General features: G+C 64.8%; 38 protein-coding genes (2 of these 38 cut by a window edge). 26 read left to right on the forward strand and 12 right to left on the reverse strand.

Annotated features, from left to right (window positions below; translation table 11 throughout):
- On the reverse strand, nucleotides 1-845 hold the 5' portion of the coding sequence (locus ELEN_RS02475; protein ID WP_015760012.1) for a helix-turn-helix transcriptional regulator. It extends 688 nt beyond the left edge of the window; the window shows 845 of its 1,533 coding nt (coding positions 1-845); its start codon is at nucleotides 843-845; the stop codon falls past the left edge of the window.
- 271 nt (nucleotides 846-1,116) lie between these two features.
- Between ELEN_RS02475 and ELEN_RS02480 the strand changes: the two genes are divergently transcribed.
- Genes ELEN_RS02480 through ELEN_RS02490 form a run of 3 tightly spaced genes read left to right on the forward strand, consistent with a single transcriptional unit; the run spans nucleotide 1,117 to nucleotide 5,997 of the window.
- Nucleotides 1,117-4,425, forward strand: coding sequence for a molybdopterin dinucleotide binding domain-containing protein (locus ELEN_RS02480; RefSeq protein WP_015760013.1), 3,309 nt, complete (start codon nucleotides 1,117-1,119; stop codon nucleotides 4,423-4,425).
- A 3-nt stretch (nucleotides 4,426-4,428) separates the two neighbouring features.
- Nucleotides 4,429-5,088 (forward strand): 4Fe-4S dicluster domain-containing protein, encoded by a 660-nt coding sequence (locus ELEN_RS02485; protein ID WP_015760014.1) that lies wholly within the window; start codon nucleotides 4,429-4,431, stop codon nucleotides 5,086-5,088.
- Nucleotides 5,089-5,091: 3 nt separating this feature from the next.
- Complete coding sequence (locus ELEN_RS02490; protein ID WP_015760015.1) at nucleotides 5,092-5,997, forward strand: dimethyl sulfoxide reductase anchor subunit family protein; 906 nt, start codon at nucleotides 5,092-5,094, stop codon at nucleotides 5,995-5,997.
- A gap of 700 nt (nucleotides 5,998-6,697) precedes the next feature.
- Here ELEN_RS02490 and ELEN_RS02495 read toward each other — a convergent pair.
- Nucleotides 6,698-8,152, reverse strand: a complete 1,455-nt coding sequence (locus ELEN_RS02495; protein WP_229068725.1) for a LuxR C-terminal-related transcriptional regulator — start codon at nucleotides 8,150-8,152, stop codon at nucleotides 6,698-6,700.
- A 285-nt stretch (nucleotides 8,153-8,437) separates the two neighbouring features.
- On the opposite strand from ELEN_RS02495, the gene ELEN_RS02500 reads away from it, so the two are divergent.
- The 5 genes from ELEN_RS02500 to ELEN_RS02520 all read left to right on the forward strand — a co-directional run bounded on the left by ELEN_RS02500 (nucleotide 8,438) and on the right by ELEN_RS02520 (nucleotide 15,026).
- Entirely contained in the window at nucleotides 8,438-11,536 is a 3,099-nt protein-coding gene (locus ELEN_RS02500; RefSeq protein ID WP_009608075.1) for a molybdopterin-containing oxidoreductase family protein, read from the forward strand.
- A gap of 4 nt (nucleotides 11,537-11,540) precedes the next feature.
- Nucleotides 11,541-12,206, forward strand: coding sequence for a 4Fe-4S dicluster domain-containing protein (locus ELEN_RS02505; RefSeq protein WP_009608205.1), 666 nt, complete (start codon nucleotides 11,541-11,543; stop codon nucleotides 12,204-12,206).
- Nucleotides 12,206-13,111 (forward strand): dimethyl sulfoxide reductase anchor subunit family protein, encoded by a 906-nt coding sequence (locus ELEN_RS02510; RefSeq protein WP_009608140.1) that lies wholly within the window; start codon nucleotides 12,206-12,208, stop codon nucleotides 13,109-13,111. The genes ELEN_RS02505 and ELEN_RS02510 overlap by 1 nt, the downstream gene beginning before the upstream one ends.
- A gap of 245 nt (nucleotides 13,112-13,356) precedes the next feature.
- Nucleotides 13,357-14,238 carry a HipA domain-containing protein gene (locus ELEN_RS02515; protein ID WP_009608187.1) on the forward strand — a complete coding sequence of 294 codons (882 nt, stop codon included), beginning with the start codon at nucleotides 13,357-13,359 and terminating at the stop codon, nucleotides 14,236-14,238.
- Nucleotides 14,235-15,026 carry a recombinase family protein gene (locus tag ELEN_RS02520; protein ID WP_009608164.1) on the forward strand — a complete coding sequence of 264 codons (792 nt, stop codon included), beginning with the start codon at nucleotides 14,235-14,237 and terminating at the stop codon, nucleotides 15,024-15,026. Before ELEN_RS02515 ends, ELEN_RS02520 begins: the two co-directional genes overlap by 4 nt.
- A gap of 16 nt (nucleotides 15,027-15,042) precedes the next feature.
- Here the strand turns inward: ELEN_RS02520 and ELEN_RS02525 are convergent, their stop codons facing one another.
- Complete coding sequence (locus ELEN_RS02525) at nucleotides 15,043-16,602, reverse strand: helix-turn-helix transcriptional regulator (RefSeq protein WP_009608065.1); 1,560 nt, start codon at nucleotides 16,600-16,602, stop codon at nucleotides 15,043-15,045.
- Between the two features lie 286 nt (nucleotides 16,603-16,888).
- Between ELEN_RS02525 and ELEN_RS02535 the strand changes: the two genes are divergently transcribed.
- Genes ELEN_RS02535 through ELEN_RS02545 form a run of 3 tightly spaced genes read left to right on the forward strand, consistent with a single transcriptional unit; the run spans nucleotide 16,889 to nucleotide 21,324 of the window.
- The gene (locus ELEN_RS02535) at nucleotides 16,889-19,747 is read left to right on the forward strand and encodes a molybdopterin-containing oxidoreductase family protein (RefSeq protein ID WP_009607964.1); all 2,859 of its coding nucleotides are present in this window, start codon (nucleotides 16,889-16,891) and stop codon (nucleotides 19,745-19,747) included.
- Nucleotides 19,748-19,750: 3 nt separating this feature from the next.
- Nucleotides 19,751-20,419, forward strand: coding sequence for a 4Fe-4S dicluster domain-containing protein (locus tag ELEN_RS02540; protein ID WP_009608072.1), 669 nt, complete (start codon nucleotides 19,751-19,753; stop codon nucleotides 20,417-20,419).
- A complete protein-coding gene (locus ELEN_RS02545) occupies nucleotides 20,419-21,324 on the forward strand; it encodes a dimethyl sulfoxide reductase anchor subunit family protein (RefSeq protein ID WP_015760017.1) in 906 nt (301 codons plus the stop codon). Before ELEN_RS02540 ends, ELEN_RS02545 begins: the two co-directional genes overlap by 1 nt.
- A 203-nt stretch (nucleotides 21,325-21,527) precedes the next feature.
- Here ELEN_RS02545 and ELEN_RS02550 read toward each other — a convergent pair whose 3' ends face one another.
- The gene (locus ELEN_RS02550) at nucleotides 21,528-22,457 is read right to left on the reverse strand and encodes a LysR family transcriptional regulator (protein ID WP_009608113.1); all 930 of its coding nucleotides are present in this window, start codon (nucleotides 22,455-22,457) and stop codon (nucleotides 21,528-21,530) included.
- 210 nt (nucleotides 22,458-22,667) lie between these two features.
- Between ELEN_RS02550 and ELEN_RS02555 the strand changes: the two genes are divergently transcribed.
- Genes ELEN_RS02555 through ELEN_RS02565 form a run of 3 tightly spaced genes read left to right on the forward strand, consistent with a single transcriptional unit; the run spans nucleotide 22,668 to nucleotide 27,209 of the window.
- Nucleotides 22,668-25,676 (forward strand): molybdopterin-containing oxidoreductase family protein, encoded by a 3,009-nt coding sequence (locus ELEN_RS02555; protein ID WP_009608149.1) that lies wholly within the window; start codon nucleotides 22,668-22,670, stop codon nucleotides 25,674-25,676.
- A gap of 13 nt (nucleotides 25,677-25,689) precedes the next feature.
- Nucleotides 25,690-26,310 (forward strand): 4Fe-4S dicluster domain-containing protein, encoded by a 621-nt coding sequence (locus ELEN_RS02560; RefSeq protein WP_009608020.1) that lies wholly within the window; start codon nucleotides 25,690-25,692, stop codon nucleotides 26,308-26,310.
- Nucleotides 26,310-27,209 carry a dimethyl sulfoxide reductase anchor subunit family protein gene (locus ELEN_RS02565; protein ID WP_041691698.1) on the forward strand — a complete coding sequence of 300 codons (900 nt, stop codon included), beginning with the start codon at nucleotides 26,310-26,312 and terminating at the stop codon, nucleotides 27,207-27,209. The genes ELEN_RS02560 and ELEN_RS02565 overlap by 1 nt, the downstream gene beginning before the upstream one ends.
- A 233-nt stretch (nucleotides 27,210-27,442) precedes the next feature.
- Here ELEN_RS02565 and ELEN_RS02570 read toward each other — a convergent pair whose 3' ends face one another.
- Complete coding sequence (locus tag ELEN_RS02570; RefSeq protein WP_015760019.1) at nucleotides 27,443-28,924, reverse strand: helix-turn-helix transcriptional regulator; 1,482 nt, start codon at nucleotides 28,922-28,924, stop codon at nucleotides 27,443-27,445.
- 278 nt (nucleotides 28,925-29,202) lie between these two features.
- Between ELEN_RS02570 and ELEN_RS02575 the strand changes: the two genes are divergently transcribed.
- Genes ELEN_RS02575 through ELEN_RS02585 form a run of 3 tightly spaced genes read left to right on the forward strand, consistent with a single transcriptional unit; the run spans nucleotide 29,203 to nucleotide 33,683 of the window.
- Complete coding sequence (locus tag ELEN_RS02575; RefSeq protein ID WP_009608048.1) at nucleotides 29,203-32,097, forward strand: molybdopterin-containing oxidoreductase family protein; 2,895 nt, start codon at nucleotides 29,203-29,205, stop codon at nucleotides 32,095-32,097.
- A 3-nt stretch (nucleotides 32,098-32,100) separates the two neighbouring features.
- The gene (locus ELEN_RS02580) at nucleotides 32,101-32,784 is read left to right on the forward strand and encodes a 4Fe-4S dicluster domain-containing protein (RefSeq protein ID WP_009607966.1); all 684 of its coding nucleotides are present in this window, start codon (nucleotides 32,101-32,103) and stop codon (nucleotides 32,782-32,784) included.
- The gene (locus tag ELEN_RS02585) at nucleotides 32,784-33,683 is read left to right on the forward strand and encodes a dimethyl sulfoxide reductase anchor subunit family protein (RefSeq protein WP_041691699.1); all 900 of its coding nucleotides are present in this window, start codon (nucleotides 32,784-32,786) and stop codon (nucleotides 33,681-33,683) included. Before ELEN_RS02580 ends, ELEN_RS02585 begins: the two co-directional genes overlap by 1 nt.
- A gap of 525 nt (nucleotides 33,684-34,208) precedes the next feature.
- On the opposite strand, the gene ELEN_RS02590 is transcribed toward ELEN_RS02585, so the two are convergent.
- Complete coding sequence (locus ELEN_RS02590; protein ID WP_015760021.1) at nucleotides 34,209-35,675, reverse strand: LuxR family transcriptional regulator; 1,467 nt, start codon at nucleotides 35,673-35,675, stop codon at nucleotides 34,209-34,211.
- Between the two features lie 271 nt (nucleotides 35,676-35,946).
- Between ELEN_RS02590 and ELEN_RS02595 the strand changes: the two genes are divergently transcribed.
- Together ELEN_RS02595 and ELEN_RS02600 are read left to right on the forward strand one after the other, a co-directional pair.
- Complete coding sequence (locus ELEN_RS02595; protein WP_009608185.1) at nucleotides 35,947-37,770, forward strand: FAD-dependent oxidoreductase; 1,824 nt, start codon at nucleotides 35,947-35,949, stop codon at nucleotides 37,768-37,770.
- A gap of 198 nt (nucleotides 37,771-37,968) precedes the next feature.
- Nucleotides 37,969-39,531 (forward strand): helix-turn-helix transcriptional regulator, encoded by a 1,563-nt coding sequence (locus ELEN_RS02600; protein WP_015760022.1) that lies wholly within the window; start codon nucleotides 37,969-37,971, stop codon nucleotides 39,529-39,531.
- Here the strand turns inward: ELEN_RS02600 and ELEN_RS02605 are convergent.
- Nucleotides 39,528-40,760 (reverse strand): coproporphyrinogen-III oxidase family protein, encoded by a 1,233-nt coding sequence (locus tag ELEN_RS02605; RefSeq protein WP_015760023.1) that lies wholly within the window; start codon nucleotides 40,758-40,760, stop codon nucleotides 39,528-39,530. The genes ELEN_RS02600 and ELEN_RS02605 overlap by 4 nt on opposite strands.
- Nucleotides 40,761-41,000: 240 nt before the next feature.
- Between ELEN_RS02605 and ELEN_RS02610 the strand changes: the two genes are divergently transcribed.
- Together ELEN_RS02610 and ELEN_RS02615 are read left to right on the forward strand one after the other, a co-directional pair.
- Entirely contained in the window at nucleotides 41,001-42,842 is a 1,842-nt protein-coding gene (locus ELEN_RS02610; protein WP_015760024.1) for an FAD-dependent oxidoreductase, read from the forward strand.
- A 506-nt stretch (nucleotides 42,843-43,348) separates the two neighbouring features.
- Nucleotides 43,349-44,599, forward strand: a complete 1,251-nt coding sequence (locus ELEN_RS02615) for a response regulator transcription factor (RefSeq protein WP_158539585.1) — start codon at nucleotides 43,349-43,351, stop codon at nucleotides 44,597-44,599.
- Nucleotides 44,600-44,602: 3 nt separating this feature from the next.
- Here the strand turns inward: ELEN_RS02615 and ELEN_RS02620 are convergent, their stop codons facing one another.
- Entirely contained in the window at nucleotides 44,603-46,357 is a 1,755-nt protein-coding gene (locus ELEN_RS02620; protein ID WP_015760026.1) for an FAD-binding protein, read from the reverse strand.
- A gap of 334 nt (nucleotides 46,358-46,691) precedes the next feature.
- Here ELEN_RS02620 and ELEN_RS02625 point away from each other — a divergent pair, with 334 nt between their 5' ends.
- The gene (locus tag ELEN_RS02625) at nucleotides 46,692-47,666 is read left to right on the forward strand and encodes a hypothetical protein (protein ID WP_009608089.1); all 975 of its coding nucleotides are present in this window, start codon (nucleotides 46,692-46,694) and stop codon (nucleotides 47,664-47,666) included.
- A 62-nt stretch (nucleotides 47,667-47,728) separates the two neighbouring features.
- Here ELEN_RS02625 and ELEN_RS02630 read toward each other — a convergent pair whose 3' ends face one another.
- From ELEN_RS02630 to ELEN_RS02640, 3 genes are all read right to left on the reverse strand, one after another.
- Nucleotides 47,729-48,511 (reverse strand): 4Fe-4S ferredoxin, encoded by a 783-nt coding sequence (locus ELEN_RS02630; RefSeq protein ID WP_015760027.1) that lies wholly within the window; start codon nucleotides 48,509-48,511, stop codon nucleotides 47,729-47,731.
- A 162-nt stretch (nucleotides 48,512-48,673) separates the two neighbouring features.
- Nucleotides 48,674-49,369, reverse strand: a complete 696-nt coding sequence (locus ELEN_RS02635; RefSeq protein WP_015760028.1) for a cytochrome c3 family protein — start codon at nucleotides 49,367-49,369, stop codon at nucleotides 48,674-48,676.
- 10 nt (nucleotides 49,370-49,379) lie between these two features.
- Nucleotides 49,380-51,032, reverse strand: coding sequence for an FAD-dependent oxidoreductase (locus tag ELEN_RS02640; protein WP_015760029.1), 1,653 nt, complete (start codon nucleotides 51,030-51,032; stop codon nucleotides 49,380-49,382).
- Between the two features lie 282 nt (nucleotides 51,033-51,314).
- On the opposite strand from ELEN_RS02640, the gene ELEN_RS02645 reads away from it, so the two are divergent.
- Both ELEN_RS02645 and ELEN_RS02650 read left to right on the forward strand, forming a co-directional pair.
- A complete protein-coding gene (locus tag ELEN_RS02645; protein WP_015760030.1) occupies nucleotides 51,315-52,871 on the forward strand; it encodes a helix-turn-helix domain-containing protein in 1,557 nt (518 codons plus the stop codon).
- Between the two features lie 94 nt (nucleotides 52,872-52,965).
- Nucleotides 52,966-53,637, forward strand: coding sequence for a peptidylprolyl isomerase (locus ELEN_RS02650; RefSeq protein ID WP_015760031.1), 672 nt, complete (start codon nucleotides 52,966-52,968; stop codon nucleotides 53,635-53,637).
- 8 nt (nucleotides 53,638-53,645) lie between these two features.
- On the opposite strand, the gene ELEN_RS02655 is transcribed toward ELEN_RS02650, so the two are convergent.
- Complete coding sequence (locus tag ELEN_RS02655; protein WP_015760032.1) at nucleotides 53,646-55,235, reverse strand: LuxR C-terminal-related transcriptional regulator; 1,590 nt, start codon at nucleotides 55,233-55,235, stop codon at nucleotides 53,646-53,648.
- 288 nt (nucleotides 55,236-55,523) lie between these two features.
- Here ELEN_RS02655 and ELEN_RS02660 point away from each other — a divergent pair, with 288 nt between their 5' ends.
- Together ELEN_RS02660 and ELEN_RS02665 are read left to right on the forward strand one after the other, a co-directional pair.
- Entirely contained in the window at nucleotides 55,524-57,185 is a 1,662-nt protein-coding gene (locus ELEN_RS02660; protein WP_015760033.1) for an FAD-dependent oxidoreductase, read from the forward strand.
- A gap of 144 nt (nucleotides 57,186-57,329) precedes the next feature.
- A protein-coding gene (locus ELEN_RS02665) for a cytochrome c3 family protein (RefSeq protein ID WP_015760034.1) crosses the window boundary here: on the forward strand, nucleotides 57,330-57,671 show its 5' portion. Its footprint extends 327 nt past the window's final position; the window shows 342 of its 669 coding nt (coding positions 1-342); its start codon is at nucleotides 57,330-57,332; its stop codon lies beyond the right edge, outside the window.

Here is a 57,671-nt window from a genome sequence, read left to right on the forward strand (position 1 = left end):
TGCGTTAGCATGACGGCGATCATGAGCGCGCACGCCGTGAGCGCGGCCGCCCCGATGCAGACGACCTGCGTTCCCAGGCCCCCTACCAAGTGCATGTCGGCGATGGCTTGCGTGCGCACGGCGCCCAGCGCGAACCCGAACAGCAGGCTGGGCGCGCACAGGCGCAGCGCGAACGGGGTTTTCCTCACCTTGAGCGTGATGGCGGCGAACTCGAGCTTGTCGACGAGCGCGGTGCTGCACCGGTAGAGGCACCAGCACTCGAGGAACGGGATGAGGGCCGCGGCCAGGGCTCCCAGCGGATGGAGCAGGTCCAGGTTAGACACTGCCGTGTACAGCGCGATGCCCGCCACCAGCGAGAGCGCCGTACTGGTGACGATGGTGGCGATGTCGCATTGCCCGAACGACACGCCGTAGCTCATCAGGAGGATGGCCGAGCCGATGCCGGTGGTCGCACCTCCCGCCGCGAGCGCGGCGATGCCCGCTGCGCTTCCGACGTCCGCCAAGCACATGAACAGCGTGCCGGCGAAACCGAGCGTCGCGCCGATGAACCGTAGGCGTGCGCGTCGGCGCTGCGTGGCGAACAAACGGCGGTATGCGCGCGATAGCACGCCGTAGGACAGCAGCGTCATGACGAAGAACACGAGCGACACGGGGTGGAAGAGCCCGGCCGGCACCGCCGGATCGGCCGCGTTCCAGAAGAACAGCTGCTGGCCGTTGAACATCGTGAGGTAGACCCACGCCCAGTGGGCGCCGAAGCCGACGATGAGCGCTGGCGACAGCTTTCCCAGCGAGAACCCCTCATCCTCGCGCACCTCCACTTTGACCCGCGGAAGCTTGATTTCCATCAGGTACCCGCTTTCCCCTCGTCTGCGAACCCTTGCTGTTCATCATACTGCACCGTCATCGGGTTGCTGCTCCGCGCCTGCCACCTTTCCCCTTTGTCGATGGCTGTTTCCTGGGGTTTTGCGAAAAATCATAGCCACGGTATGATGCCCCGCCACTCCGTCTCGACGCAAAATCATAGCGCTGCTGGGAGGGGATGCCCGCCTTCGCCGCTTAGGATGGCTCCATCGTTTCAGGTATGAAGCGAGAGACGAGAAAGGAAGGTGGGGATCAATGACTCAGCTCACGCTCACGCGCCGCAGCTTCATGAAGGCGATGGCGGTCACCGGTGCCGCTGCGTCGCTCACGGCGGTCGCCGAGCCGATGCGGGCGCTTGCCGAGGGCGTCGATGCCGATGCGGGGGAAGTCAAGCGCGTTCGCTCGTGCTGCCGCGCTTGCGGCAAGGTGGAGTGCGGCGTTTGGGTAACCGTGCGCGACGGCAAGGTCGTCAAGGTGGAAGGCGACGAGTCCGCGCCGCAAAGCCGCGGGCACTGCTGCTCGAAGTCGCAGTCATCGATGCAGGCGCTATATCATCCCGACCGCCTTCGTTTCCCGGTGAAGCGCACGAACCCTAAGGGCGAGGACGATCCCGGTTGGGTGCGCATCACGCTGGACGAGGCGTTCGAGATATGCGGCGAGAAGCTCAAGGAAGTGAAGGAGAAGTACGGCGGGGAGTCCATCTTCGTGATGTGCGGCACGTCGCGCGTGTGGTCGCTCGGGCCTTACCAGGGCATGAAGCAGCTGTTCGGCACGCCGAACGCGCATTTGGCCTACCAGGTGTGCAAAGGCCCGCGCCACTTCGGCGGCATCATGACCGACGAGATGGGGTCCCCGTGGATGGAGGTGGAGGCCGAGCCCAGCGTGTACGTGCAGTGGGGCACGGCGTGCGAGTACTCCAACTACGACTCCACGAACCGCACGGTCACCGACGTCGCGCATCGTGCGTCTAAGCATATCGTGGTGGATCCGCGCGTCACGCCTTTGGGCAAGGAAGCCGACATCTGGCTGCCGCTTCGTCCCGGCACCGACGGCGCGCTGGCGCTGTCGTGGCTCAACTGGATCATCGAAAACGAAGCTTACGATGACACGATGGTGCGTCGCTGGTCGAACGCGTCGTTCCTCTACGTGGACGACAAGCCCGAGCTGACGCAAGGCTGGTTGGTGGAGGGCAACGGCGGCATCAACATGAAGACGAAGCTGCTGACCGAGGCCGACCTCAAGGAAGATGGCAAGTACCAGCGCTTCATGGTGTGGGACGAGGCGAACGAGCGTCTCACGTACTGGGATGCCGAGCTTGGCATGTGGGAGGGCGAGGAGCACCGCATCCCCACCACCGGCACATGGATCGAGCATCCGTACAAGCCGCTTGTTGCCGATGCATGGCTGCCCGATCAGTCGACGTTCGCCGATCCGGCTACCGAGCCCGACCGCTTCCCCGACGGTTTCGAGGAATGCAATCCCAAGGGGTTGCCGAAGCGCCCATCTCTGCTTCCTGGTGAGGTAGAGGTAACGCTCAAAGACGGAACCGTGCACAAGGCTCGCTCTGTGTGGGATGCGTTCCATCAGATGACCAGCGAGTACACCATGGAGAAGGCAGAGGAGATCACCGGCGTGCCGGCGGCGAAGAGCGAGGAGGCTGTACGCGCCTGGACGACGCGCGTCAATCCGCTGCATGGCAACGGCGGCATCCACTTCCAGCTGGCCACCGACCAGAACGGCAACTCCATCCAGAACGTGCGTGCGCTGCAGATCCTGTCGTGCATCACCGGCAACTCCGACGAGCCGGCCGGCAACCGCGGCTCGTCGAAGGCGCAGTTCGACGGCAATCCAGGGCGTTCGAACATGCAGGCCGGCGCGCCGTACGGCGACGAGGCCAAGATGTGGGACGGCCGCGACGTCGACCTCGAAGGGCTCGCCGCGAAGATGCAGGATTTCGTGCAGTACCTCATCGACAACGATTCGCCCCTGGCCGAGCGCTACGGCAACAAGGTGCCCAGCCATGAGGAAGCCCTCGTTATCGCCAAGCGCATGGGCGGCGCATTCCGCACGTCGCAGGCGTGGCCGAACCCCAAGACCGTGTTCGAGCGACAAGCCAACGAGGTTGACGCCGAGCGATTCCCCCTCAACCGCTACTGGGCGCGCTGGGCGGACGCGAACTCCATCTGGGACGGCTGCCTGGACAACGACGTGCCGTACCAGTTGCATGCGGGCGTGTGCCAGTCGGGCGACTTCATGAATATGGGCAACATCGACGTGGCGTGGGAGGCCATGACGAAGCTGGACTTCTTCACCGACATCAACCTGTGGTTCTGCCCGAACAACGGCAACGCCGACGTCATCTTTCCGTGCTACCACTGGTTGGAAGTTGACACGACGCGCGTCAGCCAGGGCGCCGGCGGGTTCTTCGGCTGCGGGTGCGCCGCTGTCGAGGCGCCGGGCGAGTGCATCTACGATCCCGACTGGAACGTGGGCATGTACAAGGCCATGGGCGTGCCATGGAACACGAAGGACGAGTCGGCCGAGCCGTCCGAGATCCTCAACTTCGGCGAGAAGACCGACTACCGTTGGCCGAACCGCAGCCGCGTGCTCAAGGACAACGTGGACGCGTGGAAGACAGCCGAGTTCCCCGACGGTCCCACGTGGGAGCAAGCGAAGGAGCACTTCCAGAAGAACGGCTGGATGGATTGCCGCACGTGGCATCCCGAGCGTTGGGGCACGTATCGCCGGCACGAGATGGGCTGGCGTCGCCAGCAGGGCGGCTTCAACCTGTTCCCGTTGGTGGACGACCATCCGGGCTTCATGACGCCGTCGGGCCTCATTGAAATCTGGTCGCTTGTGTGCGAGGCGTACTTAGGCGACGAGGACAAGTTCCCCGTGTACCGCGAACCCACGAACTCGCCGGTGACCACGCCCGAGTACTTCGACGCCGCGAAGGTTGCCGACATCGATGAGTCGAAGCTGCGCAATATGGATTATCCCGCCAGCCTGCAGGAGCACGCCGATGCGACGTTCCTCATGACCACGGGCGCGCGCCAGCCGGTGTACTTCCACAGCGAGCATCGCCAGCTGCCGTGGTGCCGCGAGCTGTGGCCCGCGCCGCGCCTGGAGATGAACCCGAACGACGCTGCGCGTCTGGGGCTCGAGCAGGGCGACTGGGTGTGGATCGAGAGCCCGTGGGGCAAGGTGCGCGAGGTGCTGGATCTGTACTACGGCATCAGCAAGGGCGTGGTGAACGCGAACCACGCGTGGTGGTTCCCCGAGATGGACACGGCCAGCCACGGCTACGAGCTGGTGAACATCAACTGCGTGATGGATCCTTACGGCCAGGATGTGGTGTGCGGTGCAGCAACGATGCGCTCGGTTCCCGTGCTGGTTTATAAGGCTACGGCGGAAAACTCGCCGTTCGGCAACCCGGTGCCGTGCGATCCGCAGGGTAACCCGTGCATCTGCGATGCGGGCGATCCGCGGTTGAAGGAATGGATGGGAACGGGATTGCGATCTCGCGTTGAAGGCGAAGAGGCGTGGACCGGAGAGGGGGCGTAGACGATGACACAGTACGCAATCATCACCGATTTGAACCGGTGCGTCGGATGCCTTGCGTGCACGGTCGCATGCAAAGCGGTGAACAACGTGCCCGTCGGGGCGTTTTGGATCAAGACGCTGCGCGTGGGTCCGAATCCGATCGAGGGCGGAAGCGGCGATTGGCCCGACGTTGAGATGTATTTCCTGCCCATCCAATGCCAGCATTGCGCCGATCCCGAGTGCGTGAAGGTGTGTCCCACGGGCGCCTCGCATAAGGCAGCCGACGGCACCGTGCAGATCGACAAGTCGAAGTGCATTGGCTGCCAGTTCTGCGCGATGAGCTGCCCCTACAACGTTCGCTACCTCAACGAAGAGGAGCGCGTGGTGGAGAAGTGCACGCTGTGCGAGCAGAAGATCGCCCAAGGCGAGCTTCCGCAGTGCGTGGCGCAATGCGGCTCGCGTGCGCGCTTCTTCGGCGACTTGGAGCAGGGCGTGGACGGGTTCGAGGCACCGGCTCCGCCTCAAGCCCTGTCGTGCGACTACGCCGAAATGCAGCAGACGCGCGTCACGCTGAAGGAGTACGTCGAACCGTATACGGAAGACGAGATCCATCGTCTGCCCGATGTTGGAAATGGCCCGGAGCTCATGTACCTGCTGCGCTCCGACCGAAAGTGGAGGGGGTAGACCATGGAACTGCAATGGCCTTTGATCGTGTTTACCACCCTGGTTGCCTGGTCGGCGGGGCTGTTCGGGACGCAGGCGCTGATGGCGGTGTTCGGCGTCGGGAAGAAGGCGCAGGTGCCGGCTTGGGTCTGCTCGGCCGTGCTGCTGGCGGCCGGCGGGATCGCGGTGTTCTTCCATCTCGAGCACTGGGAGCGGATATTCAACGGGTTCGGGCACCTGACGAGCGGGATCACCCAGGAATTGATCGCGATCATCGTGCTTGCCGTGGTGGCTATCGTCTACTTGGTGCTCATGCGCAAGTCCGACGACGGCGCGAGCGTGCCGAAGTGGCTGGCCTGGGTCGCCGTCGCGCTGTCGGTGGTGCTGGTCGCCGTGATGGCGCACTCGTACACGATGGCCGCCCGCCCCGCCTGGGACTCGGCCCTCTGGATCCTCTACGTCCTCGGCAACGCCTGCGTGTTGGGCCCCGCGACGTTCGCCCTCCTCTCCGCCTTGGCTGCAGGGGGACCCCGGGACCAGCCCGCCGAGCGCGCAGCCGACGCCGGGGCCCCCGCGGGTAGGACGCCCCTGGTAGGCGCAGCCGCCAACGCCCTCGCAACCCTCGCCTTCGCCGCCTTCCTCCAGCTCTCCGCCGGCTCCTTCGCCGACGTCGGCCTCTACTTCGACCCGACGCACCCCACCAAGGCCATGGCCGACGCAGCCGCGACGGTCGCCTCCCAGGCCCCGCTCCTGTGGCTGGGCGCCGTGGCCGTCGGCGCGATCGTCCCCCTGGCCGCCGCCTTCCTAGGCAGGCGCACGGGGAACTGGAAGCTCTGGGCCCCGGCAGCCATAATCGCCGCCCTCGTCGGAGCCGTCTGCATGCGCGTCGTCTTCTACAACCTGGGGCTCTCGGTCTTCATGTTCTACTAGCGCGTCCCCCGATAGCGCCCGCGGGGGCGCCGCCGACCAGGCGAGCCCCTCCGCAGGCGCAAGAGGGGGGGAGCCCCCCCCCGCCCCTCCTCGCCCGTGCGCGGCAACGCAGAATGTTTCACGTGAAACATCAGCAACAAAAGAACGAATGTTTCACGTGAAACATCCCAATTTCCCAGTCCTCTTCGAGCGCGATTCGTCTCCCCAAACCCCCTTGCAAACGACGAATCGCTCTCGAAGAGGGCTGGCGGCCTTTCCGTCCCCAGGCACCCCTTCCTGAAAACCGGATTCGGCACCCGTTTCTGCGACTTTTTCGGCTTCGTGGCAAGCGCCACGGGAAAGCCAACTTTTGGCAGGTTTTGCACGATATTCGTAGTCATTTGAGGAATGCTCGGCCAAGCCACTCTCGGCACAACCCTGCGAGCAGGCGAAACGCAAACTGCTTCGCGGCGGTGTTCCTTAGGGCTTTCTTTTAGCGGTTTGAAACCACGAATATCGTGCAAAACCTGCCAGAAATCGGGAAAACTCTGGCGCAAGGGTCATTCGCAGGTCCTTTGCGGGTTGTCTGAAGGTCATTCGCTGAGAGACGGTCTGCTGGTTGCTTGCTTAAAGTAGGGCTGCGCATATAGTACAAAGTGCTAAGCGCCCGAACGGTACGCAGTTGCCTCCCTCGGGCGTTTTTTCATTTGAGGGCGTTATGCTACTCCCGCCCCTCGATCACGTCCAGGAACTCCTGCTTGCTGTGGACGTCCATCTTTTGGTAGATGTGGCGCAGGTGGGTGGTCACCGTGCCGCGCGACAGGTAGAGGTCTTCCTGGATGCGGGTGCTCGAGCGGCCCTTCGCGAACAGGATCATGATCTCGGTTTCCTTCGGCGACAGACCGTATTCCCCGGCCACGTCTTTGCAGCGGTCTTGGAAACGCTGGCGCCTCGGCTCGGCGCCGCCCTTGTCCTCATCGCCCTTCGCCAGCGCGATGAGGTCGTTCTCGTTGAACACGAACATGTACGAGATGAGGATGGCCAGCGTGGCCAGCAGCGCGATCAGGCTGAGGCTCTGCGGCGAGAACGGCGCGAACGTGCACACGAACTGCCCCAGCGAGGAACCGAGCAGCACGCCGAGCGTCACCATGCCCCAGCCGATGCCGAACACCATGACGCCCGACAGCCGGTACGTGAACGAGATGTCGGCGAGCAGTATCCAGATGAGCACGTTGAACGTGCCGTAGCCGGCCAGCGCGATGGTGCTCTCGATCTCGGAAAAGCCGGTGAACACGGGCAGCAGCATGAAGAACACGGCCATGACCAGCATCACCGAGCGGTACACGGGACGTAGGCCCGTTTTGCTGGAGAGCAGCACGCAGCCGTAGACGATGGCGATGGTGAGCAGGCTCGACCAAAGGAGCGGGAAGCGGTAGAAGTTCTCGACGCTGGCCTCGTTCGCGGTGATGAACACCGCGCGCACCACGCCGTCGGCCATGCCGATGAGGCAGGCGCACACGCCGATCTTCCACGAGAACTTCCCCAGGTGGATCTCGAACGGCTGCACGACCGGCTCGGCTTTCGACGACCACGTCCTCAGCTTCACGAACAGAATCCAACCTGACGCGGCGGGCAGCAGCGCGCAGACCACGCACGCTCCGACGGGCGGCAAGGTCAGAACGGCGGGGAAGAGGGCCGCGGCGATCAGGAAGGCGAGCGGCGCTTCGAACGACGTGCGGCGGGGATCGACATTGCGGTACAGCTCGCCGTACCCCAGGTCGATGAGCCCCGATCCGGCGCCGGTCGATACCGAGCCGAACGCGCACAGCGCCAGCGCCGGTGCGCTCGGCAGGGTGGCGCAGGCGAGGGCCAGCGTGCCGACGGTGGTGAGGGCCGGGCCGAGGAAGCGGAACGCGCGATGGCCGATGAGCGCCGTGAAGCGCCGGTGGAAGATCGCGCTTGCGAACAGGGTCGCGCACAGCACGAGCGTCGATCCCAAGTAAGCCGCGCCGGGCAGCGGCTCGCCGTTCCACGTGATGGAGCTGGTGGCGGCGCCTAGGAACATGAGGTACACCCACGCGCGCGCCAGGGCGAAGCCGAGCATGCGCAGGTTCAACAGGCTGCGCGGCGCCGTCTCGCGCAGGCGATCCCGGGCGGTGGTCAGCGGTTTCGGCATGTGCGTCACGAGAATTCCCCCTCAAGATCTCGATCCCCTGAGCCTCATTATAGCGTGCGCGATCCGTCCGGCTCACGTGGCCCGATAGGTTGATGCGTGACGTCATGCTTTGCTCATCAGGTGTTTCTCCAAAATCATGGGAAATGCATGATGGGAAAGCCTCCGATTCGCCCGATTTTTTGCAGAAACGCATGATGCGCGGACGTCCCCTGCCGCGCATGCTCGAACAAAGCGGCGGGCGTTCTCGACGAGCCGTCGCAAGGACGAGACGGAGAAGGAGGAGGAATGGGAAAGCTCAATCTGACGCGCCGTGCGTTCACGAAGCTCACGGCCGTGACGGGTGCGGCGTTGGCCTGCGCGGCAGCGGTCGCCCCGAACGCGGCGCTGGCCGAAGATGCCGGAGCGGCCGCGCGCGGCGACGACGTGAAACGCGTGCGCACGTGCTGCCGCGGCTGCGGAAAGATGGAGTGCGGCGTGTGGGTGACCGTGCAAAACGGCCGCGCTATCAAGGTGGAGGGCGACCAGTCGTCATTCCAGTCGAGCGGCAACTGCTGCGGCAAGTCGCAGTCGTCCATCCAGGCGGCGTACCACCCCGACCGCATCTACCATCCCATGAAGCGCACGAATCCCAAGGGCGAGGATCCCGGCTGGCAGCGCATCACGTGGGACGAGGCGATGGAGATCGTCGGCACCAAGTTCAACGAGCTGATGGACCGCTACGGCGGACAGTGCATCTTCAACATGGCGGGCACGTCGCGCCAGTGGGTGTACGGGCCCTACGCGTTCTACAAGTGGCTGTTCGACACGCCGAACGCGCACGTGGCGTCGGAAATCTGCAAGGGGCCGCGCCGTTTGATGGGGTGGATCAGCTCGGTCGACGGCGCGCCGTGGATGGCGCTGCGCGACGGGCCGCGCGTGTACGTGCAGTGGGGGACCGCGCCCGAAAACTCGAACTACGATGACAGCTGCCGCAACCTCGTGGACAAGATGACCGAGGCCGACGTGCACATCTGCATCGATCCGCGCCTGTCCGGCTCGGGCAAGGAGGCCGACTACTGGCTGAACCTGCGTCCCGGCTCCGACGGCGCGCTGGCGCTGTGCTGGCAGCACCTCGTCATCAAGAACGACCTGGTGGACTGGGAGTTCGTGAAGCGCTGGACGAACTCGTCGTTCCTCGTGGTGGAGGACCGGGAGCCCACGGGCGGCCGCTACATCGACCTGTCCACGCCGCTCAACAACGCCGGCATCCCCGCCGACGTCGTGGGCACGAAGCTCAAGACGCGCCTGCTGAAGGAAAGCGATGTGGTGGAGGGCGGCAGCCCGCGCAAGTTCTACGCGTGGAACAAACTGGCCAACGACGGCGCCGGCGGCTTGGTGATGTGGGACGTCGACACCACGCAATGGGAGGGCTGCAACCACGTGGCCCCCACGCGCGACCAGATGGAGGTCGTGTACAAGGGCACGTCGCAGGAGGGCTATTTGCCGCCGCTGTCCTATCACGAGCTGGAGGAAGCCGGCATCGACCTGGATATGCGTGGGACGCATGAGGTGGAGCTGCTCGACGGTTCGAAGCACACGGCGAAGCCGGTGTGGGCGTACCTCGAGGAATCGGTGGCGGACTGCACGCCCGCGTGGTGCTCCGAGATCACGGGCCTCGATCCTGCGCTCATCGAAGAGGCGTGCCTCGTGTGGGCCACGCGTCCCGAGGGGCAGGATTACGGCAACGGCGGTATCCACCTGAACCTCGCGCCCGACCAGATCGGCAACTGCACGCAGACGGTGCGCGCGGTGCTGCACCTCATCTACATGACCGGCAACTTCGACACGCCCGCCGGCAACCGCGGCCTCACGCGCTCGCCCATCGACGAGCAGGCCACGGCCGCGCCCGGCTCGAACATGCCGCAGGAAGTGAAGGCCCAGCTGATCGCCTTGGGCGAGATCCCCGTGGAAGGCGTCACGCCCGATCCCCTCAACGTGCCCGACCGCTACGACACGCTGTCGAACATGGTGGGCGCCGACGAGTTCCCCATCACGGCGTACTACAACGAGTGGGCCGACGCGACGCGCATCTGGGACGCCTGCCTCACCGGCGAGCCGTACCCCGTGCGCGGCGGCATCAACGAGTCCGGCTCGTTCATGAACATGTCGAACGCGAACCTGGCCTGGGAGGCGTTGCAGTCGCTCGATTTCTGGGTGGACATCAACATGTTCCACCATCCCGGCACCGAGATGGCCGACATCCTGCTGCCGTGCCAGCATTGGCTGGAGATCAACAACATCCGCGTGTCGCAGGGCGCGTCCGGCGGTATCGGCGCCACCATCCGCGCGGTCGAGCCGCCCAGCGACACGAAGTTCGACTACGACATCAACCGCCTGCTGTTCGACGCCGTGGGCGGCCCGAACGGAACCTGGACCAACATCGCGGGCGACGCGCCCGGCGGCTACCACGTGGACGAGCGCTTGGAGGACTGGTTCCAGAACAACTCGAAGACCAATCCCAAGGTGAAATGGCAGCATTGGGACGACTTCGTGGAGGACTTTCAGGAGAACGGCTGGATCAACGCCAAGGAGATCGAGCCCGACCGCTGGGGCACGTACCGCCGCTTCGAGACCGGCTGGATGCGCATCGGCAAGGACGCGTGCACCGGCTCCACGTTCAGCGCGGCGTTCGACGACGCCGGCAATCCGGTGAACAACTTCGGCTGCCCCACGCCGACGGGCCTCGTGGAATTTTGGCCGCTCGTGTTCGAGACGTACTGCGTGGACAAGGCGAACGAGTTCAACCCCGGCAAGTTCGACCTGGTGCACGAGATGATGCCGCACTACGACGAGCCGAAATCGGGCCCCAAGGGCGACGTGGACATGAACGAGTATCCCATTATCCTCACCACCGGCCGCCGCATACCCGTGTACTTCCATTCCGAGCACCGGCAGCTGCCGTGGTGTCGCGAGCTGTGGCCGGCACCGCGTTTGGAGGTGAACCCCGAAGACGCTGCCGAGCTGGGGCTCGAGCAGGGCGATTGGGCCTGGATCGAGACGGAGTGGGGCAAGGTGCGCCAGTGCGTCGATTTGTACTACGGCATCGCGAAGGGGTGGGCGAACGCCGAGCACGCCTGGTGGTTCCCCGAGCTGCCCGCGCCGACGCACGGGTTCGAGCTGTCGAACATCGAGTGCATCTGGAACCCCTACGGCCAGGATCCGTTCATCGGGTCGTCCCACATGCGCGGCGTGCCCGTGAAGATATACAAGGCCACGCCCGAGAACTGCCCCGACGGCAAGGTCATCCCCTGCGCGCCCGAGGACGGCACCGAGATCATCTACGATGCCTCCGACCCGCGCCTGAAGGAATGGCTGCCGAACTACACCATCCGAGAGGAGGCGTAAAGCCATGACCCAGTACGCGATCGTCACCGATTTGAACCGGTGCGTCGGCTGCCTGGCCTGCATGGTTGCCTGCAAGGCGGTCAACAACGTGCCGGTGGGCAACTATTGGAACAAGGTGCTGCGCATCGGCCCCTCGCTGAAAGAGGGGGCCACGTCGTCGCACGACGTGGAGATGTACTACCTGCCCGTGCAGTGCCAGCACTGCGCCGACCCCGAGTGCGTGAAGGTGTGCCCGACGGGCGCCTCGCACAAACTGGAGGACGGCACGGTGCAGATCGACAAGGCGAAGTGCATCGGCTGCCAGTTCTGCGCGATGTCGTGCCCCTACAACGTGCGGTACCTGAACGAGGAAGAGGGCGTCGTGGAGAAGTGCACGCTGTGCGCGCAGATCGTGGGGCAGGGCGGGTTGCCGCAATGCGTCATCCAGTGCGGAGGGCGCGCCCGGTTCTTCGGCGATCTGGACCAGGGGATCGAGTCGTTCGAAGCCCCCGCCGTCGGCTACGACACCGATCGCACCTACGACGGCCTGTATGCAGGCAACCGCGTGACGCTGGGCGAGTTGGCGCAGGACTTCGATGCGAGCACCGATCTGCATCATCTGCCGAACGTCGGCAACGATCCGAACTTCGCGTTCATCCTGCGCAACCGCGACTGGAAGGGTGATGAATAATGGAACTCCAGTGGCCTTTGATTTTGTTCACCACGCTGGTTGCGTGGAGCGCGGGGCTGTTCGGGACGCAGGCGCTGATGGCGGTGTTCGGCGTCGGGAAGAAGGCGCAGGTGCCGGCGTGGGTTGCGTCGGCCGTCTTGCTGGCGGCCGGCGGGATCGCGGTGTTCTTCCACCTTGAGCACTGGGAGCGGATCTTCAACGGGTTCGGGCATTTGACGAGCGGGATCACGCAGGAGCTGATCGCGATCGTGGTGCTTGCCGTGGCCGCCGTGGCCTACCTCGTGCTCATGCGCAAGTCCGACGACGGCGCGAGCGTGCCGAAGTGGCTGGCGTGGCTGTCCGTCGCCTTGTCGGTCGTGCTGGTCGCCGTCATGGCGCACTCGTACACGATGGCCGCCCGCCCCGCTTGGGACTCGGCCCTCTGGATCCTCTACGTCCTCGGCAACGCCTGCGTGTTGGGCCCCGCGACGTTCGCCCTCCTCTCCACCTTGGCTGCAGGGGGACCCGCAGGTCAGCCCGCCGAGCGCGCAGCCGGCGCCGGGGCCCCCGCGGGTCTCGCGGCCCTCGCCGGCGCCGCCATCAACGCCCTCGCAACCCTCGCCTTCGCCGCCTTCCTCCAGCTCTCCGCCGGCTCCTTCGCCGACGTCGGCCTCTACTTCGACCCGACGCACCCCACGAAGGCCATGGCCGACGCCGCCGCGACGGTCGCCTCCCAGGCCCCGCTCCTGTGGCTGGGAGCGGTCGCCGTCGGCGCGATCGTGCCGCTGGCCGCCGCGTTCATGGGCAGGCGCACCGGCAACTGGAGGCTCTGGGCCCCGGCCGCCATAATCGCCGCCCTCGTCGGAGCCGTCTGCATGCGCGTCGTCTTCTACAACCTGGGGCTCTCGGTCTTCATGTTCTACTAGCGCGTCCCCCGGGTCGCGCCTGCGGAGGCCCCTCCAACGAAGCAAGTCCCTCCGCAGGCGCACAGGGCGGCCCCGGCCCTCCTCGAGCGCGATTCGTCTCCCCATACCCCCTTGCAAACGACGGATCGCTCTCGAGGAGGGCTTTGCCAATGCTTTCATTAACGATAGATTTGAATTTTGACAATCCTCGATAGCCGTTCTATACTATCGAAATAAAAATCTATCGTTAATGAAAGCATTGACACATGGAACTGATCGATTTCTCCCTCTATGAGCGCGGCTGGATAAACTACGGAGGCTCGGAGCGCAAGGAATCCATCCTTGTTCCCAACGGCGACGGAACCTTCAGTGACTACATGCTCAAATTTCGCAAACGCACGCCTTTCGGCATGAGGTACAACCACGTTTCCGAATACCTCGGCTCGCATATCTTCGAGCTGCTTGGATTCGATGCCCAAAAGACCTTCCTCGGCACATTCGAGGGCGAGGACGTGGTTGCCTGCAAGAGCTTCGTAGGCGCGGGCGAACAGTTCGTCCCGTTCAACGATGTGGGCGAGAGCACGCTCGACCAGGATAAGGAACGGTATCAATACGAATACGCGGACATCATGCAGATGCTTCGCGACAATTCGAAGCTCGTCGATGTATCGGGGACGATCGCAATGTTCTGGGAGATGTTCGTTGTCGATGCGCTCCTCGGAAATTTCGACCGGCATGGAGCCAACTGGGGATTCGTCAAGCGGAACGGAGCTTATTCGCTCGCGCCGACCTTCGATAACGGCTCGTGCCTGTTCCCCGCGCTTGTCGACGAGGACGAGATGGAGCGCGTCATGGAATCGGAAGACGAGACGGCGAAGCGCGTATACGGGTTCCCCACTTCTCAAATCCGGTTGCGCGGGCGGAAAAGCTCGTACTACGACGTCGTGTCCAGCTTGGAATTCGACGAGTGTAATCGAGCCCTGCGAGAGGTCATGGAGCGTATGGATTTGGAAGCGGCTCATCAGCTCGTGCGATCCGTTCCGAACATAAGCGATCGGCGCAAGGAGTTTTACTGCCATATGCTCGATGCGCGCTATCGGGTCATTCTGGAAGCCCCCTATTCGGACCTGGTGAGGAGGGGCGCATGAGGGAATCGACGACTACGGGGATGATCAGCCTCGATGGTCCCGGGGGCCTGGTATACGAGGTGGGGGCGATCACGTACCTGGTGCGCGAGGACGAGTCGTTTCGCTATACGTTCGTTCCGAATTGGCCGGTGATCGATTTGCTCGAGCCCCCGCTTTTCCAGGGGGTGCCGGGGTACGACCTGTCGTTGCGCAAGACGGAATACGTGCGCGAGAACGTCACCCCGACGTTCGTGAGCGAGCGGGCGCCGTCCGAGAGCCGCGAGGGCTTGTGGCAGCTCCTCGATGCATGCGGCATGGAGTACCTCGACAAGATCGAATGGCTCATCAGGACGGATACGCGCTACATAGGAGATGGCTTGTACGTTCGGCCATTTGAAGAACGCGAGGTCGGTGCCGATGTCGACGTGGCCGACGCGATCGCGGGCGCCGCGAACTCCGAGCAGGCTGCAAGAGCGGTGCTTTCGGCGCTGTGCCGAGGCGATGCCCTCTTTCTGAACGGCGAGCCTATTGCCGACAGCGAGCGCAAGGTGCTGCACGACGTCCTTCTATCCATGTACGAGAAGGCGTATCGCGCGCGCGAGGAGAAGCGCATCTCGGGCGTGCGCGCGGCTGCCGAGCGGGGCGCGTACAAGGGCCGCAAGCGCAAGCCGATGGACGAACTTGTGCTGCGTGAGGTGGTTTCGAGCTATGAAGCGCGCGAGCTGGATGCCGAAGAGGCGGCGGCTCGGCTCGGCGTGAGCGTCTCGACGTTTTTCCGGAGACTGAAAGAGCTTCGGTTGCAAGGGTAATGGCTGTGCAGCATGCTCATGCCTTCTTCTGCTCGTCGATGGTCTGCTCGACCAGATTGAGGATCTCCTGCTGGTTGTGGACGTCCATCTTCGCATAGATGTTGCGAAGGTGGGTCTTCGCGGTGGACTGCGTGATGACGAGCGTGTCCGCGATATGCTGCGCGGTGCGGCCGCGTGCCAGCAATACGAGGATCTCCTCCTCGCGCCCCGTCAGCTGGTACTGGTCGGTGAGCGCATGGCACGCGTTCTGCAGCTTGTTCGCGTGGGGAAGCGCATCGTGAACGTCGGGTGCGTCAGGGCCGGGCCATTGACCGCGGATTGGCGTGTGGTAGTCGGTGATGCTTCCCGAAAGCGACGTGATGGCTCCGCAGGCGAACAATACGACAAGCGCGATGACCGAGCTGGACACGAATACGTCGGGCGACATATGCTCCAATAGAAGAGAGCTCGCCGCTTTGCCCGCGGTGAACGAGAGGAACGCGACGCACCAGGGCATCAGGTAGGGTCGTTTGCTTTCGATGAGGAAGGGGGCCAGCATGATAAAGAGGAACACCAGCTTCTGCGTGATGTTCAGCAAGACGAGGTAGAGGAATATCCACGTCTCGTTCACGAAGGACGACAGCCACAAGGCAAGAAGCACGGTGGGTATGAGGAACACCTTGTACAGCTCGAGGCTCCGCCTGTTCCAGAAGTACTGGACGAGCACGAGGATGGCCGCTCCGCCGCATGCGGTGCCCACGGCCGTGCCCAGCTGGATGATGAGCGATACCGTCCCGCCGTCTTGCAGGGGAATCCATTGGTAGTGGATATGTCCGAACACCACGGCATAGCAAGCCAGCGACAGCATCATCGTCACGACGAATACTCGTCGACCGCGAGGAGCCTGGTCCGAGGGGACGATGAGGGATCGATCGGGGCAGCCGATTCCCGCCACCATGCTCCGCTCCGGGCTCGCGCAGGCATCCTCGCTCGGGATGTCGTCGCGATCCGCACGCGGCGCGCGCGAACGGGCGTATTCCCTGAAATAGCAGAGCAGCACCATCGACACGATGGGGAGCAGCGATACCGTGCCGTAAGCGGCATCCACCTTCAGAAACGCGATGAGGCTGTTCATTGCCGCAACGACGATCGTTCCCAGGCCCAGCACGGCGGCGCAGGCGCGCGCCCCGTAGGGAAAGAGCGCTTTCATCCAGAGAAACAGGATGACGCCCTCTCCAAGCCCGAATACGATGCGCGCGATGGAGGATACGATGGGGTTGTCCTCCCATACGCTTTGCTGCAAGACGACGAACATGGAAGCCGACATCAACGCTCCTGCGCCGATGACGATCGCGGCGGGAACGTGGGTGGGCGCGTCCAGCTTGCGATACGCAAGAGCCAGCATGATCAGGAGAAGGAACGATACGAGCGACGCGACGGCGTGGTAGTCGCCGCTGATATTGACGGTTCTGATCGTCGAGAGGCGGTCGCCTTCGATGGCGAGCAGCGCGCATCCGAAGCCGATCGAAGCGATCGCGATTCCCGGCACCTCGCGAATCGCCAGCGCAAGCGGCGACGATCCTCGTTCGTCTGTCATGCGGACCCCCTTTTACTCACATCCCCATGGCGATAAGGCTCGTTCGAGCATTGTCGTCAGTATAGCAATTCGCCGATACCGCGGCGGCGGGCGGATGGCGAAATACCACTCTCGGTGGTAGGTCTTTCATGAGCTCGATAGTAGGGTTTCTGACCTGGTTGAACAGAGTTCGCATCAGCGGTGGGGTGCTCAACTCGCGCTCGATCTGCATCATGGTTCGCACGGACGCTTGGTCCGGCCCGCTCGTTGGAGTGCGGGTGAAAAGGGAACCGGCAGAGGAGGAGCTATGGCGAACACCACGCAAAGGCGGTCGTTCGGCACCATGAGCCGTCGCAGCTTCATGAGGCTCGCAGGGGTGACGAGCGCTGCGCTTGCGCTGACGTCGGCAACGGCGCCGGCGGCGCTTGCCGAAGAGCACGACAGCGGAACGGTTGCGTCGTCGGACGGCGTGCAGCGTATTCGCACGATGTGCCGCGGGTGCGGCAAGATGGAATGCGGCGTGTGGGTGACGGTGGAGAACGGCCGCGCCATCAAGATCGAGGGGGACGAGAGCTCGTTCGCGTCGTCGGGGAACAGCTGCAGCAAGTCGCAGGCTTCGCTGCAGGCGTGCTACCATCCCGATCGGCTCGCGTATCCCATGAAACGCACGAATCCCAAGGGCGACGACGATCCGGGTTGGGTGCGCATCAGCTGGGACGAGGCTCTCGCCGAAGCCGGCACGAAGCTCAACGAGATCAAGGAGCAGCGCGGCGGGAACTCCATGTTCTCGATGTGCGGCACCAGCCGCATCTACTGCATGGCGAGCGCGCTCGGCATGCAGGGCATTCTGAACACGGCGAACACCCATCAGGCGTACCAGATTTGCAAGGGTCCCCGCCATGTGGCCACCGGTATGGTGTCGGCTCGTGCGTACAGCTGGATGGCCACGGTCGACCGGCCGAGCGTGTTCGTGCAATGGGGCGGCGCTTCGGAGCTGTCCAACTACGATGACTCGTGTCGCACGACGGTCGATGCTGCGGTCAAGGCGGACAAGCACATCATCGTCGATCCGCGTCAGACGAACCTCGGCAAAGAAGCCGACATATGGAATCCGCTGCGTCCCGGCACCGACGGCGCGGTGGGGCTCGGCTGGCTCAACGTGATCATGGAGAACAACCTGTACGACGAGCTTTGGGTGAAGCGGTGGACGAACGGCCCGTTCCTCGTGTGCGAGGATATCGAGCCTTCCGGTTGGCAGCAGATGGGTGCCGGCGGTCCAGAAGAAATCAAAACGCGCCTGCTCAAGGAATCCGATGTGCAGGAAGACGGCAGTCCGAAACGGTTCATGGTCTACGATCAGTTGAACCAGCGGCTTACGTATTTCGATGCGGATACGGGATACTGGGAGGGCGAGCAGCCGCGTACGCTGACGGGGAAGGAGGCGCGGCAAAAGCACCTCGCACCCGGCGTGACGCAAGGTTGGGTGCCCGATCCTACCGGGTTCGATCCGGAGATCGATCCTCAGATATTCGGGCAGGTGGAAGTCACCCTGAAAGACGCTTCGACCTCGGTCTGCAAAACGGTGTGGCAAACGTTCTCGGACTACGTAGCCGATTTCACGCCCGAGAAAGTGGAGGAGATCACCAGCGTTTCGGCTGATGCTTTGCGCGAGGCGGCCATCACCTATGCGACGCCTATCGATCCATCGACCGGATACGGCAACGGCGGCATCCAGTACATGCTGGCCATCGAGCATGCGTGCAACTCGGTCCAGAACAGCCGTATCTGCGATCTCATCGTGGGGATCACGGGGAACTTCGACACCCCCGGCGGCAATCGCGGCGCAACGGCCGCGACTTTCGACGAAGAGTTCGCCATGATGGGCAGCGGTCTGCCCATGGCGTCGGCTGACTTGTGGGACAAGGTGCTGGGCGTGGAGGACATTCCTTTGCTCAAGCATCACGGCATCTGGGCCGATTCGACGGCCATTTGGGATGCGTGCAACAACGAAGGGGCGCCGTACCCGTTGTACGGCGGCGTCTGCCAGTCGGGCGATGTGATGAACATGTCCAACGCTCTTTGGGGTTGGGAAGGCTTGAAGAAGCTGGACTTCCTGCTGGACATCGACCTGTGGCATACGCCCACGTCGCAGCTGGCGGATATCCTGCTGCCTGCGCGCCATTGGCTCGAGGTGGATTGCCCTCGCCGCTCCCAAGGGTCTGGCGGCATGGAGGGAAGCCATTGCAAGTGCGTGGAGCCGCTCGGCGAGAGCTGGTTCGACGTGGACATCATCATCCAGCTGTGCAAGGCCATGGGCATTCCCTGGAGCGCCGACCCCGACGATCCGTGGCCGGACTCCATCAAGGAGCTTGATGCGGCATGCGAGCCGATGGGTCTTACCTGGGAGGAGTGGAAGCAGGAGTTTCAGAAGACCGGTTTCCGCGACTGCAAGAAGGAATACCCCGACGACTGGGGCACTTACCGACGCTACGAAACGGGCCACTGCCGCTCCGATGGCAAGCCGGGCTTGCAGACGCCCACGCTCAAGCAGGAGATATGGTCGACCATCATCGAGACGTACCATCCTGACGGCCGGTACAACCTTCCCACGTATTCCGAGCCCCCGGAGAGTCCCGTTGCGCAGCCTGAGCGGGCTCAGGAGTACCCCTACATCATGACGACGGGCCGTCGCATTCCCGTGTACTTCCACTCCGAGCACCGGCAGCTGCCGTGGTGCCGCGAGCTGTGGCCGGTGCCGCGCGTAGAGATCAACCCGAAGGATGCGCTTGAGCTCGGCATAGAGCAGGGCGATTGGGTGTGGATCGAGACAGAGCGCGGCAAGGTGCGACAAGTGGCGGATCTCTATCACGGCATCCGCCCGGGGACCATCAACTGCGAGCATCAGTGGTGGCTGCCCGAGTTCCACGGCGCGACGAAGGGTTTCGACCTCATCAGCATCAACTGCCTGGTGAACAAGGACATGCGCGATCCTCTGTGCGGATCTTCGTACGCGCGCGCTTACAACGTGAAGGTGTACAAAGCCACGCCCGAGAACTCGCCGTTCGGCAATCCCGTGCCGTGCGACGTCGACGGGACCGAGATGATCACGTCGCCCGATGACCCGCGTTTGAAGGAATGGCTGCCGAACTACGAGGGGAGGGACTAGGCTATGACTCAGTATGCGATTGCCACCGATCTCAATCGGTGCGTAGGCTGCCTGGCATGCTCGGTGACCTGCAAAGTGGTGAACGACGTTCCTATCGGGTCGTATTGGAACAAGGTGCTGCGCATCGGCCCGAATCCGAAGTTCGAAGGCGCCGAGTTCCCCGATGTGGAGATGTACTTCCTCACCGTGCAATGCCAGCACTGCGCCGACCCCGAGTGCGTGAAGGTGTGCCCGACCGGTGCCTCGCACAAGCTGGAGGACGGAACCGTGCAGATCGACAAGTCCAAGTGCATCGGCTGCCAGTTCTGCGCCATGTCGTGCCCGTACGGGGTGCGGTATTTGAACGAGGAGGAGCGCGTGGTGGAGAAGTGCACCTTGTGCGAGCAGAAGATTGCCCAGGGCGAGCTGCCGCAGTGCGTCACGCAATGTGGCGGCCGTGCGCGCTATTTCGGTGATCTGGAGCAAGGGATCGCAGGTTTCGAGGGCCCGGCTCCCATCGATATCGCTTCAAGGAACGTCGACTACGATGCGACCGTCCAGAGTCGCGCGAAGTTGGTCGACGAGATCGAGTCGTATGCCGAAAGCGATGTGTATCGCCTGCCGAACGTGGGGAACAACCCGAGCTTCGTGTACATCCTGCGCAATCGTACGTGGCAAGGAGGCGGTGAATAATGGAACTGCAGTGGCCTTTGATTATCTTTACCACCCTGGTTGCCTGGTCGGCGGGGCTGTTCGGGACGCAGGCGCTGATGGCGGTGTTCGGCGTCGGCAAGAAGGCGCAGGTGCCGGCTTGGGTTTGCTCGGCCGTCTTGCTCGCGGCCGGCGGGATCGCGGTGTTCTTCCACCTGGAGCACTGGGAGCGGATCTTCAACGGGTTCGGGCACCTGACGAGCGGGATCACGCAGGAGCTGATCGCGATCGTCGTGCTGGCGGTCGTCGCGGTCGCGTATCTCGTGCTCATGCGCAAGTCCGACGACGGCGCCAGCGTGCCGAAGTGGCTGGCGTGGGTCGCCGTCGCCTTGTCGGTCGTGCTCGTGGCCGTCATGGCGCACAGCTACACGATGGCCGCCCGCCCCGCCTGGGACTCGGCCCTCTGGATCCTCTACGTCCTCGGCAACGCCTGCGTGTTGGGGCCGGCGACGTTCCTCCTCCTCTCCGCCTTGGCTGCAGGGGGACCCGGGGACCAGCCCGCCGAGCGCGCAGCCGGCGCCGGGGCCCCCGCGGGTCTCGCGGCCCTCGCCGGCGCCGCCCTCAACGCCCTCGCGGCCCTCGCCTTCGCCGCCTTCCTCCAGCTCTCCGCCGGCTCCTTCGCCGACGTCGGCCTCTACTTCGACCCGACGCACCCCACCAGGGCCATGGCCGACGCCGCGGCCACCGTGGGCGCGCAGGCCCCGCTCCTGTGGCTGGGAGTGGTGGCCGTCGGCGCGATCGTCCCCCTGGCCGCCGCCTTCGTGGGCAGGCGCACCGGCAACTGGAAGCTCTGGGCCCCGGTCGCCATCGCCGCCGCCCTCGTCGGAGCCGTCTGCATGCGCGTCGCCTTCTACAACCTGGGGCTCTCGGTCTTCATGTTCTACTAGCGCATCCCCCGATAGCGCCTGCGGGGGCGCCGCCGACCAGGCGAGCCCCTCCGCAGGCGCACGGGGGCGGGGCGCTACGCCCGCAGGCGCACGGGTCGGGGGCCTCCCCTGCGCGCACGACCCTCCCCGGCCCTCCAAGAGCGCGGTTCGCCATCCCCACACCCCCTTGCAAACGGCGAACCGCTCTCCCGGAGGGCCCGGATTCAGGCTTTTTCGTCTCGGCGGTGGCGCATGATGATTTCGCGTGATTCATCAAGTGCTTCAATGAGCGGCTTGAGGCGTTCTTCGTTTTCCTGCTTGTAGATGCAGTAGATGATGAAATGCGCATCCTCGTCCGAAATGGGGATGCTTACGGTTTGGTTTACATCTTCGAGAAATTTGAGTTGCCGAAGATTCTTCTGCAAGATGAGCACGCCGCCGTCAGGAGAGGTAGTCGCATAGCTTGTCACGGCACGCCCTAGTTTGGGACGTTTTTTTGGCTCGAATCCGTGTTCGTGGCATATCTGCTCGATCCGTCTCCATCCCGAAACGGAGTATTCATCGATGAACTGGATAAACGTCTCGTCAGCTAGTTCGTCTATGCTGATTTCCGAGCGATCAGCAAGTGGATGGTCGCGATCAACGACGGCAACAAATGGCGTTTGAACAAGCGGGCGGAAAACCAGCCCTCGCTCTTCGAGCGCATGAGCCTCGTCGTACGCGAACACCATATCCACCTCGTCTCGATCCAACTGATCGAACAGAGGTCGATCCTGATGGTGCTCAAACAGAATGGGTACATGGTGCTGGTCATTGAGCAGCACGGTGGACAGCGAGATGATGCTCGACACCGTGTTGTCGTAGAGTATCCCGTCTACCCGGATGGGCCGTTCTTTCACGACCGTGGCTATGGCTGCTTGGGCCCTGTCGTATGCATCGACCATCTCCATCGCGCATCCGAACAGAATACGTCCTGCTTCGCTCAGTTGCACGGTTCTTCGGTCGCGGATGAATAACTCGGCGTCGAACTCGCGTTCCAACGCAACGATATGCTTGCTCAGCGCAGGCTGGGTCATATGCAGCTTCTCAGCTGCTTCGGTGTAGTTGAGGCAGCGCGCCAAAACGATGAACTCGCGATAGAAGTCGATGTTCATAGGATCCCCTTCCGCCCGTTAGAGCGTTCCCCGCTTCATGGTATCACGTCGACGGCGTCCGCGCGTTTCCGGATTGTCTGTGGTAGAAAACGGAATAACGATATGCACCTTCATCTCGGTTGGCCTGCGACGTTCGTTTTCATTATTTCCATATGCTTTGGCTGCTCGCCATACTCAGGTTTAAGGAAAGCCTTGAGAGAAGGAGGGTGTATGGGGAAGACGACCGTGACAAGGCGCGCGTTCGCTCAGCTTGCCGCCGCGACAGGCGCAATAGCCGCTATGGGTGTTGGAACTCGTCCTGCGGTGGCGCTTACCGATGGCAATTCGGGGACGGCGGGCGAGCGGGGGATCAAGAAGATACGCTCGTGCTGCCGCGGCTGCGGAAAGGTCGAATGCGGTGTGTGGGTGTACATCCAAGATGGCAAAGTGGTTCGAACCGAAGGTGACGAAACCTGCTTCAACACTATGGGCAATCATTGCAGCAAGGGGCAAGCGTCCATTCAGGCTGCGTATCATCCTGATCGTATCAAGTTCCCAATGAAGCGCACGAACCCGAAGGGCAGCGAAGATCCAGGTTGGGTGAGGATCAGCTGGGACGAGGCCTACCGGACCATTGCGGACAATATTATGCAGTTGCGTGAGAAGTACGGTCCTGAAAGCTTGTTCACGTGGTGCGGTACGGGCCGACAGTGGTGCATGCAGTCCGATGCTGGCATGGCGCTTGAGCTGTTCGGTACGCCGAACATCATCGCGGCGTACCAAGTGTGCAAGGGTCCGCGCCATTTTTCGTCGCGTCTCGACAACGTTCAGGCGTGGTCTTGGAGTGAGGTGATAAACCATTCGACGAAATACGTCCAATGGGCTACCGATCCCTCCGTTTCGAATTACGACGATTCGTCTCGTTTGGTAATTGATGTGGCGCGCGAAGCTGAGGCTTTTATCGTGGTTGACCCTCGCCTGTCGAATCTTGGCCGCACTGCGAAGTATTGGTTAAACTTGCGACCTGGCACCGATAATGCCATGGCGCTAGGATGGTGCCATATCATATTGAAGCACGATCTGGTGGATTGGCAGTTCGTGAAACGCTGGTCCAATGCCTCGTTCATCGTCGTGCCCGATATGGACCCTTCGGGCTACACCGAGGCGGTTCAAAACACGAAAAGCCCCTACGAATATCGTACGCGTTTGCTGACCGAAGCCGACATAGATCCTTCTATGGTTGACTGGGAGATTGAAGGCGAGGGGAATCCAAAACGTTATCTTGTGTACGATCAGATCAATCGGCGCTGGACATATTGGCAAGCCGATCCCGAAGACGCGCATTGGGAAGGCGAGACCTGGACAAAACAAACCTCTGGATTCACGCAAGACGTTTCGCGTCTTCGCGACGACGAATCGAAGGTGGCTGGCTGGATCGCGGATCTGTCGGAATTCGATCCGCGTATCGATCCGGCGCTCACCGGGGAATTCGAAGTAAGGCTTAAGGACGGAAGTACGCATATCGGCCGTCCTGCATGGGATTTGTGGGCTGAGTACCTGCAACAATTCACTCCCGAACGAGTGTCGGAGATCACGGGCGTGGATGCCCAGCTTATCGAAGACGCCGTGGTTGAATGGGCAACGCGCGATGACCCGCGCATACCCAACGGCGGTATAAATTACGGTCTGGGCGTGGAGCATGCGGGCAACTCAACGCAGAATTGCAGGGCCATTATGGCGGCTTGCGCAATGGTAGGCGCCATCGACACGCCGGGCGGCCAGCGCGGTGCGACGAACGGATGGACCGAACAGTCGGGTCCGTGCGCCATGCTTCCGTCGATGGCGGCATTCGCGTTCATGCCCACGCCCGACTTGTCGCTCAAGATGGCCGGAAATGAGAAGATGCCGCTTCTATACTGGTACGGTGTGTGGTGCGATGCCAATGCCGCCATGGAATGCGCGCACAAGGAGCCGGATGCGCCCTATGAGATTCATGGTGGCATGATCGGCTCGGGCGACCATATGAACATGGGCAACGCAACGTACAATTGGGAAGCGCTCAACATGCTCGACTTTCTGTTCGAGGCGAATCTGTGGCATTCCCCTACTTCAGGTGCGGCCGACATCCTCCTTCCGGTCTGCCATTGGACCGAGATCAACGCGTATCGCATTGCCCAAGGGGCATCCGGTGGGTTTGGCCTATGCGTGAAAGCTGTTGATCCTCCTGGCGAATGCAAAAGCGATCCGTTGTACTTCATGGAGCTGTCGAAGTATTTCGGCGTCCCAGCGTTTGACGGCGACGATCCGTGGCTCGAGAACAAACCTGATGCCGATCTCGAAATCGAAAACCTCACGATTCAGTGCTGTGTCCAAGGATGCGCGCCATACAACAATTGGAACGAGTTGGAGGCTGCATTCCAAGAGCACGGTTGGTGGAACATGAAACGCGAGATCCCGGAAGACTGGGGCACGTACCGTCGATACGAGGTGGGGCAGGCGTATCGGTTGGCTCCCCATCAGCAACCGGCTCAGCTGAACATCAATAAACCGGGGTTCCCCACACCTACGATGAAACATGAGTTTTGGTGCACTTCCATCGAATCGTTCTTCCCGGAGGGGGCGGATGGCCCTGAGCTTGCACCCGGGTTCACTTCCGAAGCGCTGCCTTATTATGCAGAGCCCGCACACGGCCCTGTGGTCGATGCGGAAACGTACAAGGAGTATCCCATTACCTGCATCACTGGACGACGCATACCGGTGTACTTCCACTCCGAGCACCGACAGCTGCCCTGGTGTCGCGAGCTTTGGCCGGTGCCTCGCATGGAGATCAATCCCGATACGGCTGCTGAACTTGGACTCGAACAAGGAGATTGGGCCTGGATCGAGAGCCCTTGGGGCAAGGTGCGACAGACGGTCGATCTCTATTACGGCATTAAGCCGAACATGATCAACGCCGAGCATCAATGGTGGTATCCGGAGTTGGCTCAAGCGGACAAAGGATATGAGTTGTCATGCATCAATTGCATTACCGATCGGAAGACTCAGGATAAATACAATGGATCGTCGAATGTGCGCACCTATCCAGTGAAGGTGTACAAAGCCACGCCTGAGAATTCCCCCTTTGGGAATCCTATCCCTTGCGGAAACGATGGGACTGAGATCATTCATGACTCTTCTGATCCTCGCCTCAAGCTATGGGAAATCGGCGCTGCTGGCATCCATCCGGATCACTTCGAGTAGGAGAGGGGGAATTATGACGCAGTACGCTATCGTCACCGATCTCGATCGTTGCGTAGGTTGTCTTGCCTGTTCGGTTGCCTGCAAGGTAGTCAACGGCGTTCCGACGGGCTCGTTTTGGAACAAGACATTGCGCATTGGCCCGAATCCTCGAGAAGGCGGCAGTGGGCAATGGCCCGATGTGGAGCTGTATTTTCTCAATGTGCAGTGCCAGCACTGCGAGAACCCCGAATGCGTGAAGGTGTGCCCGACGGGCGCCTCGCACAAGACCGAGGACGGCACCGTGCAGATCGACAAGTCGAAGTGCATCGGCTGCCAGTTCTGCGCGATGTCGTGCCCGTACGGGGTGCGCTACCTCAACGAGGAGGAGCGCGTCGTGGAGAAGTGCACCTTGTGCGAGCAGAAGATCGCTCAGGGCGAACTTCCTCAGTGCGTGAGTCAATGCTGCGGTATGGCACGCTGGTTCGGCGATGCGGACGAAGGTATCGAAGGTTTCGTCGGGCCTCGCGGCGAGATACTGGGCGAGTATATATCGCCATTCTCGGATGATCAGGTGTATAGCCTGCCGGATGTGGGCAATAAGCCGTCGCTCAGGTACATCTTGCGCGATATGAAATGGCAAGGAGGCGGTGAATGATGGAACTGCAATGGCCTTTGATTTTGTTCACCACGCTGGTTGCGTGGAGCGCGGGGCTGTTCGGGACGCAGGCGCTGATGGCGGTGTTCGGCGTCGGGAAGAAGGCGCAGGTGCCGGCTTGGGTTTGCTCGGCCGTCTTGCTGGCGGCCGGCGGGATCGCGGTGTTCTTCCATCTCGAGCACTGGGAGCGGATCTTCAACGGGTTCGGGCACCTGACGAGCGGGATCACGCAGGAATTGATCGCGATCGTGGTGCTGGCGGTCGTCGCGGTCGCGTATCTCGTGCTCATGCGCAAGTCCGACGACGGCGCGAGCGTGCCGAAGTGGCTGGCCTGGGTCGCCGTCGCCTTGTCGGTGGTGCTCGTGGCCGTCATGGCGCACTCGTACACGATGGCCGCGAGGCCGGCGTGGGACTCGGTGCTCTGGATCCTCTACGTCCTCGGCAACGCCTGCGTCCTGGGCCCCGCGACTTTCCTCCTGGTCTTGGCTGCAGGGGGACCCGGGGACCAGCCCGCCGATCGCGCAGCCGACGCCGGGGCCCCCGCAGGTAGGACGGCCCTCGCCGGCGCCGCCCTCAACGCCCTCGCGGCCCTCGCCTTCGCGATCTTCCTCCAGCTCTCCGCCGGCTCCTTCGCCGACGTCGGCCTCTACTTCGACCCGACGCACCCCACGAAGGCCATGGCCGACGCCGCCGCGACGGTCGCCTCCCAGGCCCCGCTGCTATGGCTCGGCGCCGTGGCCGTCGGCGCGTTCGTGCCGCTGGCCGCCGCGTTCATGGGCAGGCGCACGGGGAGCTGGAAGCTCTGGGCCCCGGCCGCCATAATCGCCGCCCTCGTCGGCGCCGTCTGCATGCGCGTGGCCTTCTACAACCTGGGGCTCAGCGTGTTCATGTTCTACTAGCGCGTCCCCGGGTCGCGCCTGCGGGGGCGCCGCCGACCAGGCGAGCCGCCCCGCAGGCGCACGGGGTCGGGGCGCATCCCCCCCCCGCCGCCGCACGGGGGAGGGTTTCTCGAACGAATGTTTCACGTGAAACACTGCTCCCTCCACCCTCCCCGGCTCTCCGAGAGCGCGGTTCGCCATCCCCATACCCCCTTGCAAACGGCGAACCGCTCTCCCGGAGGGCCGGGGTCGTATCAGTCGATTTCTTGCACGAGGTTGATCAGCTCTTGCTGGGAGTGAATCCCCAGCTTTTGGTAGATGTGCTGGCGATGGGTGGAAACCGTGCTCTTCGACAGGCATAGCTGGTCTTGCACGTACGGCAGGTTGCGTCCCTTCGCGAACATGATGAGAATCTCGGTTTCGCGTTCGGTCAGACCGTACCGATCGACCACCTTCAGGCATTTTTCCTGGAAGCGGCGCTTGCGTTCAAGCGGAATGATGTCCATCGCTTTCAGCAGATCCGATTCGGTGAACACGGCGCTGCTCACCAGCAGAATGACCAAAGCCGAAACCAGCATGATGGGAAAAGCTGAAGCAAGCTGGATGCCGTGCTGGTGAAGCACGAACCGGCCCAGCAGCATGCCCAGCAGCGGTCCGACCGCCCATGCGGCACGCGCGAATGAAAACGTGCGTATCCTGACCGACGCGTATCGATTGCATATGCCCGTCACGATGACCCACATAAACAAGCTGAAGCATTGGTAGGCGGCCGCATTCGCGGCGTAGGGAAGGTAGGCCGACGAATCGGGGTATACGAGAGGCAGCGGCAGCAGAAGCGCGCCGATGACGAGGAACACGACGATCGCGTGGTAGCAGTTTTTCGCCATGCGCTCGGATCTTGAGTTGAGAAGGATGAGCGCGATGGCGATCGCTCCGGCGGTCACTCCGAATGCGACAAGGGCCTGGGTGAACGCGTAGACGGTGCCTCCGACGCTCGCGATGCCCATTTGTATGTAGAGGGTTCGGACGGCCTCGTTCGCGAATCCCACCAAAAGGGCGCACAGCCCGAGCCTCGTGACGAGGTGGGCCCAGTCGCGTCGCTCGAGCGGGTCTTCGATGGGCGTCTGCTGGTCGAGCGGGCATGGCGCCTCCTGCGGCGCCAACCCGATGTTCTTCATGCCGAACTCGAGCAATACGGCTGCGATCAGGGGCATGCTGGCGGCAAACACGCATGCCTCGAAAGGCGAGAACAGCAAGAACAGGGCGAAAAGAAGCGTCGACAGGATGTGGGCCGATGCGGCGCCCGTCACGATGGCGCGCATGGGCAGGAGGCTGAAGCTCATGCCGAATCTGATGAGGAACAGTCCCGAAAACACGCCCGACAAAACGCCCGCCAAGCTCACGAACGCGGTGCCCGCGATTCCCTCGAACCCCGCAAGCGGCATAAGCAGCGTGGACGCGCACACGCCGAAAGGGAGCAGGTAAAGCGACAGCTTGGATTTCAAGAAACGTCCCGTAGCCCTGTCGGCTATACCGGCAAGCGCAAGCGTCAACGTGACGGCGATGATGGATATCAGGTAGGTGGTATCGAGCAGGCTTTCGCCGTGATGGTAGCTTGCGAACAGGCTCATGCTCTTGAAGCTCATCGACACCCAGGCGATGTTGCAGCCCAGCGCTGCTCCTACGGTGATTTCTGCAGCTGTTGGGAAGACCCTTTTTGGATTGACCGGCTCCATGGATTTGTCCCCATCCCCCCCCGAATGCGGGCTTTCCGCCGTCCGCAAGCGAACGGCTCCGAGATGCCTATTGTACCGCGCTCTCGTGCCGGTCGAGTTCCGATTGCGACAAAAAGACTGGGAGATTTGGAAACGCGATCAGCGTTTCTCCAGGTGAACGGCCATCGTGCGATGCGCACGATACCGATTTGATCGAAAACGTGCGACCAGGCCGATGTGCGACGGCGACGGGATCCATAGGGTGAAGCGCATCGGAGAGGACGATGAAAGGAGGAGGAATGGGCGAACTGCTCATGACCCGACGTGCGTTTGCGAAGGTGATGGCCGTGACGGCTGCGGCCGCCGGTTTCACGGGGGCTCAGTCGGCGTTGGCGGATACCGAGCCGGCTGCCTCGTCGGGCGAAGTCAAGCGCATACGCTCGGCCTGTCGCGGATGCGGCAAGATGGAGTGCGGCGTTTGGGTGACCGTTCAGGATGGGCGGGTTGTCAAAACGGAGGGCGATGAAAGCGCTTTCCAGTCGGCGGGAAACCATTGCGCGAAAGGGCAGGCGTCCTTGCAGGCGGCGTATCATCCCGACCGTCTCATGTACCCGCTCAAGCGCACGAATCCCAAAGGGCAAGAGCCCGGTTGGGTGCGCATCAGCTGGGATGAGGCGTATCGATCCACCGTCGAGGCAATCCATAAGAACCAGGAAAAGTACGGCAACGAGACGTGCTTCTTCATGGGCGGCACGTCGCGTATCTGGGCCATGGGCCCTTATGGCGCGCTGAAGCAGTGCTTCGGGTCGCCGAACGGCATACAGGCCAACGAGATATGCAAAGGCCCGCGCTTCTACGCTACGAAGCTGAACGATTCGAACGCCTACAGCTGGATGGAAGTGGTGGGGCGTCCGCGCGTGTACGTGCAATGGGGCGGCGCGTCGGAGCTGTCCAATTACGACGATAGCTGTCGCACCACGGTCGACGTGGCGACGCGCGCCGACAAGCACATCCTGGTCGATCCGCGCCAGACGAACTTGGGGAAAGAGGCGGATATCTGGGTGAACCTTCGTCCCGGAACCGATGGGGCAGTGGCGAACTGCTGGGCCAACGTGATCATCGAGAACGAGCTGTACGACGATTTGTACGTACGGAAGTGGATGAACGCTCCCATGTTGGTGGTGGAAGATGAGAGCTTCGAGCCAACCCCTTCCTCGTCGAGCGCGCAGACGGCCAAGGTGCGTACGCGCCTTCTCAAAGAGTCCGACCTCGTCGAGGGCGGGGCGGATACCCGCTTCATGGTGCTCAACGAGATCACAAACGAGCTGAGCTGGTACGATGCCGGCGGCGACAACCCCGGCTGGGAGGGCGAGGACTGGGTTCCCGCAACCGAGGGCAAAGAAGCTCATCAGCCGGGATTGGATCTGACGGGTCAGACGCAGGGCTTCGTGCTTGACTACGTACCGTTTCCCGACGGGCTGCTTCCCGCGCTGCATACCCCCGAAGGCGGCTTCGAGGTGGAGTTGAAAGACGGCTCCAGCGTGCACGTGCGCACGGTGTGGGAGCGCTATATCGAGTTCTTGGAAGACTACACTCCCGAAAAGGTGTCGGAGATATCGGGCGTTGACGTCGAAGTGCTAAAAGAGGCGGCCATCACGTACGCAACGCGCGTCGACCCTTCGACCGGGTACGGCAATGGCGGAATCCAGTACATGCTGGCGTTGGAACACGCGTGCAATTCGACGCAGAACAACCGTGCCTGCGACCTGCTGGCGGGCATAACGGGCAACATGGACACTCCGGGCGGCATGCGCGGCTCGACTCCCGGTTGGCCCGTCTACGACCTCGGCATGTGCGTGCCCGACTCCGGCAAAACCACCGAGTACACCATCGAGAAGATTTTGGGCAAAGAGCGTTTTCCGATGATCGGCTCGGACTGCAACCCCAGCTGGGCGGATGCGACGTCGGTGTACGACGCTATCGAGAGCGGCGAGCCTTATAACGTGACGTGCGGCATCGGGCAAACGGGCGACTTCATGAACCAGTCGAACTCCCTCTTTGCCGCGGAGCAGCTTCAGAAGCTCGACTTCTGGTGCTCGATCGATCTGTGGCACACCCCGTGCGTGGATATGATGGCCGATATCGCAATGCCCGCCGCTCATTGGCTGGAGCTCGATTGCATTCGCAAAAGCCAGGGCTCGTCGGGTGCGTTCGGCGCTACGGTGAAAGCGGTGGAGCCTCCCGGAGAAGCGAAGAACGATCTGGAGATCGTGGTTGGCCTGTATAAGGCCGCCGGGGTCCCGTACTTCGACGAGGAGTATCACGGTGCGGCGTGGCTCGAGGGGGATGAAGCCGTGGACGCGTGCAACAACGTTGCGCTCAAAAGCTTCCGCATTCCCGATTGGAATGACTACAAGAAGGAATTCCAAGAGAAGGGCTGGTTCGATTCCAAGGTGGAGAAGCCCGACGATTGGGGCGTCTACCGGCGCTATCAAACCGGAAACGGCCACATCAACGGAGGGTTCCCGCCCAATCCGAACCAGCATCAAGGCTGGAACACGACCACGCACAAGCAGGAGATCTGGTCGACGGTGCTGGAATCATGGTTGCCCGGCGAGGGCGAGGAGTTCCCGAAATTCGTGGAGGCTCCGCATGGCCCCGTCGCCGACCCCGATTTGTTCACGGACGACAACTCGTTCTTGATGACCACCGGGCGTCGTCAAGGAACCTACTTCCATTCCGAGCACCGGCAGCTGCCATGGTGCCGCGAGCTGTGGCCCGTTCCTCGGCTTGAGATGAATCCCGTTGACGCCGAGCGACTTGGTCTCGAGCAGGGGGATTGGGTATGGATCGAAACCGATCAGCACAAGATTCGCGAAGTGGTCGATCTGTACTACGGCATCGCCCCGGGTGTGGTGAACGCCGAGCACCAATGGTGGTACCCCGAGCTCAATCAGCCCGATCACGGGTTCAAATTGTCCGGCGTGAACTGTTTGATCGATCGCCATGCCCAAGATCGCATCATCGGGTCGTCGAACCTGCGTGCTTACGGTGTGAAGGTGTACAAGGCCACGCCCGAGAATTCGCCGTTCGGCAACCCCGTGCCGTGCGGAGACGACGGGACGCCCATCATCCACACCTGCGACGATCCGCGCCTGAAGGAATGGCAACCGTTGTACGAGGGGAGGGAGTGACCTATGGCTCGTTATGCGATTCTGACCGATCTCAACAAATGCGTCGGCTGCCTTGCGTGCTCGATAGCGTGCAAGGTGGTGAACAGCGTGCCGGTGGGGTCGTATTGGAACAAGGTCTTGCGCATCGGACCGAACCCGCGCACCAAGGGCGGCCAATGGCCCGACGTGTACACCTATTTCCTCACCGTGCAGTGCCAACACTGCGAGAATCCCGAGTGCGTGAAGGTGTGCCCGACCGGCGCCTCTCACAAGCTGGAGGACGGCACCGTGCAGATCGACAAGTCGAAGTGCATCGGCTGCCAGTTCTGCGCGATGTCGTGCCCGTACAGCGTTCGCTACTTGAACGAGGAGGAGGGCGTCGTGGAGAAGTGCACGCTGTGCGAGCAGAAGATCGCCCAGGGCGAGCTGCCGCAATGCGTGAGCGAATGCGGCGGTCGCGCTCGGTTCTTCGGCGATTTGGACCAGGGGCTCGAGAGCTTTGAGGCGCCGGGGTGCGATCTGCAGGACCCGTCGTACGATGCGCAGGCGAAGGCCAGGATGAAGTGGGGCGATTTGATAGGCGACTCATGCGACTATCCGGTGAAGCCTTACGACGAGAACGAAGTGTACCACCTTCCCGACGTGGGCAACGCCCCCAGCTTCGTCTACATCCTGCGAAACGAGAAGTGGCAAGGAGGCGGTGAATGATGGAACTCCAATGGCCTTTGATTTTGTTCACCACGCTGGTGGCGTGGAGCGCGGGGCTGTTCGGGACGCAGGCTCTGATGGCGGTGTTCGGCGTCGGGAAGAAGGCGCAGGTCCCGGCTTGGGTTGCGTCGGCGGTGCTGCTCGCGGCCGGCGGGATCGCGGTGTTCTTCCACCTGGAGCACTGGGAGCGGATCTTCAACGGGTTCGGGCACCTGACGAGCGGGATCACGCAGGAATTGATCGCGATCGTGGTGCTGGCGGTCGTCGCGGTCGCGTATCTCGTGCTCATGCGCAAGTCCGACGACGGCGCGAGCGTGCCGAAGTGGCTGGCCTGGGTCGCCGTCGCCTTGTCGGTGGTGCTCGTGGCCGTCATGGCGCACTCGTACACGATGGCCGCGAGGCCGGCGTGGGACTCGGTGCTCTGGATCCTCTACGTCCTCGGCAACGCCTGCGTCCTGGGCCCCGCGACTTTCCTCCTGGTCTTGGCTGCAGGGGGACCCGGGGACCAGCCCGCCGATCGCGCAGCCGACGCCGGGGCCCCCGCAGGTAGGACGGCCCTCGCCGGCGCCGCCCTCAACGCCCTCGCGGCCCTCGCCTTCGCGATCTTCCTCCAGCTCTCCGCCGGCTCCTTCGCCGACGTCGGCCTCTACTTCGACCCGACGCACCCGACGAAGGCCATGGCCGACGCCGCCGCGACGGTCGCCTCCCAGGCCCCGCTGCTATGGCTCGGCGCCGTGGCCGTCGGCGCGTTCGTGCCGCTGGCCGCCGCGTTCATGGGCAGGCGCACGGGGAGCTGGAAGCTCTGGGCCCCGGCCGCCATAATCGCCGCCCTCGTCGGCGCCGTCTGCATGCGCGTGGCCTTCTACAACCTGGGGCTCAGCGTGTTCATGTTCTACTAGCGCGTCCCCGGGTCGCGCCTGCGGGGGCGCCGCCGACCAGGCGAGCCCCTCCGCAGGCGCAAGAGGGGGGGAGCCCCCCCGCCCCTCCTCGCCCGTGCGCGGCAACGCAGAATGTTTCACGTGAAACATCGGCAACAAAAGAACGAATGTTTCACGTGAAACATCCCAATTTCCCGGCCCTCCTCGAGCGCGATTCGTCTCCCCACACCCCCTTGCAAACGACGGATCGCCCTCGAGGAGGGCCGGGGCCGGGCTCCCGAGCGGGTTCCGGCGCCTCTTCTGCGACTTTTTCGACTTCGTGGCAAGCGGGCTCCCGAAGCCGGTTCTCCCATCAGGCGTTTCGCAAGCGCGAGAAAGCGCGCCGGCGGAAGCCGGCGGCCACGTGCGGGAGAAACCCCTGGTCGGCTTTCTCCCCGCTTGCCACGAAGTCGAAAAAGTTGCAGAAAGCAGACCAAACCTTGCAACGAGTCGCCCGCCGTCCTCATGAGCGTCCTCATGAGCGACAGGCCTCAATTCCGGCAGAACCTATCCCTCCACGCCGCTTTCTCGCTCTAGCAGGTCGATCAGCTCTTGTTGGGAGTGGACGTCGGTTTTGCGGTAGATGCTCTTCACGTGGCTCTTCACCGTCTCGTCGCCGATGACCAGCTCCTCGCGGATGTAGGCGCGGTTGCGCCCCTTCGCCAGCAGGAAGAACACCTCGATCTCGCGCGGCGACAAGCGGCAGCTGCGCGCCAGGCGCGTGCCCGCCTTCTCGAGGTCGGACGTGGCGTCGGCCTCCTCCATCGGTTTCACGAACCCCCAGCCCGTGTTCGCCGACCCGCTCCCCATCGCGAACAGCGCGATGATGAGGATCACGAACACGATGCCCGCCGACAGCATGGCCAGCCCGAGGTCGCCGTGCACCACGGTGAGCGCGAGGGCGGCCGCGACCGAGCCCACGAACTGCCCCAGCTGGATGCACAGCAGGCCCCAGCCCACCACCCAGCCGGTCGGCACGCCGCCGCGCGAGGCCAGCACGGGCCACAGCGCCCACAGCACGATGTAGAAGTACTGGTAGCCGAACTGGTGCACGGCGGTGCCGATGACGTTCCACGGCTCGTGCAGCGGCAGGAACAGGAACCCCGCCGCCATGAGCGGCAGCGCGATCTGGTACGTCAGGTGGTCGAAGTCCATCTTGTACACGCTCATCGTGACGAACACGGCCAGCGCGCCGCCTGCGATGGCGATGATGTTCAGCTGGTCGCGCACGCCGATCCAATCGTCGCCCACCGGGGCGATGAGCCCCTTCATGGCGCCGAACGACACGCCGAAGAACACGGCGATCACCATCATGCGCACCGGCGGCTTCTCGCGCACGCGCACGTTGCGCATCGCGCGCGGCGGACGCGGCACGCTGCGCTTGAAGTGGACGAAGCATCCCATGCTGACGAGGGGGAGCAGCGCCACCACGAGCTGCGCCACGTCGATGGGGAGCAACCGCACGAGCAGGTACGCCACCGCGGCGATGAGCAGCGACACCACGCTGTAGTTCACGGTGCGCTGCGACCCCAGCGACGCCAGCAGCTCGGCCCACAGCACCACGACGATGCCGCTGCCCACGCCGGTCAGCAACGATCCGGCCAGATAGAGGGTCGATGCGCCGTCACCCGTCCCGGCAAGCGCGGGGTGGGAGATGGCGACGGTGCCCAGCGCGGTGAGCACGGCGGCCAGCGGAGGAAGGCCCTTCACGTCGGACAACGGGTTGCGCAGGTAGGAGAGCGGCAGCAAAAACGCGATGGTCACCACGTTCGCCAGCAGCGACGTCACCCACAGCGGCTCGAGCGCGATCCCCGCAAGCCCCGTCGCCGCGCCCGCACCGACCGACGAGCCGAGCAGCGTTCCCTCGCCGTAGAACAGCGAGCTCCAGAACACGCACCAGATCCAGGTCCAATGGGCCGCGAACCCCAACAGGTCGGGCGTGCGCCACAGCTCCTTGCGCAACGATGGTGTCATCCGTTCCTCCCCTTGCATGCATCGAACGCCCGCAGTGCCCGCAGCGCGCGGATGGGCGAATCCGACAGCGATCCCCGCCAGAGATTATACGCGAGCGCATCACCCTTTGCCGCGCCGCCCGTGTGAAAAGCATCCCCCAGGTAGGGGGAAATCCGGGAGGGGAGGCGAAGTTCCCCCGGTCGACGGGATGATGACCTGCGAGGTCGGGCGTATGGTCGGCGCAACGCGGCAACAAGGGGCCGCGAGCAAGCAACGGAGGAGGGAATCACTCATGGAGGAAGAGAAGAAGCAGGGCCTTTCGCGTCGAGCGTTCTTGGGTCTGGGCGGCACCGCGCTCGCGGGTGCGGCCGTCGCCGGGCTGGCGGGCTGCGCGCCGCAGGGTTCCGCCGACGCGGGCAAGGCCTCGACGGCGGGCGCGGCGGATGGCGCGACGGGCGGCATGCCCGTGGCCGACAGCGGCGCTTCGGCCGGTCCCGACGTGGCCGGCATGCACAGCTGGGAGATCGCGCCCGAGGACATCCCCGCGGACAAGATCACGAACACCGAGGACTGCGACGTGCTCGTCGTGGGCGCGGGCCTCGGCGGCTGCTGCGCCACCATCGCCGCGCTCGAGGAGGGCGCGAAGAAGGTCATCACCATCGACAAGAACCCCGAGACGGTGGTCGCGCGCGGCGTGCACATCGCCGGCTTCCACACGAAGGTGCAGCAGGGTCTCGTGGACCAGGGCCTCGTCGAGGAGCCCGACTACAACAACGTCGTGCGCCGCTGGATCAACTGGGCGCAGGGCCGCGTGAAGGAGCCGCTGCTGTGGGAGTTCGCGCACAAGAGCGGCGCATGCTTCGACTGGCTGTACGACCTGGCCACCAAGAAGGGACTCGAGGCGCTGCTGTGGGACGGCTACTACAAGGGTCCCGACTACACCGAGTACCCGGTCACGCACATCTTCTACCAGGCCGACAAGTACGAGGAAACCATCAACTTCACCTTTTACCAGGGCTCGGGCGTGGGCGACGTGTACGGCAACGCGGTGCTCGTGCCGGCGCTGTACGACACCATCGAGGAGCTGGGCGGCGAGATCCGCTGGGAGACGAAGAGCGAGCGCCTCGTCCGCGACGGCGACGGCCCGGTGACCGGCGCCATCGTGGCCACCGGCAAGAACGAGTACACGCAGATCAACGCGAAGTCGGTCATCATCGCCTCGGGCGACTACGCCGCCGACGACGAGATGTTCCAGTACTACTCGCCCATGACCGCCTACGCTATGGACGGCCGCTTCTACAATCCGCCCGACGTCGACACCGGCGACATGCACAAGCAGGCCCTGTGGGCCGGCGCGGCCATGCAGAAGTCCGAGCCGCATTCGGCCGTCATGCACCTCGACTTCGGCGCGGCAAGCTACGGCTTCCTGCACGTGAACTGGGACGGCAAGCGCTTCAAGAACGAGGACGTGAACACCCAGTCGAAGAGCGTGACGAAGGCGCTGCAGACGCAGAAGGACGCCTGGACCATCTACGACTCCCATGGCCTCGAGCAGGTGAAGGCCCAGATGGACGCCGGCCTCGGCGGCGGTTTGCAGTGGGGTCAGCTCACGCAGCCCGTGGGCGGCGAGTACAACCTGGAGGCGCAGCAGATCGTCCTCGAGGGCGAGGTCGAGAGCGGCCAGACGCTGAAGGCCGATTCGCTGAAGCAGCTCGCCGAGAAGATGGGCGTGCCGCCCGAGAACCTCGAGGCCACGGTCGCCCGCTACAACGAGCTGTGCGATCTGGGCAAGGACCTCGACTACGGCAAGCGCCCCGAGGTCATGGGCAAGGTGCAGGATCCGCCGTTCTACGCCGGCAAGCTGGTGGCCAGCCTGCTCACCATGTGCGGCGGCCTGCGCACGAACACCGACTGCCAGGTGCTCGACGCCGAGGATCAGCCGATCGAGGGCCTGTACGTGTGCGGCTCGGCCGCCGGCGAGTTCTTCGGCGCGGGCGACTATCCCACCTACGTGCCGGGTATCGGCCACGGCCGCTGCGTGACCTTCGGCCGCATCGCCGGCATCAACGCCGCCGGCGGCGACGCCGAGTCGAAGATCCCCAGCCTCGACATCTAAGCCATCCCTCCCGGGTGCCGCTTCCCTGCGGCCCCGGGCCCCATCGACGAGCCGCCGCCCCCTCCCTCCCTGGGGCGGCGGCTTTTCCGCGCGCAAGGGGGGCACCCTCTTTGCCCCCCCCCTCCCCGCGTTTTCCGCCGCCTCGGTCGCGATCGGCTATAATGCCTGCTAAGGGTTCCAGCAGAACGGGGAAGACGTTTGCCGGCATTGCGGCGAAGCATACAATCGAGCGCGCGCGAGCTCGCGCGCGTCATCGCGCGGGACGGGGCCGCGTCGTTCGTTCTCGCGGTCGTCGGGCTGGCCTGCTGCTTCGTGTTCTGCAGCATGGGCTCGTCGGTGGAGACGGTGGCCATGCGGTCTTCCGAGCTATTCGCCCCGTCGGGACAGGCCGACGCGCTGCCGACGTTCGCCGTGACGGCGGGGTCGCTTGCCGCCTACGCGCTGTTCGGGTGGGCGCCGCTGCGCGCGGTCGATCGCGTGCGGGGGTCGATGCCCGTCTACGCCGTCTGCTGCGTCGCGTTGGCGGCGGTGTACGCGGTGACGTCCCTGCCGGTGCTGTCGGACGCTTCCGGCGCGCGGGCGCTCTTGCTCGTGCTGCGCGGCTTCCTGGGCGTGACGACCCTCGTGAGCTGGTTCGCGTTGCTGGGCGATCGTCCGCGCCTCTTCCAGGTTTCCGCGATCGCCGTCGCGTTCGCGGCGACCGCGCTGGCGGATCTCGCGTTCCTCGCGCTGCAGGCGGCCGTGGGGTTTGCGCTGCTGGTGGCGCTGCCCCTGCTCTCCCTCGGGGCGTACCGCGTCGTCGCGCGGAAGCGCTCCGGCGCGGGCGCGGCTGCAGCTGCGCCGGCAGGTGCGGCTTCAGCCGCAGCCGTCGGCGACGCCGAGCCGTCGCGCGCCGCATCGGGCGGCGTGGCGCGCGTGTTGGGCTCTCCCATCCTGTTCTGCCTGCTGGCGGGGGCGGTGCTGGGGTGCATCCAGGGCGTGGGCGCCGACCTGGTGCTTGCGCACGAGCAGCTGGCCGGGGGATACGTTGCGAACAACCTGCTGGTGGCCGCAGCGCTGGCCATCGCCGCGGCGCTCGTCGGCGGGGGCGCGGCGTTCGCGCACGACGGCGACGACGCGCGGCTGCTCGCCTATGCGCGGCTGACGGTCATCGTGGCGCTCGTGCTGGCGCTGTGCCTGGCCAACGTGCTGATGATGTCGGGCACGTTCGTGTCGCTGACCGCCGCGAAACTGATCGGCGCGTTGCTGCTGGCGTACGCGTGGTTCGCGGCGTGCGCTCGCCCGGGCGCGCGAGCCGTCCGCGCCCTTACGCGGATGCTCGTATGCTGGCAGGTGGCGGCGGCGCTTTTGCAGGCGGCCGTCATGGCGATGGCGGGCGAGGGGCCCGTGCAGGTGGTGAACGTCATCGTCGTGATCCTGCTGGGCGCCGTGCTGGTCATGCAGCTGTTCCCGCTCTTCCTGTCGAGCCGCCCCGCCACGTTCCCCACCGGGCCTTCGAACGGCCAGACGCGCTCCCAAGCGCTTTCGATCTCCGCCGACGAGGCCGACTTGGCGCTCGTCGAGCGGTTCGCGGACGAGTACGGGCTCACGCCGCGCGAGCGCGAGCTGCTGGGGTTCTTCGCCCAGGGGTACTCGGTGGCCTACGCCTCGGAGCAGCTCGTGCTGTCGCCGTACACCGTGCGCACGCACCTGCGCAACATCTACGTGAAGACGGACACGCACTCGCGCGACGACCTCCTGGCGCTGCTGAAGACGTACTAGGCCGACGCCGCGACGCGCGGGCTCGCGCCGGCGCCGCGATGGCCGGCCGCCTCCTTCTCCGCCTGCGCCGCGGCCGCAAGGCGCCGCACCGCATCGTCGTACCGGTGCCCGCCTTCGCACGTGAGCTTCCAGCGGTCCCCTTCGCACGTCGCCCAGCCCGCTTCGGCCAGGCGCTCGAGCTCGGCGCGCAGGGGAACGGGCAGGCTCGCGCCGAAGCGGCGCTCGTGCTCGGTGTGCGAGAACCCCTCGGCCGCGAACAGGCGCCCGGCCACGTAGCGGCACGACGCCTCGACGGGTGTCAGGACGTCGGCGGCCGCCGTGATGGCGCGGACGTCTTCGGCGTGCGCCAGGTACCGGGTGAGGTCGCCGGTCGAGCGCGACACGACGCCGTCGAGCTTCGACCAGGCCCCCGCGCCGACGCCGAGACGGTCAACGTCGTCGCAGCGCGCCCGCTGGCTCGCCCGCAGCGTGCCGTCCGCGCTGAACAGGTGCTGCGTCACGCGGGTGAAGCCGCCGGCGACGAGCTGCTCTTCGCCGGCCGCACGCAGGGCCAGCCGCTCGTCGTCGGTGGGCCAGGCCTTGCGCGGCAACGCGTCGAAGCGCTCGGGGTGCTCGGCGTAGCGCTCGTGCAGCGCGCTTCCGGGCCGCAGCCGCAGCGGGGCGAGCGCGATCTCGCGCGCGCCGAAGCCGACGGCGTTGACGATGGAGGTGGACAGGTTGACGCGGTTCTGGCCGGGCAGGCCGTACAGCAGGCTCATGCCCAGGCCGTCCCACGAGCAGAACGTCAGCAGCTGCCGCGCGTCGATGTAGCTGTTCATGGGGTAGCAGAGCCCCAGCGCGTCGTGCTGCACGCCGTCGAACGTCTCCTGTCCCAGCTCGAGGAACGTGATGCCCGCTTTGCGATAGTGCCCGAGCGCGTCGAAGCTCAGCCCCGCGCACGTCGCTTGCAGGGCCGCGTCGGCATCCGGCGCCACCTCGAACGCGTTCCGCAGCTCGTCCATGACGCGTGCGAGGGCTTTGGGCGGCATGAGCACGGGCGAGCCCCCGGAGAAGCGCACCGACATCACGATGCGCCCGCGCGCCTCGGGCGCGGCCGCGCGCAGCTCGCGCACGAGCGCGTCGGCGTAGCGTTCGAAGTCGGCCACCCTGCCGGTGGCGACGAGCGAGTCGCAGTAGTCGCAGCGGCGGGGGCAGTACGGGAAAGAGAGGTCGACGTGCAGCTCGTTCATGGGGCGCTCCATCCTGGGTCCGGGGGAGGGGCTGCGGTGCGGCCGCAGCGTTTCGTTCCGCTTCGATGATAGCGAGGAAGGCCGTCGAGCGCCTACTGCACTCTGCAGTAACCGGCCGCATTCATGCAGGTTGGGGGATACCGAACCGCGGTGCGCCCCGTAGGATGGGGTCGGTTCTGCAGCGCACCACGGCCTGGGGGAAGGGCTCTCGGGCCGCTCGCTGCAGGGAAGGAGGATGCGATGAGCGAACGGACGAATCACCTCGATGCGATGGACGATCTGGAGGGCGCGACGCTGTCCCGGCGAAGCTTCCTGGTGGGTGCCGGCGCGGCTGGCGCTCTGACCATGCTGGGGCTTGCGGGATGCGCGCCCAGCACGTCGGCTTCGGGCGACGCGGCTGCGAGCGCGAGCGCCGATGCGGCCGAGCCGGCTGCGGGCGGCGAAGGCGGGGGCGGCGCGGCAGGCCCCGCGATGGGCGGCGGCGCGGCCGATCCCACATGGCGGACCGATCCCGGCGCAAGCTCGTTCGATCCGAAGGAGACGCGGGACTTCGACGTGGTGGTGCTCGGCGCGGGGCACGCGGGCGTGGCGTGCGCCCATAAGGCGGCCGAGCTCGGCAAGAAGGTGGTGCTCGTCGAAAAGCAGGCCGAGGAGAACTACCAGAACCTGGGCAACGAGAACGGCCACATCAACTCCGAATGGCAGAAGAGCCACGGCGTGCCCGAGGTCGATCCCATGACGTTCTTCAACAACTGGCAGCTGAACTCGGGCAACCGCGCCGAGCCCGACATCCTGTCGTACTTCTGCCATCATTCCGGCGAGGTGTTCGATTGGCATCTGTCGTTCACGCCCGGCTACGACCCCATCTGCGAGACGTGGGACGACATTCCCGACGAGTGGACGCCCCAGCTGGGCAGCTTCTACAGCTGGCCGGGAGCCGCGAACCACCAGGCCGAGATCGAGGGCGCCACGTACGCCGGCATCACGCAGGTGAACTACAACGCCATCCAGGCCGCGATCAGCAACGACGGCATGGAGATGCTGTGGGGCTACGAGGCGGTGTACCTGGTCAAGGACGGCGACAAGGTGGTCGGCGCCATCGTCGAGGGCGACGACGGCCAGATCCAGCTGAACGCCAGCGTGGGCGTCGTGGTGGCGACGGGCGACATGTCCACGAACACCACCATGTGCGGCGAGCTGCTGACCGAGATCAGCGACCTGAACCCCACGTCCGACGGGTTCTCGGGCATGGGGCAGGACGGCATGGGCCAGAAGATGATGTACTGGGCGGGCGGCGAATTCGAGATCGGCCCCCGCGCCGCCATGGGCGGTGCCAACGTCAGCCCGATGGGTCCCTGGCAGGGCACGCACGTGCTGCTGCTCGACAAGGACGGCTACCGCTTCTCCAACGAGGCCTTCTCCACGTCGTTCCTCGCGGGCATTCCCGGCGCCCGCCACGAAGCGGGGTTCGTCAGCGTGTTCGATTCGAACTGGCGCGCCACCGTCAACCGCATGCCCATCGGCCACCTCAACGTGAAATGGTGGGACGACCAGGAAGGCCATTTCGGCGCCAAGTACTGGGACAACGACTTCACGGCCGATCACGCCGACTCCGGGGCCGAGGGGTTCCAGACGTCCGAGGCGGAGCACGGGGCGTTCACCTGCTACTGCTCGAACGATCTCGCCACGCTGGCGGGCTACTGCGGCTACGAGGGCGAGGCGGCGGAGCGGTTCGTCGCCAGCGTCGAGCGCTACAACGAGATGTGCGAGCAGGGGGCCGACACCGATTACGCCAAGCCCGCCGAGGTCCTGAACAAGCTCGAGCCGCCCTACTTCGCCATCCCGTTCCCGACCGACGGGAACATGGCCGGCGGCCTGGTCACGCTCACGGGCATGTTCTGCGACCGCCACGGCCAGGTGCGCGCGCAGAACACGTTCGCGCCCATCGAGGGCCTGTACGCGGCCGGCAACTGCATGGGCGGCAGGTTCCCCTTGCAGTACACGTCGCCCATCAACGGCGTGTCGATCGGCTTTGCCCAAACCTCGGGCTACCTGGTGGGCGAGTACCTGGGCGGCAAGTAAGGCTCGCCCGTCCGGCCCCGCCGCGCGCCGCACGCTGTTGGCATTCCCGTTCCCGGGGCGCACCCGCCCCGCCTTCCCCAGCCGCCGTCCCACCCCTCCCAGGACGGCGGCTTTTTCACGCGAAAACGGGCGGGCGTTTATTCGAAACGGTATACTGGCAGGCGAAGGAAGCTGTGGCGAGGGGTCGCCGAGCGGGCTTGTGGTACGGGGAGGGTGCGGGCATGGTAAGGCTGCGCGATTTGATGGGGTCCGATGGCAAAGGCGCTCGGCTCTGGCTCTGCTGCTTTGCCATGGGAACGTGCTCCTCGGTTCGCGTCTGGATTCTCAACAACGACATCATCTCGGTGTTCTCGGCGACGGACCCGTTTGCCCGCGATGTTGTGTATACATGCGCGGAGATACTGCCCCTCGTGGCCATTGCCTTGTTGGCCCGCTTTCGCCCAACCGTTCTGAGCAATCGGCTTCTCTCGTGCACTGCGGCTGCGTCGGCTGCAATCGGAGCGGCGATGTTCTTATGCGTCGACGCTTGGGCCGTTCCCGGCTGGCCTCAGATCGCCTATGCTTTATGCATACTCGGAGGCATGTGGGTGAGCGCCGCCCTCGCGCTGTCGTTGTGCAAGCTTGCCAACCCAAGAAGCGTTGCATTGTGCGTGTGCTCCGCGTACGCCGCAGCATCGGTGCTCGAGTGGGCGATGTCCTCTGTGCCGCTTGAAGCGCGCGTGGCGTCCTGGGTTGCCCTCACGTGCATCGTGCTCGTGCTGGCGTACCCCCTGGCGAGCGACATGATTCGCGAGGCTGCCGAGGTGGGGGACGCGCGCGACTTGGTGCTGAGCCAGCCTCGTTCTTTCGTGAGCCCCTTCAACGTCGCGTTCTTGAGCCTGCTCGCGCTCAAGCTGGTTTCGGGCTTCTCTCTGGCGCTCAACAGCGTTTCCGGGGTTCCCGTCCACACGTTCGTCACAGGGCTCGTCCCCTTGCTTGCAGGCGTCTGGATAGTGCTGAGCGGGCGCGAGCGCGGCCAAGAGGACGCGTTGTTCCAAATCGCCTCGCTGCTCGTCATCGCCGGCGTTCTGGCTGCGATGGTGTCGATCCTCCACTCGCTGGGAGCGACAAGCAACGTGTTGCTTGCTTCGGCGAGCGAGTGTTTCGCTTTGCTTCAGATGCTGGTCGTTGTTTCCATGGCCGCTCGCAACAAGATCGATGCTGTGTACGTGGTCGCATGCAGCCAGGCATATACCTCGGTCGGGACGATGCTGGGGGCGGGTGCCGGTCATGCGGCGAACGGCATTGCCACCGCAAGCGATGCGGCTACGCTCGCGTTTCTCGCGGCCCTGCTGTTCCTGTTCGTCGTATTTTGCTTCGTTTGGCTGCGTCGCGTCAGTTTCGAACGCATCATATACGGCATTCAGCCCGTGAAGCCCTTGGTGATCGCCGATTCTCATCAGGCATCCGAGAAAGGCGGGAGCTTTGAGAGCCGCTGCGCTCGCTTGGCGGCACAGCGAGGGCTTACGAAACGCGAGACGGAGATCATGGCTATGCTGGCTCGGGGACGCAACGGGAAGTTCATCGAAGAGCACTACGTCGTGTCGTATAACACGGTGAAAACGCATGTGAAGCATATCTACATGAAGCTGGACGTGCACTCCCAGCAGGAGTTGATCGATGCGGTCGAGCACTTCGGAGACGAAGGGGCCTCAGCGTCGCGCTCCGAAAGCGGTGCCGGTTTGGAACCGGCACCGCCAAGGGAGGGGTGTTGGTAGATGCTAGGCCTTGGTGCCCGCGATGTGGTTCACGGCGTGCCGGGCGAACGTGAGCGCTCTTCCGCACGCCATGCCGTGCGTGAGGTTGTAGTACCCGTCTGCGAAGACCGATCCGCCGCAATTGCCTGCAGCGTACAAGCCGGGAATCACTTCGGCGTTGGTGTCGAGCACCTGCATGTCGGCGTTGATGCGCAGGCCGTCGCTCGTGTCGAGCAAGGTTCCGCCCAGCGTGACGCCGTAAAACGGGGCCGTGCGGATCTGCGATAGCAGGTACGGCTCCTTGCCGAAATCGACATCCTCTTGGGCGTCGTACAGCTCGTTGTACCGTTCGATGGTGGCGAGGAAAGCCTCTTTGTGGGCCCCTTCCAGTTTCAGGCCGTCGGCGAGCTCTTCCAGCGTATCGGCTTTGACCACGATGCCCTTGTCGATCCATTCCTGCAGGTAACCGTCGGTTCCCATGCCCACCGTGTTAACCATGACGCGCGTGAGGCTCGCGCAGCCCAAGCTGTGGAACCGCTCGATGTCTTCGGCGAAGCCGGCATCCCAAACCTCCAGGTATACGCCGCCCGGTTGTGACGCGGCGGCGTGAGGCGCCCAGTCGTAGTTGGCTGATTCGTTGAAGAAGCGCTCGCCGTGCAGGTTCATCTTGAGGAACGGCTGCGACCCGGGGTTGAACTGCCCCGTCGCAGGTAGCATCGGCTCTCCGTTCTCGAGACTCTGCTGGGTCCATCCCGCTTTGGTTCCCGGCTCGACGGCACCGCGGTCGAATACGAACGCGGCAGACTGCGGGTCCTTCATGGCTCCGGCCCATAGAGCCGCCTTGATGCCCATGCCGGTGTTCCCGGGCGTCCAGTCGGATGCGGTCAGGCATTTCGAGAGAATGGGGTTCAAGGAGTCGAGCATCTCCGCATTCGCTGCGTATCCGCCGGTGGTCATGAGCGTGTTTCGGGCCTTGACGTGCACGTACCCCTCTTTCGTGTCGAAGATGGCTCCCGTCACCGCGCCGGCGTCGTCGGTGGTCAGCTTGACGAGGTCGAATCCGTACGTCACCTCGTGACCCTGTTTGTTGATGTAGTCTTCGAACAGCTCGTTGCGCTTGAGCTTGGCGTACTCCTCGGGGCAATCTTCGCGGGCGTTGTAGTTCACCTGAATGGGGGGAACGTACATGTCGATGCCCACGCCTCCATGGCCGAGCCCTTGATCCGAATCGAAAGAAACCTCGTAACCGTAATCGGACATGATCTGCTTGACCCAGGCATGCGTGTCGGCGGACTCGTCAAGCCACACCTTCACGACCCGCATGTCGTTTTTTCCTCCAAACGCCTGGCGAAGCACGTTGTTCAGCTTGACGGTGTCGACCTCTTTGCCCGCTTCGGCGCACTCGGGGATATTCACCGCGCCGTACCAGTTGCGCGTTGCGCCCACGGCTCCGGCCTTCTCGGCTACGACGAAGTCGATGCCCAGGTCGGTGGCGAGAACGGCTGCGGCCATACCGGCATTTCCGGCTCCCACGATAAGAAGCTCGGTTTCCATGGTGTTCACGATGTCCGATTCTTCGATCTGCGGTGCATCGCCCAACCATGCTGGCGTTTGGCCGATGGTCGTTTTGCCCGAGCCTGCCGGTGCCGCCTGCGCGCTTGACCCCGCAGTCGCTTCGCTCGTTTGTTGGGGCGCGCACCCCGCCAAGCCGGCGGTGGCGGCGATGCCCGCGACCGCAACTGCTCCTGTCAGAAAGCTGCGGCGTGAAATGTCTTCCATACGTTCCCTCCTTGCTCGATGGATGTGTCGCGCTCGCCATGCAGCCGACGAGCGTCTCGCATCCTAGGTTCGTCGAAGGAGAGGTTCGTCACCCGCTGAGGGGGATTTTTGCATAAGGCCATGTCAAAAGACGTTTTCTGTTGCTTGTTCCAACGTCGAGACCCCTTTCTCTCCCAAGGGCCGGTTTCCGGGGCGCAACGTTTCCGCAACGGGCTTGGGGCTTCAGGTGCGGGCGGGGCGGCGTGGGCGACAATGCGCGGATACTGAACATTCCGCCGAAGCGCCGTGGCCGCCCCCGGACGCCCGCGCTCGGCGCGCGTCGAAAGGAAGCGCCATGCCCGCATCGATCCATCCTCCCGTGCAACTGCATATCGTCCTCGACGAGGACAGCTACCAGGGCGGCGACAGCGTCGAGATGGCGCGCCGCTTCACGGCCGTCGCCCCCACCGACGTGGTGCGCGCGTCGAAGGGCTCGCAGCGCGCGAACGTGCTGCGGTTCGACCTGGGCGACGATGTGGTGACCGCCGAGGCCGACGACGATCCGCTGTGGCGCGACGCGCTCACAACCTGGCTCGACGAGGAGTTCGCCGAGACGTCGGCGCTCGTGGCGCGCGAGAACGACGCCCGCCAGAACAACGGCGAGCAGCCGGTGCCGTTCGCGTGGGCCGAGGTGAAGTTCGGCGCGGGGCCGGTCATCGCCATCCGCATGAAGGACTCCGCCATCCCGCCCGAGGCGGCCGGCTTCGTCGCCCGTGCGCGCCAGCTGCTCGTGGGCGGGGCGTTCGGCGCGGACGACATCGCCGCCATCCGCATCCCCGCGTGCGCCAGCATCGAGGCGCAGCGCGCTGACGCCCACCGCGCCGAGTACCTGGAAGCGCAGCAGTACGAGGCCGAGCACCGGCCCGTGCTGCAAGAGGTCGACCGCTATTCCGAGGAGGTGGACCTTGCGACGGGCGAGGGGTGGACCGACGAGCTGCAGGGCTCGCAGTCGAAGCGCGACGCGCCGACGGACAGCGAGCTTGCCGAAGCCGTGGCCGAGGCCGAGGCGGCGCTGCGCCAGGGCGTCGACCCGTCGGACATCGCCGCCGAGGACCGCGCGGCCGACGTCGATGCCGGCGACTTCGCGGTGGACGTGGAGGCCGTCGAGGCCGGCGGCGCAAGCGACGACGTGGACACGTCGGGCGAGGGCTGCGCGCTCGAGGGCGGCGGCGTACCCGAGCATCTCGACTACCGCGTGTGGAACGTGGCCTACGCCGACGGCACGTCGGTGCGCTTCGACTCGGTGCTGGGCGAGGCGCTGATCGACTAGCGAGATGCTGCGTGCGTGCAAGCGGCACCGACATCGGCACCGCTTGCACGCGGGCGCGGGCCCTACCGGAACAGCTCCGGTTCCTTGCGCTCGAGGCACTTCGATTCCAACATGGCTATCACCTGGTCGGTCGACTCGCTCGAGAAGCGCTTCGCGTCCTCGGGGCAGCTCTTGACGCACGCGCAGCAGTGGAGGCATCCGGCTCCCACGAGCGCGGGGTCGTCCTCGTCGATGATGCCGAGCGGGCAGCGCGCGACGCAGATGCCGCAGCTCGTGCACGCATCCGAGGTGAGCGGGCGCACGTCGGCGCCGGGCTTGAGCTCCTTGTAAGGGCGGCTGCCCTTGATGGCGGGCGCGGGCAGGTCGCGCGAGCGCGCCAGGCGTTCTCCCAGGTCCGCGCCGAAGCGCTGCGCCACGGCGATGTCGGCGTCGTCGGGACGGCCGGTTCCCACGCGCGCGGTGAGCGAGTGCTCGCCGATGAACGCGCCCGCGGCCGTCACGTTGAACCCGCGCTCTTCCAGCAGGTCGGCGGCTTCCAGCAGCGCGTCGTCGAAGGCGCGGTTGCCGTACAGCCCCACGACCACGGCCGGCGTGCCGCGGCCTTCCAGATGCGCGAACTCGTCGCGCAGCAGCACGGGCACGCGCCCGGCGTACACGGGGAATCCGAACACGAGCACGTCGTCGGCCGCGCACGAAACGTCGGCCGGACGCTGTGCCGGCAGCGTGAGGCTCACGGCTTCGACGGAGGCGTCCAACGGCGCGGCCAACGCGCCCGCCACCTCCTGCACGATGGTCTTGGTGGTGCGCGTGGGGCTGAAGTACACGGCGCGAACGATCGACGACATGGCGATTCCTCTCTTCTCCCGTAATCCTTCGATGATACCCCTTTTCGCACCTGCGCGTCGCGAGCCGGACGGCGAAAGAGCCCGGCGGGGAGGGATGCCGGGCTCTGCGGATAGGGAGGGACGGGGGCGGGGAGGGATGCCCCGGTCCCTGAACGGGAGGTGCTAGGTCGTCGCGCGTTCGCGCAACTCGTGGCAGGTGCCGCATTCGAAGGTTCCCCGGTGGTGGCACTGCGCGCAGTACCGCATCGAGTCTTTGGGGAGGTCCTTGGAGTGGTTGTTGTGGCAGTCGGTGCACGTGGCCGGGTTCTCCTCGTGCTTCTCGCCGGCGGGGCGCTCGTGGGGGTTCACGGTGGTGCCCTTGTCGTCGGTGAGCGCCGTGGAATCGGCGGTCTTGGCCGCCATGTCCTCGAGCGTGCCGTGGCACGACTCGCACGTGGCCGGGTCCACCGTGACCATCGTGGGCTTCGAGGCCGGCTTGTCGCCGAACTTCACGTCGGCGTGCGCGGTCGAGAGCTCGCCCTCGTCGGTGTGGCACTGGGCGCACGCGACGCCCTCGGCCTCGTGGGCCGTCGCCTGCGGGCAGGCGGCGTCGGTCGCCGACTCGGCCTCGCTCGTGTGGCACATCGAGCAGTCGGACTCCATCGTCCAGTTCACGGGCTGGCCGTCCATGGCCGACGCGGCGGAGCCGGAGCCGGAGCCGGAGCCCTCCGCCTTCTGCCCGGACTCGGCCGGGGCGTCGGTTTCCGCCTTCGGCGCGCAGCCCGCGAGCGTCCACATCGCGGCCGTGAGCGCGAGGACGACGCCGAGGACGGCGAGCACGACGAGGCGCCGGTCGGCGGCGTGTGCTTGCACGGTCATGCGCTTCTCCTTACTTCTTCTCGTCCCACGCGTCGAGCGACGCCGCGTGGCGGGCCGAAATGCGGCCCCAGATCATGTTCTCGGCCACGTTGCCGCCCGTGATGCCGTAGGTGTGCGAGTGGATGTTGCCGAAGCTGCCGGCGCCGTACAGACGCGGGATGGGCTGCTCGGCGAACACGTCGAGCACCTGGCCGTGCTCGTTCTTCATGGCGCCGCCCAGCGTGGAGCACGAGCCGGGGTACACCGTGTACGCGTAGAACGGCGGGTTGTTCAGCGGGTTCAGCGTGGCGGCCGAACGGTGGAATTCGGGGTCCTCGCCGTTCTCGCACACCTGGTTCCACGTGTCGACGGTGGCCTTGAGCGTGTCGGCGTCCATCCACTTGTCGATGGCCTTCATCTTGGCCGCAAGCTCCTCGAGGGTGTCGGCTTTAATGATCCAGCCCTTGTCCACCTCGGCCTGGTTGTCGTCCGACCAGCCTTCCCAATCGCGCAGCTCGTCGGGCAGCATGGTGGTGAAGTTCCCGCATTCGAACCAGTCGCCCTGGCGCGTGGACATCGGGCCGGATTCGAACAGCGTCTGATCGAACACGCACCAGCTGGGGCAGTGGTCGTAATCGCAGATCTCGTCGCTGAAGTGGGTGAACGCATGCCATCCGTTGTGCGGCGAGCCGATGCGCATCTCGTCCACCCAGCGCTTTCCCAGCCGGTCGGTGTAGATGAACGTCTGATCCGACGGCATGATGAGGATGAGGAAGTCGTTCTCGGGATCGCGCGTCCACATGCCGTACATGGCTCCGGCCATGCCCATGTGCCACAGCTTGCCGCCCACTTCCTCGGTCATGCGGATGCCGTCGCCCGTGTTGTACTTCCAGCCTTCGAACTTGAAGGGGTAGCACTTGAGGTACTTGCGCTTCATGTCCTCGTTGAACTCGAAGCCGCCCGTGCAGAGGATGACGCCCTTGCGCGCCTTGACCGTTTTCTCCTCGGAGCCGATCATCGTGGTGCAGCCGACGATCTCCTTGGTGTCGGGGTTCTGGATGAGGTGCTCGTCGTGGCAGTCGAACAGCACCTCGACGCCCAGGTCCTTGCGCTTCTGGTCGAGGATCTCGAACGAGGCCATGCCGAATCCCGGAGGGTCGGCGATGGACTGGCATCCCTCGCCGCCGGGCAGGAACGAGTACTCGGGAATGGTGCCGGCGATGGCCTTCTCGTTGATGTCGTACTCCAGCTCGTACTTGTCGGCGTACTCGCAGTTGCGCAGCCCCTCGTCGATCCAGGCGTCGATGACCGCGGACGGCGTGTCCACGTCCTGCGTCATCTCGTGCCAGTACTGGCGCATGCCCTCCGCATCGTTGATGATGGCGAACTCGCCGTTGTTGATGGAGCTGTTGCCGCCGCCGCGCACCGGCGCCTTCTCCAGCACGAGCACCTGCTGGCCGCATTCGTCGGCGCCGATGAGCGAGGCCCACATGCCCGCGCCGCCGTAGCCGACCACCAGCAGGTCGCACTCGTAGTCCCAGCTCTTCGGCATCCAGTCTTGCGACGCCCCCGTGCCCGACGCGCAGCCGGCCAGCGCGGCGGAGCTCGCCACGGCGGCGGCAGCGACGCCCGCGCCCTTCAAAAACGAGCGGCGCGACAGCCCTCCCAGTTCCTTTGCGTTCATCGTTCCTCCTCTTTCTCTTTGCTCTTTGCTCCTTGCTCTTTGCTTGATCGGCGCCGCCTCGAACGATCGGCGCCCTCGATCACCGTATGGGTTGGGGGCTTGCGCGCCATCGAGCGCACCGCCCCATTTTTGCTCGATCGACCGCGCCGCAGGTGAGGGGCATCGGGAGGGGGCCCTTAGGGTGCTCCATCCGATATGCGGCGAAGGGCAGGTTGCTATACTGGGCGCGGGGATGATATCGAGCCGCGCGGGGGACGCGGGGCTCGGAAGAAGGAGGGGAGCATGGGGACGTGCCTGCGGAGCAAGCTCACGGCGTTTTGCCCTGATTGGCGATCGCTCGATTTCTACATCGTGCTGCTGGGCCTCGCGTTCTGCCGGGCGTGGATCGTGCTGTGCCTTTCCGCCGTCGCGGTGACGACGCTCGTGTCGCATTCGAACTGGATGTTCCTGCTTGCCGGCTCCGTGGCGGCCGCCGGCGTGGCCGTCGCGGCGCGGCGTGCGGCGACGCAGGCGCGATTCGAGGTGCGGCTGCGCGGCGTCACGGGCGCGCTCACCGTGCTGTGCGCCGTCGCGATGCCGATAGCGTTGGCGTGCGGCCAGCCGATCATGCTGGCGGTGCTCGTGGTCGTCGGGGGCGCCGCCTCGAGCTTCTTGCAGGTGCTGTGGGGCAACGAGTACGCGCGCCGCCCGGTTCCGTTCGCGCTCGCGTGCTACCCCGCCACGGCCGTGGTCATCGCCTTGCTCATCGCGCTCGTCGTCGGTGAGCGCGGGTTCCTCGCGTTCTTCGTGTTCCCGGTCATGTCGTTCGTGCTGCTGCTGGTCGAAACCTCGCGCATCGACAAGGAGCGTCCGCGCGACGAGCCTTCGGGCGCAGCGGCCGCGCCGGTTGCCCCGGCCGCCCCCGTCGTGCCGGCGGAGCGCGATCGGCCGGCCCTGTCGCGCAAATCGATCGCCCAGCTGATGGTGAGCATCGGCGTGTTCAGCTTCCTGTGCCGGGTGTTCGACTCGCTTCCCGGCGAGGGCGTGATCGACCCCTTCGTGGTGTTCGGCGGCAGCTCGGTGTTCGCGCTGGCCGTGGTGGGCATCCTGTTCCTGCTGTTCGCCTTCCTGTGCGGCGATCGCTTCGAGCCCGTGTTCGCCTACCGCCTGTCCCTTCCGCTCATGGCGTTGGGCATGGCCATCGTCTCGCTGTTCTTCTACGACCATTGGGCGCTGTCGGTGCTGCTCATCGGCATCGGCTACGAGCTGTTCGACATCGTGACGTGGATTCTGTTCGTGGATCTGGCGCAGCGGCGCGAGGACGCGGGCGGGCGCTACCGGGTGTTCGGGCAGGGCGTAGCCGCCACGCTGTGCGGCATGGGGTTGGGGTATCTCGTCGGAGGCGAGCTGCACGCGCGCCTGCTGGCGGAGTCCGTGCAGATGTCCACGGTGGGCATCCTCTGCGTCACCGTTTTGGTGGTGACGGCGTTCCTCGTCATTCCCGAGGGGACGATCGCGCAGGTGGTGGGTCGTCGGGGGCGCCTGCGCGGCGGAGAGCGCGACGGCGAGGAGGGGGAGGGGCCTGCGGCGGGCGCGGCGGATGTGGGCGCTCCCGCGGTGCCGCCTTTGGAGAAGCGCTGCGAGGCCCTCGCCATCGAGCGGCATCTGACGCCTCGCGAGGGCGAGGTGCTCGTGCTGCTGGCGCGCGGGCGCACGCTGGCCATCGTCATGCGCGATTTGCAGATAGCCAAGGGGACGGCGCAGACGCACATCGAGAACGTGTACGCGAAGCTCGGCGTGCATAAGCAGCAGGAGCTCATCGACCTCGTGGAAGGCTGCGAATTGAAGGATGAGGCCTGATCGGAGCAAAATACGATGCTCCATCTGATGCGGGGGACGGGGGCGTGGGTATCATGGGAGTCGCACATGGTCCAAGCGATACAAGGAGGCACCTATGGGACGAATCGTCTTGCCCGTATACACCCCGCACTACATCCCCACCGGCGACGAGGTTGCCGTCATCGAGACGTCGCGCGGCACGATCCGCGTGCAGCTGGCCGGCAAGGACGCGCCCGTGACCGTGGGCAACTTCGTCGAGCTGGCGGCGCGCGGCTTCTACGACAAGCTGAAATTTCACGCGCACAAGCCCGGCTCCGTGGTGCTGGGCGGTTGCCCGACGACGCGCACGCTGGGGCCGGCGCAGGTGGACGCCGCCGCGCGCGGCGTGATCCGCGGCATCCGCCCCGGCACGGGCGACGCGCGCTACGTCATCGTCGACGAGTGGGAAGCCAACCCGAACAACAAGCACGTGCTGGGAAGCCTGTGCATGGCGCACAAGTCCGACCCGAACTCGGGCAGCTGCCAGTTCTACTTCTCGCTGTCCGAGCAGCCCGAATTCGACGACAAGTTCACCGTGTTCGGCCAGACCGTCGAGGGCCTCGACGTGGTGCAGAAGCTGACGATCGGCGACGCGATCGTGCATATCGGCATCGAGGGCGCCGACGAGGAGGCGCTCGCCGAGGCGATCTCCCACGAGCTGCCCCGCCCGAAAACCCCGAAGGAAGTGCTCGAGGAGCTGGAGCGGGAGCGGGCCGAGCGCGAAGCGGCGGCGGCGAAGGAAGAGTAAACGCCTCCCTACTCGTACGTTTCCACCAGATCGATCAGCTCTTGCTGCTTGTGGACGTCCAGCTTGCGGTAGATGTTCTCGATGTGGGTGCGGGCGGTGCCCTTCGCGATCTGCAGGTCGCGGGCGATGATGGACAGGGTGCGGCCGTAGGCCAGCAGCACGATCACCTCGCTCTCGCGCGGCGTCAGGCCGTAGTCGCGCGCCACGCACGCGCAGTGCTGCTCGAGGCGGCCCGCGCCCGCGTCCGCAGTTGCGACGGCGGGCGCTTCCTCGGCCTCCTTCTCCTTGCGGCTCGTGCGCATCGTCTGCGACAGCTGTGACACCACGCCTTCGGGCAGCACCATGAACGCCACCACCACGAGGCACAGCGTCGCCAGCATGGCCACGACGGAGATCTGCACGTCGCCGCTGGCGATCATCGCGTCGCACGCCTTGCCCGCCAGCGTCCCCACGCCCATGCCCGCGAACATGAACGCCACGCCCAGCCCGAAGATGTGCAGGGCGTTCTCGTTGCGCCGGCGCGACACGTCCACGAACAGCACCCAGGTGAGGATGTCGAAGAACTCGTAGCCCGCGTTGATCAGCAGGATGGACACCGCGGCGTGCGTGTCGAAGAACAGCGCGATGGCCACGAATCCCGCCACCATGATGGGCAGCGACAGCCGGTACGTGAGCGTCGCGTTGAAACGGTCGCGCAGCTTCGCGGCGATGAGCAGGAACGCGACGCCCACCGCCATGAGCGCGAAGATGGCGCTTCCGCCGATGAAGGAGAACGGGTCGACGTGGGACGGCATGGCGTCGAACAGCCGGCACAGGAACGAGAACGTCATGATGGAGAACATGAGCTTGCCCACGCCGAACTTCGCGCTGGGATCGCAGTCGCGCTCGCGCTCGCGGTCGCAACCTGCGGGCTCGCCGACGCGTCCGTCCGCCTCGCCGTCGGCGGCGATCGCGCCCGAGGATTCCCCTATCGGCTTCTGGGCGAGGTCGCTCCACGACAGCCCGATGCGGTTCGCCTCGAACAACAGCAGGCCGAACGACAGCAGCGGGATCACCGCGAAGCCGATGAGGCTCGTGTGGTCGCTCGACATGCCGGCCACGAGGGCGGTGACGATGGCCGCGGCGGGGGAGGCGATCGTGGCGAAGAATGTGGCGTGGCGGGCGAAACGGTCGCCCCACAGCACCTGGAGCGGCCCGGCGCCCAGGCCGCCGACGACGAACCCGACCACCATGAGCGGCTCGCTGCCCATCCAAAGCGCCAAGGGGATGATGATGCCGCTGGCCGCGAGGGCGACGGGCGTGAACCGGAACAGCGCGACGCGCACGGTTCCCTCCCGCTTCCCGCTGCGGTTCACCACGAACGACACGGCCAGCGCGCTCAAGGCGCCGAACAGCAGATAGGCCCACGTGAACGAGGATGCGGCCCCTGCGACGAGCGGCGCGCCCAGGCAGAAGACGATCCACGCGCGGCACAGGCCGAATCCGATGACGGTGATAAGGTAGTCGAGCGTGCGCGAATCGCGCTCGGCGGCGGTTGCTTCCGCCGCCGATTCGAACGCCAGCTCGCCGACGCGTTCACCCTTGGTGCCGTACTGCATGTGCATCTCTCCCCAGCGTTCATGCCACGGGTCGCGCCGATGAGCGCGGCTCCCTCCCGTCTGCAACAAAACCATGTGTAGTATCATACGCAATTTCAAACGTTGATCAAATCGGATGGAGCATCCGATAGGCGGTTGACCAGGAAAATCCTATCCAACGTCAGATACCGCGCCCAAAATCAGACTGCTCATCAGATGTGCCTTCTCGGTTGGAAGCGTAGGGTTCGTCCTTGCAAGAACGGATGCTTCTAAGGAGGGGCATTCATCCGAGTAGGAGGAAGGAACACTATGAGCAAAGGCATGGAAGGCGGAGTTTCCCGTCGTTCGTTCCTGAAGGGCGCGGGCGTCGCTGCCGCCGCCGTGGCGGGTTCCGCCGCGCTGGCCGGCTGCGCGTCGGGTTCGACGGGGGCGGCTTCGGGCGATTGGATGCCGAAGAGCTGGGACTACGAGTGCGACCTGCTGGTCATCGGCTACGGCGGCGCGGGCATGTGGGCGTCCCTCATCGGCGCCGACGAGTGCGGCCAGGAAGTCATCGTGCTGGAGAAGGCTCCCGAGCGCGGCGGCGGCAACAGCTCCATCAACAACGGCGAGTGGACCATCGTCGAAGAGAACGAGAAGGACCGCTTCGCGAAGTACATCAAGGCCTTCACGCACGGCAAGACGCCCGAGCCGATGATCGACGCCTGGGTGAACGAGTGCGCCCGCAACACCGAGTACGCCGACAAGTACGGCATGACCTACGAGGTGTCCGAGGTCGCGCTGGCCGGCGCCATCCCCGAGTACTACTTCTTGGACGACAACGCCTACGAGGGCTCCTGCAAGCTGTCCTCCGTCGACGGCTTCGGCATGCTGTCGTTCCACGAGCTGGACGCGCAGCGCGAGAAGCTGGGCGTGCAGGTCATGTTCGACTGCCATGACGAGCGCCTCATCCAGAACCCGGACACCAAGGAGATCGTCGGCGCGTACACGATGATCGGCTCCGAGGAGAAGGCGGTGAAGGCTCGCAAGGGCGTCATCCTGACGCTGGGCGGCTTCGAGTTCAACGAGGACCTCAAGAACGAGTACCTCAAGTGCTACCCCTTCAAGTTCGAGGGCTGGCAGTACAACACGGGCGACGGCATCAAGATGGTCGAGGACGTGGGAGCGAAGCTGTGGCACATGGACATGGCGATCTCCATGTACTCCATGTGGACGCGCGACCCCGAGAACGACTTCTCCATCCTGTACTTCATGCCCGGTTTCAGCTACTTCAACGTGAACCGTCTGGGCAAGCGCTACGTCAACGAGAACAGCATGGGCTCGCCGCACAACGGCTGGCACACGCTGCTGTCGTTCGACGACTCCATCGACGACTTCGACCGCATCCCGTCGTGGGGCATCTTCGACCAGACCTGCTTCGACGCCGGCAAGCTGTCCACCAGCCAGGGCGATTTCTTCGAGTGCGGCAACTTCGCCAGCGACCTGCCCGACGAGATCCGCGCATGGAACGGCTGGAGCCAGGACAACAAGGCTGAGCTGGATAAGGGCTGGATCCTCAAGGGCGACACCATCGAGGAGCTTGGCAAGAAGATCAAGGAGTTCGACCACTGGATGGACGTCGACGCCTTGAAAGCCACGTTCGACGAGTACCAGGCATTCTGCGAGGCAAAGAAGGACGCGCGTTTCGACCGCTCCGAGAAGACGCTCGAGAAGCTGGACGACGGCCCGTACTACGCCATCTCCATCTACCCCGGCTCCTGCTCCACCTTGGGCGGCCCGATGAAGAACGAGCACGGCCAGGTGCTGGATCCCGCCGAGAACCCCATCCCGCGTCTGTACGCGGCGGGCTGCTTCGGCAACTTCCAGAGCCACAGCTACGGCATCACCGGCGGCAACAACGCCGAGAACCAGGTGTGGGGCCGCATTTCCGCCCGTCACGCCGCGGGTCTCGAGCCTTGGGACGCCAAGTAGCATCCTCCCTTCGCTGATCGGTTCGGCGCTGCGCTCCCCAGCGGCGCCGGATGCGACTCAACCCCCGCGCCCGCCGCTCCCTCGGCGGGCGCATCTGGCGGGAAACCGCCTTCCGAACTGCAATACGACTGATAGGAGAAGCGCATGACCGTGCAAGCACACATCGACGACCGGCGCCTCGTCGTGCTCGCCGTCCTCGGCGTCGTCCTCGCGCTCACGGCCGCGATGTGGACGCTCGCGGGCTGCGCGCCGAAGGCGGAGCCCTCGGCTCCGGCGGCGTCCGAGCAGAAGGACGGGAACGGCGGCTCTTCGGCCATGGACGGCCAGCCGGTGAACTGGACGATGGACTCCGACTGCTCGATGTGCCACACCGTCGAGGCCGCGTCGGCGACCGACGCGTCCTGCCCGCAGGCCTCGGCCCACGAGGCCGAGGGCGTGACCTGCGTCCAGTGCCACACCGACGAGGCCGTGCTCTCGACCGAGCAC

Origin of the sequence: Eggerthella lenta DSM 2243 (assembly GCF_000024265.1) — a bacterium.
Classification (GTDB): domain Bacteria; phylum Actinomycetota; class Coriobacteriia; order Coriobacteriales; family Eggerthellaceae; genus Eggerthella; species Eggerthella lenta.

Excerpts from the sequence above, each read along its gene's own strand:
- ELEN_RS02540 (WP_009608072.1), top strand. The coding sequence starts at position 19,751 with ATGACTCAGTATGCGATTGCCACCGATCTCAATCGGTGCGTAGGCTGC.
- ELEN_RS02630 (WP_015760027.1), bottom strand. The coding sequence starts at position 48,511 with ATGTCGTCGATCGTTCGCGCCGTGTACTTCAGCCCCACGCGCACCACC.
- ELEN_RS02545 (WP_015760017.1), top strand. The coding sequence starts at position 20,419 with ATGGAACTGCAGTGGCCTTTGATTATCTTTACCACCCTGGTTGCCTGG.
- ELEN_RS02660 (WP_015760033.1), top strand. The coding sequence starts at position 55,524 with ATGAGCAAAGGCATGGAAGGCGGAGTTTCCCGTCGTTCGTTCCTGAAG.
- ELEN_RS02560 (WP_009608020.1), top strand. The coding sequence starts at position 25,690 with ATGACGCAGTACGCTATCGTCACCGATCTCGATCGTTGCGTAGGTTGT.
- ELEN_RS02480 (WP_015760013.1), top strand. The coding sequence starts at position 1,117 with ATGACTCAGCTCACGCTCACGCGCCGCAGCTTCATGAAGGCGATGGCG.
- ELEN_RS02505 (WP_009608205.1), top strand. The coding sequence starts at position 11,541 with ATGACCCAGTACGCGATCGTCACCGATTTGAACCGGTGCGTCGGCTGC.
- ELEN_RS02650 (WP_015760031.1), top strand. The coding sequence starts at position 52,966 with ATGGGACGAATCGTCTTGCCCGTATACACCCCGCACTACATCCCCACC.
- ELEN_RS02590 (WP_015760021.1), bottom strand. The coding sequence starts at position 35,675 with ATGACACCATCGTTGCGCAAGGAGCTGTGGCGCACGCCCGACCTGTTG.
- ELEN_RS02620 (WP_015760026.1), bottom strand. The coding sequence starts at position 46,357 with ATGGAAGACATTTCACGCCGCAGCTTTCTGACAGGAGCAGTTGCGGTC.
- ELEN_RS02595 (WP_009608185.1), top strand. The coding sequence starts at position 35,947 with ATGGAGGAAGAGAAGAAGCAGGGCCTTTCGCGTCGAGCGTTCTTGGGT.
- ELEN_RS02635 (WP_015760028.1), bottom strand. The coding sequence starts at position 49,369 with ATGACCGTGCAAGCACACGCCGCCGACCGGCGCCTCGTCGTGCTCGCC.
- ELEN_RS02580 (WP_009607966.1), top strand. The coding sequence starts at position 32,101 with ATGGCTCGTTATGCGATTCTGACCGATCTCAACAAATGCGTCGGCTGC.
- ELEN_RS02500 (WP_009608075.1), top strand. The coding sequence starts at position 8,438 with ATGGGAAAGCTCAATCTGACGCGCCGTGCGTTCACGAAGCTCACGGCC.
- ELEN_RS02570 (WP_015760019.1), bottom strand. The coding sequence starts at position 28,924 with ATGGAGCCGGTCAATCCAAAAAGGGTCTTCCCAACAGCTGCAGAAATC.
- ELEN_RS02520 (WP_009608164.1), top strand. The coding sequence starts at position 14,235 with ATGAGGGAATCGACGACTACGGGGATGATCAGCCTCGATGGTCCCGGG.
- ELEN_RS02645 (WP_015760030.1), top strand. The coding sequence starts at position 51,315 with ATGGGGACGTGCCTGCGGAGCAAGCTCACGGCGTTTTGCCCTGATTGG.
- ELEN_RS02525 (WP_009608065.1), bottom strand. The coding sequence starts at position 16,602 with ATGACAGACGAACGAGGATCGTCGCCGCTTGCGCTGGCGATTCGCGAG.
- ELEN_RS02655 (WP_015760032.1), bottom strand. The coding sequence starts at position 55,235 with ATGCAGTACGGCACCAAGGGTGAACGCGTCGGCGAGCTGGCGTTCGAA.
- ELEN_RS02515 (WP_009608187.1), top strand. The coding sequence starts at position 13,357 with ATGGAACTGATCGATTTCTCCCTCTATGAGCGCGGCTGGATAAACTAC.
- ELEN_RS02510 (WP_009608140.1), top strand. The coding sequence starts at position 12,206 with ATGGAACTCCAGTGGCCTTTGATTTTGTTCACCACGCTGGTTGCGTGG.
- ELEN_RS02485 (WP_015760014.1), top strand. The coding sequence starts at position 4,429 with ATGACACAGTACGCAATCATCACCGATTTGAACCGGTGCGTCGGATGC.
- ELEN_RS02585 (WP_041691699.1), top strand. The coding sequence starts at position 32,784 with ATGGAACTCCAATGGCCTTTGATTTTGTTCACCACGCTGGTGGCGTGG.
- ELEN_RS02605 (WP_015760023.1), bottom strand. The coding sequence starts at position 40,760 with ATGAACGAGCTGCACGTCGACCTCTCTTTCCCGTACTGCCCCCGCCGC.
- ELEN_RS02535 (WP_009607964.1), top strand. The coding sequence starts at position 16,889 with ATGGCGAACACCACGCAAAGGCGGTCGTTCGGCACCATGAGCCGTCGC.
- ELEN_RS02550 (WP_009608113.1), bottom strand. The coding sequence starts at position 22,457 with ATGAACATCGACTTCTATCGCGAGTTCATCGTTTTGGCGCGCTGCCTC.
- ELEN_RS02640 (WP_015760029.1), bottom strand. The coding sequence starts at position 51,032 with ATGAACGCAAAGGAACTGGGAGGGCTGTCGCGCCGCTCGTTTTTGAAG.
- ELEN_RS02575 (WP_009608048.1), top strand. The coding sequence starts at position 29,203 with ATGGGCGAACTGCTCATGACCCGACGTGCGTTTGCGAAGGTGATGGCC.
- ELEN_RS02625 (WP_009608089.1), top strand. The coding sequence starts at position 46,692 with ATGCCCGCATCGATCCATCCTCCCGTGCAACTGCATATCGTCCTCGAC.
- ELEN_RS02490 (WP_015760015.1), top strand. The coding sequence starts at position 5,092 with ATGGAACTGCAATGGCCTTTGATCGTGTTTACCACCCTGGTTGCCTGG.
- ELEN_RS02610 (WP_015760024.1), top strand. The coding sequence starts at position 41,001 with ATGAGCGAACGGACGAATCACCTCGATGCGATGGACGATCTGGAGGGC.
- ELEN_RS02555 (WP_009608149.1), top strand. The coding sequence starts at position 22,668 with ATGGGGAAGACGACCGTGACAAGGCGCGCGTTCGCTCAGCTTGCCGCC.
- ELEN_RS02565 (WP_041691698.1), top strand. The coding sequence starts at position 26,310 with ATGGAACTGCAATGGCCTTTGATTTTGTTCACCACGCTGGTTGCGTGG.
- ELEN_RS02495 (WP_229068725.1), bottom strand. The coding sequence starts at position 8,152 with ATGCCGAAACCGCTGACCACCGCCCGGGATCGCCTGCGCGAGACGGCG.
- ELEN_RS02615 (WP_158539585.1), top strand. The coding sequence starts at position 43,349 with ATGTTCTTATGCGTCGACGCTTGGGCCGTTCCCGGCTGGCCTCAGATC.